The organism is Sphingorhabdus sp. (assembly GCF_041737645.1).
In the GTDB taxonomy this organism is placed as follows: domain Bacteria; phylum Pseudomonadota; class Alphaproteobacteria; order Sphingomonadales; family Sphingomonadaceae; genus Sphingorhabdus_B.
Genome location: NZ_JBGSRI010000062.1, coordinates 1 through 43867 on the forward strand (window position 1 = coordinate 1; position 43867 = coordinate 43867).

General features: G+C 55.8%; 41 protein-coding genes, 1 tRNA gene and 1 pseudogene. 22 read left to right on the forward strand and 21 right to left on the reverse strand.

Going from position 1 to position 43867, the window contains the following annotated elements; translation table 11 throughout:
- Positions 1–2248 (forward strand): annotated as a pseudogene (locus ACEW72_RS11645) (chromosome segregation protein); the annotation flags it as partial.
- The gene (locus ACEW72_RS11650; protein WP_373476555.1) at positions 2245–3114 is read left to right on the forward strand and encodes an alpha/beta fold hydrolase; all 870 of its coding nucleotides are present in this window, start codon (positions 2245–2247) and stop codon (positions 3112–3114) included. The pseudogene ACEW72_RS11645 and the gene ACEW72_RS11650, both read left to right, overlap by 4 nt.
- A gap of 388 nt (positions 3115–3502) precedes the next feature.
- Here ACEW72_RS11650 and ACEW72_RS11655 read toward each other — a convergent pair whose 3' ends face one another.
- Both ACEW72_RS11655 and ACEW72_RS11660 read right to left on the reverse strand, forming a co-directional pair.
- Complete coding sequence (locus ACEW72_RS11655; protein ID WP_373476556.1) at positions 3503–5071, reverse strand: cisplatin damage response ATP-dependent DNA ligase; 1569 nt, start codon at positions 5069–5071, stop codon at positions 3503–3505.
- Complete coding sequence (locus ACEW72_RS11660) at positions 5071–6078, reverse strand: ligase-associated DNA damage response exonuclease (RefSeq protein ID WP_373476594.1); 1008 nt, start codon at positions 6076–6078, stop codon at positions 5071–5073. The genes ACEW72_RS11655 and ACEW72_RS11660 overlap by 1 nt, the downstream gene beginning before the upstream one ends.
- A gap of 199 nt (positions 6079–6277) precedes the next feature.
- Here ACEW72_RS11660 and ACEW72_RS11665 point away from each other — a divergent pair, with 199 nt between their 5' ends.
- Together ACEW72_RS11665 and ACEW72_RS11670 are read left to right on the forward strand one after the other, a co-directional pair.
- Positions 6278–7519 (forward strand): putative DNA modification/repair radical SAM protein, encoded by a 1242-nt coding sequence (locus tag ACEW72_RS11665; RefSeq protein WP_373476557.1) that lies wholly within the window; start codon positions 6278–6280, stop codon positions 7517–7519.
- Positions 7516–8889, forward strand: coding sequence for a UdgX family uracil-DNA binding protein (locus tag ACEW72_RS11670; RefSeq protein ID WP_373476558.1), 1374 nt, complete (start codon positions 7516–7518; stop codon positions 8887–8889). Before ACEW72_RS11665 ends, ACEW72_RS11670 begins: the two co-directional genes overlap by 4 nt.
- A 13-nt stretch (positions 8890–8902) precedes the next feature.
- Here ACEW72_RS11670 and ACEW72_RS11675 read toward each other — a convergent pair whose 3' ends face one another.
- Positions 8903–11035 (reverse strand): alpha-galactosidase, encoded by a 2133-nt coding sequence (locus ACEW72_RS11675; RefSeq protein WP_373476559.1) that lies wholly within the window; start codon positions 11033–11035, stop codon positions 8903–8905.
- Between the two features lie 139 nt (positions 11036–11174).
- Between ACEW72_RS11675 and ACEW72_RS11680 the strand changes: the two genes are divergently transcribed.
- From ACEW72_RS11680 to dapE, 4 genes are all read left to right on the forward strand, one after another.
- On the forward strand, positions 11175–12701 hold the full coding sequence (locus ACEW72_RS11680; protein ID WP_373476560.1) for a sodium/solute symporter: 1527 nt from the start codon (positions 11175–11177) through the stop codon (positions 12699–12701).
- Positions 12698–14164 (forward strand): glycerol kinase, encoded by a 1467-nt coding sequence (locus ACEW72_RS11685; protein WP_373476561.1) that lies wholly within the window; start codon positions 12698–12700, stop codon positions 14162–14164. The genes ACEW72_RS11680 and ACEW72_RS11685 overlap by 4 nt, the downstream gene beginning before the upstream one ends.
- A 96-nt stretch (positions 14165–14260) precedes the next feature.
- Positions 14261–15592, forward strand: coding sequence for a hypothetical protein (locus ACEW72_RS11690; RefSeq protein ID WP_373476562.1), 1332 nt, complete (start codon positions 14261–14263; stop codon positions 15590–15592).
- A 39-nt stretch (positions 15593–15631) separates the two neighbouring features.
- Positions 15632–16771 (forward strand): succinyl-diaminopimelate desuccinylase, encoded by a 1140-nt coding sequence (dapE, locus tag ACEW72_RS11695; protein WP_373476563.1) that lies wholly within the window; start codon positions 15632–15634, stop codon positions 16769–16771.
- A 17-nt stretch (positions 16772–16788) separates the two neighbouring features.
- On the opposite strand, the gene ACEW72_RS11700 is transcribed toward dapE, so the two are convergent.
- The 3 genes from ACEW72_RS11700 to ACEW72_RS11710 are packed head-to-tail and all read right to left on the reverse strand — an operon-like array spanning position 16789 to position 19256.
- Positions 16789–17343 (reverse strand): Smr/MutS family protein, encoded by a 555-nt coding sequence (locus ACEW72_RS11700; protein ID WP_373476564.1) that lies wholly within the window; start codon positions 17341–17343, stop codon positions 16789–16791.
- Positions 17344–17351: 8 nt separating this feature from the next.
- Positions 17352–18587: a murein transglycosylase A gene (locus ACEW72_RS11705; RefSeq protein ID WP_373476565.1), complete on the reverse strand. Its 1236-nt coding sequence runs from the start codon at positions 18585–18587 to the stop codon at positions 17352–17354.
- A 12-nt stretch (positions 18588–18599) separates the two neighbouring features.
- Positions 18600–19256: a Tim44/TimA family putative adaptor protein gene (locus ACEW72_RS11710; protein WP_373476566.1), complete on the reverse strand. Its 657-nt coding sequence runs from the start codon at positions 19254–19256 to the stop codon at positions 18600–18602.
- A gap of 261 nt (positions 19257–19517) precedes the next feature.
- Here ACEW72_RS11710 and secB point away from each other — a divergent pair, with 261 nt between their 5' ends.
- The 4 genes from secB to ACEW72_RS11730 all read left to right on the forward strand — a co-directional run bounded on the left by secB (position 19518) and on the right by ACEW72_RS11730 (position 23403).
- Entirely contained in the window at positions 19518–20027 is a 510-nt protein-coding gene (gene secB, locus ACEW72_RS11715) for a protein-export chaperone SecB (protein WP_373476567.1), read from the forward strand.
- Between the two features lie 33 nt (positions 20028–20060).
- Positions 20061–21635: a murein biosynthesis integral membrane protein MurJ gene (murJ, locus tag ACEW72_RS11720; protein WP_373476568.1), complete on the forward strand. Its 1575-nt coding sequence runs from the start codon at positions 20061–20063 to the stop codon at positions 21633–21635.
- 9 nt (positions 21636–21644) lie between these two features.
- Entirely contained in the window at positions 21645–22643 is a 999-nt protein-coding gene (gene trpS, locus ACEW72_RS11725; protein ID WP_373476569.1) for a tryptophan--tRNA ligase, read from the forward strand.
- Between the two features lie 100 nt (positions 22644–22743).
- Positions 22744–23403 carry a DUF4136 domain-containing protein gene (locus tag ACEW72_RS11730; protein WP_373476570.1) on the forward strand — a complete coding sequence of 220 codons (660 nt, stop codon included), beginning with the start codon at positions 22744–22746 and terminating at the stop codon, positions 23401–23403.
- A 22-nt stretch (positions 23404–23425) separates the two neighbouring features.
- Here the strand turns inward: ACEW72_RS11730 and ACEW72_RS11735 are convergent, their stop codons facing one another.
- The 4 genes from ACEW72_RS11735 to mutM form a co-directional block, all read right to left on the reverse strand.
- The gene (locus ACEW72_RS11735) at positions 23426–24454 is read right to left on the reverse strand and encodes a hypothetical protein (RefSeq protein WP_373476571.1); all 1029 of its coding nucleotides are present in this window, start codon (positions 24452–24454) and stop codon (positions 23426–23428) included.
- Between the two features lie 122 nt (positions 24455–24576).
- On the reverse strand, positions 24577–26007 hold the full coding sequence (dnaA, locus tag ACEW72_RS11740; RefSeq protein WP_373476572.1) for a chromosomal replication initiator protein DnaA: 1431 nt from the start codon (positions 26005–26007) through the stop codon (positions 24577–24579).
- A gap of 448 nt (positions 26008–26455) precedes the next feature.
- Positions 26456–26719: a 30S ribosomal protein S20 gene (gene rpsT / locus ACEW72_RS11745; RefSeq protein ID WP_373476595.1), complete on the reverse strand. Its 264-nt coding sequence runs from the start codon at positions 26717–26719 to the stop codon at positions 26456–26458.
- 119 nt (positions 26720–26838) lie between these two features.
- On the reverse strand, positions 26839–27651 hold the full coding sequence (mutM, locus tag ACEW72_RS11750; RefSeq protein WP_373476573.1) for a bifunctional DNA-formamidopyrimidine glycosylase/DNA-(apurinic or apyrimidinic site) lyase: 813 nt from the start codon (positions 27649–27651) through the stop codon (positions 26839–26841).
- 46 nt (positions 27652–27697) lie between these two features.
- Between mutM and ACEW72_RS11755 the strand changes: the two genes are divergently transcribed.
- The 5 genes from ACEW72_RS11755 to ACEW72_RS11775 are packed head-to-tail and all read left to right on the forward strand — an operon-like array spanning position 27698 to position 32489.
- Positions 27698–28429, forward strand: a complete 732-nt coding sequence (locus tag ACEW72_RS11755) for a class I SAM-dependent methyltransferase (RefSeq protein WP_373476574.1) — start codon at positions 27698–27700, stop codon at positions 28427–28429.
- Between the two features lie 52 nt (positions 28430–28481).
- Entirely contained in the window at positions 28482–30026 is a 1545-nt protein-coding gene (gene ubiB, locus ACEW72_RS11760) for a 2-polyprenylphenol 6-hydroxylase (RefSeq protein ID WP_373476575.1), read from the forward strand.
- A 3-nt stretch (positions 30027–30029) separates the two neighbouring features.
- Entirely contained in the window at positions 30030–31298 is a 1269-nt protein-coding gene (locus ACEW72_RS11765; protein WP_373476576.1) for a bifunctional phosphopantothenoylcysteine decarboxylase/phosphopantothenate synthase, read from the forward strand.
- Positions 31279–31728, forward strand: a complete 450-nt coding sequence (gene dut, locus ACEW72_RS11770) for a dUTP diphosphatase (protein WP_373476577.1) — start codon at positions 31279–31281, stop codon at positions 31726–31728. Before ACEW72_RS11765 ends, dut begins: the two co-directional genes overlap by 20 nt.
- A complete protein-coding gene (locus ACEW72_RS11775; protein ID WP_373476578.1) occupies positions 31725–32489 on the forward strand; it encodes a ThiF family adenylyltransferase in 765 nt (254 codons plus the stop codon). Before dut ends, ACEW72_RS11775 begins: the two co-directional genes overlap by 4 nt.
- Here ACEW72_RS11775 and ACEW72_RS11780 read toward each other — a convergent pair.
- Complete coding sequence (locus ACEW72_RS11780) at positions 32486–33199, reverse strand: NAD-dependent deacylase (protein ID WP_373476579.1); 714 nt, start codon at positions 33197–33199, stop codon at positions 32486–32488. The two genes, ACEW72_RS11775 and ACEW72_RS11780, sit on opposite strands and share 4 nt — an antisense overlap.
- A gap of 99 nt (positions 33200–33298) precedes the next feature.
- Between ACEW72_RS11780 and dapB the strand changes: the two genes are divergently transcribed.
- From dapB to ACEW72_RS11795, 3 genes are read left to right on the forward strand one after another with little or no spacing between them, the layout of a single operon-like run.
- Positions 33299–34024, forward strand: a complete 726-nt coding sequence (dapB, locus tag ACEW72_RS11785; protein WP_373476580.1) for a 4-hydroxy-tetrahydrodipicolinate reductase — start codon at positions 33299–33301, stop codon at positions 34022–34024.
- Between the two features lie 51 nt (positions 34025–34075).
- Complete coding sequence (nth, locus tag ACEW72_RS11790) at positions 34076–34744, forward strand: endonuclease III (RefSeq protein ID WP_373476581.1); 669 nt, start codon at positions 34076–34078, stop codon at positions 34742–34744.
- Positions 34745–34787: 43 nt separating this feature from the next.
- On the forward strand, positions 34788–35177 hold the full coding sequence (locus tag ACEW72_RS11795; RefSeq protein WP_373476582.1) for a hypothetical protein: 390 nt from the start codon (positions 34788–34790) through the stop codon (positions 35175–35177).
- Between the two features lie 43 nt (positions 35178–35220).
- On the opposite strand, the gene ACEW72_RS11800 is transcribed toward ACEW72_RS11795, so the two are convergent.
- The 3 genes from ACEW72_RS11800 to ACEW72_RS11810 are packed head-to-tail and all read right to left on the reverse strand — an operon-like array spanning position 35221 to position 38182.
- On the reverse strand, positions 35221–35994 hold the full coding sequence (locus ACEW72_RS11800; protein WP_373476583.1) for an enoyl-CoA hydratase: 774 nt from the start codon (positions 35992–35994) through the stop codon (positions 35221–35223).
- Positions 35991–37040 (reverse strand): enoyl-CoA hydratase/isomerase family protein, encoded by a 1050-nt coding sequence (locus tag ACEW72_RS11805; RefSeq protein ID WP_373476584.1) that lies wholly within the window; start codon positions 37038–37040, stop codon positions 35991–35993. The genes ACEW72_RS11800 and ACEW72_RS11805 overlap by 4 nt, the downstream gene beginning before the upstream one ends.
- Entirely contained in the window at positions 37037–38182 is a 1146-nt protein-coding gene (locus ACEW72_RS11810) for an acyl-CoA dehydrogenase family protein (protein WP_373476585.1), read from the reverse strand. Before ACEW72_RS11810 ends, ACEW72_RS11805 begins: the two co-directional genes overlap by 4 nt.
- 167 nt (positions 38183–38349) lie before the next feature.
- On the opposite strand from ACEW72_RS11810, the gene ACEW72_RS11815 reads away from it, so the two are divergent.
- Positions 38350–38426: transfer RNA gene (locus ACEW72_RS11815), tRNA-Arg, on the forward strand.
- 193 nt (positions 38427–38619) lie between these two features.
- On the opposite strand, the gene ACEW72_RS11820 is transcribed toward ACEW72_RS11815, so the two are convergent.
- The 6 genes from ACEW72_RS11820 to ACEW72_RS11845 all read right to left on the reverse strand — a co-directional run bounded on the left by ACEW72_RS11820 (position 38620) and on the right by ACEW72_RS11845 (position 42562).
- The gene (locus ACEW72_RS11820) at positions 38620–40308 is read right to left on the reverse strand and encodes a recombinase family protein (protein WP_373476586.1); all 1689 of its coding nucleotides are present in this window, start codon (positions 40306–40308) and stop codon (positions 38620–38622) included.
- 1 nt (position 40309) lies between these two features.
- Entirely contained in the window at positions 40310–40747 is a 438-nt protein-coding gene (locus ACEW72_RS11825) for a DUF2924 domain-containing protein (protein ID WP_373476587.1), read from the reverse strand.
- The gene (locus ACEW72_RS11830; RefSeq protein ID WP_373476588.1) at positions 40747–41001 is read right to left on the reverse strand and encodes a DUF3489 domain-containing protein; all 255 of its coding nucleotides are present in this window, start codon (positions 40999–41001) and stop codon (positions 40747–40749) included. The genes ACEW72_RS11825 and ACEW72_RS11830 overlap by 1 nt, the downstream gene beginning before the upstream one ends.
- A gap of 160 nt (positions 41002–41161) precedes the next feature.
- The gene (locus ACEW72_RS11835) at positions 41162–41377 is read right to left on the reverse strand and encodes a DUF5818 domain-containing protein (protein WP_373476589.1); all 216 of its coding nucleotides are present in this window, start codon (positions 41375–41377) and stop codon (positions 41162–41164) included.
- A 212-nt stretch (positions 41378–41589) separates the two neighbouring features.
- Positions 41590–42111, reverse strand: coding sequence for a hypothetical protein (locus ACEW72_RS11840; RefSeq protein WP_373476590.1), 522 nt, complete (start codon positions 42109–42111; stop codon positions 41590–41592).
- A complete protein-coding gene (locus ACEW72_RS11845) occupies positions 42095–42562 on the reverse strand; it encodes a group III truncated hemoglobin (protein ID WP_373476591.1) in 468 nt (155 codons plus the stop codon). Before ACEW72_RS11845 ends, ACEW72_RS11840 begins: the two co-directional genes overlap by 17 nt.
- A gap of 82 nt (positions 42563–42644) precedes the next feature.
- Between ACEW72_RS11845 and ACEW72_RS11850 the strand changes: the two genes are divergently transcribed.
- A complete protein-coding gene (locus ACEW72_RS11850) occupies positions 42645–43088 on the forward strand; it encodes an Rrf2 family transcriptional regulator (protein ID WP_373476592.1) in 444 nt (147 codons plus the stop codon).
- A gap of 531 nt (positions 43089–43619) precedes the next feature.
- Here ACEW72_RS11850 and ACEW72_RS11855 read toward each other — a convergent pair.
- The coding region (locus ACEW72_RS11855) for a hypothetical protein (RefSeq protein ID WP_373476593.1) at positions 43620–43867 on the reverse strand (248 nt) is incomplete at its 5' end.

Here is a 43867-nt window from a genome sequence, read left to right on the forward strand (position 1 = left end):
GGCCCGCGCCGATGCGGAAATCCGGGTCGCCGATGCCGCCCTCGCCACCGCCGCCGGACGGGTGGAGCGCGCCGAACGGGATGCCGCCCGTATCGCAGAAGAACGGGCGCGGCTTGGCGATGAAGCCGCACTTGCAGCCGCCAAACAAGATGCCGAGCAATCCGTTACCGCCTATCAACAGCAAACCGCCGACGGTTTGGCAGCAGTGGAAGCGGCCGAAGCCCGGCGCTCCAGCCTGATCGCACAGCGCGATTCGTCGCAAAGTGCTTTTGCCAGCGCCAAGGCTGAACTTGCGGCCTTATTGTCTGAACAAAGCGCGCTATCGCGGGCCTTGACCAGAAACAAGGGCGCGCAGGCTATCGACCATATCAAAGCCGCACCGGGATATGAGCGCGCACTTGCCGCCGCCTTGGGCGAAGACGTCAATGCAACAATTGGCGGCGAACAGGGACGCAGGTGGCTTGGTCGCCATGATGGATTGCCGTCAATATCGGGCACCAGATTGATCGACCATGTCGAAGCACCGGACGCGTTACGCGCCCGGCTTTCCATGATCCGCGTGGTCGATACCGATGATGGCGAAACGCTAAAACCCGGTGAACGGCTGGTGACCCGCGATGGCAAGATGCGCCGCTGGGACGGGTTTCTTGCCGATGACGACGGCGCCACGACTGCGGAACAGCTAATCCGTCAAAACCGTCTGGCGGAGCTGGAAGAGCAAATCCCGGTTGCCAAATCCGCCCTCTCTACACAATCCGAAGAAGCGGAAATGGTCGCGGCGCACATCACGCAGGCGCAAGAAAACTATCGCACGCTTTTGACGACACAACAAAGGCTTGATGGCGAACTTCGACAGGCTTTGCGGGCAACTGATCAAGCCGAAGACGCGCTGAACCGGCTGCATTATGCGCGCGCCGCCTTGCAAGAGCGTATCGTTGCGAGTGACCGGGATATTGCGACCGCAAACGCCGAATTGCAGGACGCACAGGACATAAGAGCGAAATTGCCAGCAGGCGACCTTAACGCAGAACTGGTCCGTAAGCTAACCGCCGAGAATGACGCAATGCGGCAATTTCTGGCGCGCAGTCAAGCCGACCTTTCGGCGCATGAACAGCATGTGGCCCAAATGCGCGAACGGCGTGCCGGAACGATGGCTGAGATACGCGGATGGCAGGACCGCGCCGGAGAGGCCGAGCGCCGGATTGCCGAAATGAACAAGCGCGCGGCCGAAATCGCACATGAGTTAGAGAATTTGGACGGGCGACCTGCCTTTTTGGAACAGGATATCGAGCGGCTGGACGCTGATCGGGCGAGCATCGCCGAAAAACTGGCCCAGTTGCAAGTCGCAGAAAGCAGCAGCGAAGCCGCGCTAAAATCGCTTGAAAGCGAATTGGCCGCCGCAGCCGAAGCCTTGTCGATTGCGCGTGAAGCCCGCGCAGGTGCCGAAGCGCGGGCCGAAAATCAGGATCAGCGGCGTATCGAGATGGGCCGCATCTCCGGCGAGCGCTTCGAATGCCCGCCCCCGGTTTTACCGGAGAAGCTGGAATTTGACGAAACCGAACTGGGCGATGCCGCAACGCAATCGACCCGTCTGGACCGCCTGCAACAGGAACGGGAACGGATCGGCCCTGTCAATTTGATTGCCGCCGATGAATTGGCCGAGCTGGAAGAACAGCAAGGCACGAGCCTGAAAGAAAGCGAAGAGCTTACGCAGGCCATCAACCAACTTCGTGGATCGATCGGCAGCCTGAACCGCGAAGGCCGCGCGCGATTGCTCAACGCCTTTGAAGCCGTCGACGGCCATTTCCGACGTCTCTTTTCAACCCTGTTCAACGGCGGGCAAGCCCATTTGGCCTTGATCGATAGCGATGACCCGCTGGAGGCAGGCCTCGAAATCTTCGCCCAGCCGCCGGGCAAAAAACTGCAGTCCTTGACCTTGCTGTCGGGTGGCGAACAAGCCCTGACGGCGGTCGCCCTGATTTTCGGTCTCTTCCTGACCAACCCGGCCCCCATCTGCGTGCTGGACGAAGTCGACGCGCCGCTCGACGACGCCAATATCGAACGCTTTTGTGACTTGCTCGACGCCATGACGAGGGAAACCGATACCCGTTATCTTATCGTCACGCACAATGCCGTGACGATGAGCCGTATGCACCGCCTGTTCGGGGTCACGATGGTGGAACAGGGCATCAGCCGTCTTGTTTCGGTTGACCTTGGTGGGGCGGAGCAATTACTGGCCGCCGAATGACTTTACACGGCCCCATCACCAACAGCTTCATTTCCCAGCGCCTGCGCCTCAATTATGTGGACTGGGGCAATGCGGACGCGCCACCGCTTTTGCTGGTGCATGGCGGGCGCGACCATGCACGCAGTTGGGACTGGGTTGCCGAAGAACTGCGCCACGACTGGCACATCATCGCGCCCGACCTGCGCGGCCATGGCGACAGCAGCTGGTCGCCCGACGGCAATTATGAAATGTCGGCTTTCGTTTATGATCTGGCCCAATTGGTGCACCAGCTAAATCTGGCCCCGGTGACGATGATCGCCCATTCCATGGGCGGGAATATCGCCACCCGTTACGCTGGTATCTACCCAGAGAATGTCCGCAAGCTCGTCAATATAGAGGGCCTGGGCATTTCACCGCAAATGCAGGCCGAACGTGACGCCATCGGTATCCAGAAGCGTTTCCGCCAATGGATCGAGGACAAGCGCAATGCCGCCGGCCGGACGCCGAAACGCTACCCCAATATCGAAGCCGCCTATGACCGGATGAAGGCGGAAAACAGCTATCTGACCGACGAGCAGGCCCGCCATCTGACAGTCCATGGCATCAGCCGGAACGAGGACGGCACATGGAGCTGGAAGTTCGACAATTACCTCAATATCTGGGCCATCTTCGATATGCCGCGCGAAGAATTGCTAAGCATCTGGCAGTCCATCACTTGCCCCATGTTGTTGCTCTATGGCGAAAAAAGCTGGGCCTCCAACCCGGCAAAAGATGGCCGGATCGCGCATTTCCCTACCGCCAAGGTCATCGAATATGAAAATGCCGGCCACTGGCTGCACCACGACCAGTTCGACCGATTCATGGCCGATGTGAAGGCGTTTCTTTGATCAGATCGAAAAAGGGACAGTCCCCAACAACCTCCTCTCCCCTTCAGGGGAGAGGTACGTAGTCTTATGGCTTTCGCCATTAGACGAAGTGGAGAGGGGGCGGTCGCGCGCGAACCTCACCGTTGAGGCCCCTCACCAACTGCGCCTAGGCCTGTCGGCCAAGGCTTCGTATCCTCTCCCCTGAAGGGGAGAGGTAGAGCGCTATTTTCCTCTCCCCTTCAGGGGAGAGGTACGTAGTCTTATGGCTTTAGCCATTAGACGGAGTGGTGAGGGGGAAGTCGCGCGAGAACCTCACTGTTGAGGCCCCTCACCAACTGCGCCTAGGCCTGTCGGCCAAGGCTTCGTATCCTCTCCCCTAAAGGGGAGAGGGGACTGTCCCCAACGCCTCCTACCCAATCATCGCCTTCAACGTCGCGACCTTATCCGCCTCTTCCGCAGGTTTATCACGCCGCAATCGGGATATCCGCGGAAAGCGCATTGCGATGCCCGACTTGTGCCGCTTGGATTCATGCACCGCGTCAAAGGCGACCTCCAACACCAGCGATTTTTCAACTTCGCGAACAGGTCCAAAACGGGCAACCGTGTTGGTGCGAACGAAACGGTCGAGCCATTTCAGCTCGTCATCGCTGAAACCGGAATAGGCCTTGCCGACCGGCAGCAAGGTGCCATCTTCCCCCCAGCAGCCAAAGGTATAATCGGAATAATAAGACGAACGTTTTCCGCTGCCCCGTTGCGCGTACATCATCACGCAATCGGCCACCAAGGGCTCGCGTTTCCATTTATACCACAGTCCTACTTTGCGCCCCGCCAGATAGGGCGCGTCCCGCCGTTTCAGCATCACGCCTTCAATCGCCACCTCGCGCGCTGCCCCACGCATTTCGGCGAGATGGTCGAAATCCCGCGCCTCGATCAGCACCGAAAGGTCAAAGCGCGCGGGGTCCAGACCCGCGACAAAATGTTCCAGCCGGTCCCGCCGCTGGGTCCACCCAAGGGCGCGCATATCTTCTGCACCGTCGAACAATATATCGTAGAGACGGACAAACACCGGATATTCAGCCTGCATGGCTGCCGTCACATTTTTGCGGCCCAGGCGCTGTTGCAGGGCATTGAAGCTTGCCGCCTCCCCACCTTGCACATCGCCGCGCACGAGCAATTCACCATCGACCACGCCGATGCCGGTAAATGCCGCTGCAATTTCGGGAAAGGCCCCCGTTACCTCGTCTCCGCCCCGGCTAAACAGACGGGTTTCGCCGCCGGTCGCAGCAATCTGGATACGGATGCCGTCCCATTTCCATTCGGCGACAAATTCCGAAAGGTCGACTATGCCGTCGGCCAACGGATGCGCCAACATGAAGGGCCGGAAAAAAGCACTGTCCGCAAGATCGGGCCGATCCGCGCGCCCCTCCCCCCAGGAAAATAGCTCGTCGTAAGGCGGACGCAGCGCGTGCCAGACCTCTTCGACGTCATCGACCGACAGGCCGAACGCTTGGGCGAAAGCCGTCTTGGCGAGCCGCGCCGATATGCCGACGCGCATCCCGCCCGTGGCCAGTTTCAACAACGCATAACGGCCATCGGTATCGAGCCTGTCCATCAATTCGGCCAAAACGGATGGCGCGCGCGCACGGCTTGTGGCGTTGAGCAGGTCGATCACCTCGGCAACGCTTGGCGGCGCTGCTCTTGCGGGCATATCGGGCCACATAAGCGCCACTGTCTCTGCGGTATCGCCAACATAGTCGCGGCTCATCCGGAACAGCAAAGGATCAAACCGTTCTTCGGCCATGGCGCGGATGGCGGCGGATTTGACGGTGGCGATGCTTAAAGTTCCGGCGAGTGCAGCCAGGGCCCACCCACGATCAGGATCGGGCGTCGCGCGCAGATAGTCGGCGATCAGGCGGATTTTCGCATCGCGCGACCGCGTGTATACCAGCGCATCGACAAGAGCGGCAAATGCCCGCATCAGCCTTCATCCTCATCTTCCCGCCCGACCAGATCAAGCGCGCGTGCTTTCAATTGGTGCAGTTCGCACCAGCGGCCCAGCGCATCGGTGCGGCCGTGGGTAATCCAGGTTTCCGAAGGACGCAGTTCCAGCAAGGTTTCCGTCAGTTCGTTCCAGTCGGCATGGTCCGATATCACCAATGGCAATTCGACGTTGCGCTGCCGCGCCCGTTGCCGCACGCGCATCCAGCCAGATGCCATCGCGGTTACCGGTTCCGGCAAACGGTGCGCCCAGCGATCGTTCAGCGCCGATGGCGGCGCCACCACAATGGCGCCCCGTAACTCGCCCTTTGCGAGGCCGGTGGCTAGGATCAACTCGCCCAAGGGTACGCCGTGCGCTTCATAGAGGTCACACATTTTCTGCATGGCGCCATGAATGTAGACCGGCGCGTCATAGCCCGCACGCCGCAGTTCGGCGATAACCCGCTGCGCCTTACCCAAAGCATAGGCCCCCACGACGACACAGCCATCGGGATGCGCGGCGCGGGCATCGAGCAGCTTGGCGATTTCGTCCTCAATAGGCGGGTGGTTGAACACCGGCAGGCCAAAAGTCGCCTCGGTAATCAGTACATCGCAGGCGACCGGTTCGAACGCCGCGCACGTCGGATCAGACCGTCGCTTATAGTCGCCGGTGACAATCACCCGCTCGCCTCCATGTTCCAGCAGGATCTGCGCCGAACCCAGCACATGCCCTGCGGGATGGAAACTGATCTTCACGCCATTGGTTTCGAAGCCATCGCCATAGGGCACAGGCGTCCCCATTTCGGTGCCGTAACGCAACGCCATGATCGCTAATGTTTCCGGCGTAGCCCAGACGGCGCCATGGCCGCTGCGCGCATGGTCGGCATGGCCGTGCGTCACCAGCGCCCGCGCCACCGCCTGCGACGGGTCGATCCACATATCGGCAGGCCGGACGTAAATACCGTGCGGATGCGGTTCTATCCAGTGCTGGGCGGCGGTGCGGGGGATCGGGCGTTCCTTTTTCTGATGGATATATGGTGGTGGCCGGCTGGAAATAAAACCGCGGAAGGCCCGGAAGGTTCACCTTGGTTCGGGCAATTTCTCAACACCGCTTTTACCCCTATGGATCCAACATAAAATGTGCGGCCCGTCGTACTTTCCTACATCAGGTATAGACGCGCCGACATAGCGAACATATACAGAACAAATGACCCAGTTACAAGTGACCGAAAAGCTCGCCATCTTGGCGGATGCCGCCAAATATGACGCGTCCTGTGCCTCATCCGGAACAGTTAAACGGTCCAGCTCCAAATCGGGCGGGATCGGTTCGACCGAGGGCATGGGTATCTGCCATGCCTATGCGCCGGATGGGCGGTGCATATCGCTGCTGAAGATATTGCTGACCAACAGCTGTATCTTTGACTGCCATTATTGCATCAACCGCAAAAGCTCCAACGTCCGGCGGGCGCGTTTTACGCCCAAGGAGGTCGTCGATCTGACGCTCAACTTCTACAAGCGCAATTATATCGAGGGGCTGTTCCTCTCGTCCGGCATCATCAAAAGTTCCAATTACACGATGGAGCAGATTGTCGAAGTCGCGCGCAGCTTGCGGGAGGACCATGACTTTCGCGGCTATATCCATCTGAAAACCATTCCCGATGCCGACCCCGAATTGCTGGAGGCGGCGGGGCGACACGCGGACCGTCTTTCGATCAATGTGGAATTGCCGACCCGCGAAGGGCTGAAACGCCTTGCCCCCGAAAAATCCGAAGAGCGGATCGAAGGCGCGATGGGCGGGCTGAAGACATCGATCCTCGATGGCCGCGATGCCAAAAAGAAATACCGCAGCGCCCCGAACTTCGCCCCGGCCGGGCAGTCGACGCAGATGATTGTCGGGGCCGATGCGGCGACCGACAGCGACATCGTGCGGCGCGCGAACGGGCTGTACGACCGCTTTGGCCTGCGCCGGGTTTATTACTCCGCGTTCAGCCCGATCCCGGACGCGAGCGCCGTCTTGCCGCTGAAGAGCCCGCCCTTGATGCGGGAGCACCGGCTTTACCAGTCCGATTGGCTGATGCGCTTTTACGGCTTTGCGCCGCAGGAAGTGGTGGATGCGGCGCAAGCGGATGGGATGTTACCTCTCGATATCGATCCGAAGCTTGCCTGGGCGTTGAAGCATCGCGGGCAGTTTCCGGTCGACGTCAATCGCGCGCCCAAGGAAATGCTGTGGCGGGTGCCGGGGCTGGGGACCAAGGCGGTCAAAGCCATCCTCAAGGCCCGCCGCTGGCGTCGGTTGCGGCTTGAAGATGTCGGGCGGCTGACGGTGTCCATCGCCAAAATCCGGCCCTTCCTGATTGCGGATGGCTGGACCCCGGGGGCGCTGACCGATCTGGAACATTTGCGGGCCAGCGTTGCGCCCAAGACGGAGCAGTTGGAGCTGTTCGCATGATTACGGCGCGGATATCGGCGGAGGATGATTTTGAAGGTTGGCGCAACCAGTGCCGTGGGCTGATGCGTCTGGGCGCGCCGCCGGCGGATGTCGTCTGGCAGGTGGGCGAGCAGCGCACAGACCTGTTCGCCAGCCCTGAAGCCAACATAGAGGCTGCCCCGATCGGCGTGCCCGAAGGCTTTGCCGAGCTGGCGCGGTCGGTTATCTGCCATTCGGACCCGGAGCGCTTTGCTTTGCTCTACCAGTTGCTGATCGACCTCAAGGCCCGGCGGCGGCACATGGGGGACAAGGCAGATCCCCTGATCCGCAAGCTGGAGATGATGGCGAAGAATGTTCGCCGCGACATCCACAAAATGCGCGCTTTTCTGAGGTTTCGGCGGGTCGAGGAGGCCGAGGGCGAGGAGCATTTCGTGGCCTGGTTCGAGCCCGAACACCACATCGTCCGCACCAACGCCGCCTTCTTCGTCCGCCGCTTTGCCGGGATGAAATGGTCGATTCTGACCCCTCAACTCTCGATCCACTGGGACCGCAAAAAGCTGCTCGAAGCTTCAGCCACGTCAAAAACCGACGCCCCGACCGAAGATACTATCGAAGAACAATGGAAGACCTACTACAGCTCCATCTTCAATCCGGCCCGGCTCAAAGTGAACGCCATGCTGAAAGAAATGCCTAAGAAATACTGGCACAATATGCCGGAAACAGCGCTGGTGACTGAACTGATCCAGTCGGCGCGCAACCGCGAAGTTGCGATGATCGAAAAGGATATCGTGCCGTCGGTTGCCGACACGCTGGCCACCCTGCACGCCAAAGCCAATCGCTGCCGCCGATGCCCCCTTAACGGCCCCGCCACACAACTGGTCTATGGCGAAGGTCCGGCCGATGCCCGACTGATGTTTGTTGGAGAACAGCCCGGCGATCAGGAAGATCGGGCTGGTCGCCCTTTTGTCGGACCCGCAGGGCAGTTACTGGATGCGATCTTGGCCGAAGCGGGTGTGGACCGGACGCAGGCCTATATGACCAACGCAGTCAAACATTTCAAATTCCGGCCCGAGGGCAAAAGGCGCATCCATGAACGGCCTAATGTCGGCGAGATCAACCACTGTCGCTGGTGGCTTAAACGCGAAATCGAACTGGTGAAGCCTAATCTGATCGTCGCGCTCGGCGCAACGGCAGCGCGCAGCCTGACCGGACGATCCTTGGCCGTTACCTCTAATCGCGGACAGTTGTTCGAAAGCCTGGAGGGTACGCCGGTCCTCGTCACCATCCACCCCAGCTATCTTCTGCGCCTTCCCGACGCAGAGACTTCAGAACGAGAGCGGGCGCTCTTCGTGGCGGATCTGCAGAACGCACGGAAGCGCGTATACCAATGACGACCGGCAGCCTTTACACCGCCTTCAAATGGAACAGCAGGCACGTCTCTGGCTTGGCATGGGGCAGTTGCATTCCCGCATACATCAGCGCGGCCCCGCTAAACACCGCGCCTGCTCCCGCAAGATCAAGTTTCTCAATCAGGGACGGTGCTTTAACCGCCTGCCATCCCTCGGGCCAAATGAGGGTGAGATGATAGTTGCGCGCCGGATCAAGGCCCGCAAATTGCAACCGGCCCGGCAAAACGTGCTGGTCACCGGTCATATAGCTGAACGAAAAAAGCGCTTCCGACTTATCGCGCGCCACAACGCCACTGGCCAGATGATAGGAGGCGGTGTCTAGGCGGTAGATTTCGCCATCATGCAACAAGTTGCGGTGCTGTTTGTGCAAAGCAATGGCGGATTTGAGCTGGACAAGATCAGCCTCCCGCTCGGTCAGCAGGTTCAGTTCCAAACCCATATGCCCCATCAACGCCGTTGCCGAGCGCATCGCCATGGAAATGCGGCGCCCCGTAACATGGCAATGGGCTGGCCCGACATGGCAGCCCAAAATCTCCGGTGGCAAAAAGAAGCTCGCGCCGCGCTGGATACTCTGTCGGTCCAGCGCGTCATTGCTGTCGGAGGTCCATACCCGGTCGCTATGTGCCAAGACACCCATATCGGCCCGCGCGCCACCCGACGAACAGCTTTCTATTTCGACATGTGGATGGGCGGCGCGGACACGATCCAGCAGCGCATAGAGCGCACGCACCTGCGCCACCGCACGCACCGCGCCATCCACGCCGCCGGGGTGACTGAGATCGCGGTTCATATCCCATTTGATGTAGCGAATGTCATGGTCCCGCAAAACCGCGCCGATCCGTTCAAACAGATAATCCGCCACTTCGGGCCGGCTAATGTCGAGCACATATTGGGTGCGGAAGGGAACTTGATCGACACCCTCTGCGCCCAACACCCAGTCCGGATGTGTTCGAAAGAGATCACTGTCCGGATTGACCATTTCCGGTTCGAACCAGATCCCCATTTCCATACCCAAGCCGGTAACGTGGTCGACAAGCGGCCCTAGTCCTTCTGGATACACATCGCCCGAAACGACCCAATCCCCCAATCCGGCGAGGTCATTCCGGCGTGCACCGAACCAGCCGTCGTCCAGCACAAAGCGCTCGACACCCAAAGCCGCGGCCCTTGTCGCAAGTTCTTTTAGTCGATCGCTATCATGATCGAAATACACGGCCTCCCACGTATTATAATGAACCGGCCTTGGCTTGGCGCGCATTTCAGCACGGAGCAATTTGGCGCGAACATGCGCGTGGAATTTTCTGCTCAACGCACTGAAACCCTGTGCGCTGTAGGCACCAACTATTTCGGGACTGGCATAGCTTTCGCCGGGTGCCAAACGGACTTCCCCGGGGAACAGGAGTGCCCCCAAGCTGGCAAGCACGCGTCCATCGGTCAACGTATCAACACGCAGGCGGTGATTCCCGCTCCACGCCAGATGCAAGCCATAGACCTCGCCGGCACTTTCGTTGGTGTCGGCCGTCGCGAGCAAAAGGGCGGGGTAGCTAAAATGCGAAGTGCGTCCGCTGCGGTTCTCGCGCAGATAGCTTCCCGAGGTTCGGGCAATACGTTCCCTGCCAAATTCCTGCGTCCATCGTCCGGTAAAACCGACAATGTCCTTCATGTTTTGCGGAAGTTCAAAGCACGCCGTTACCATCTCGTTCAGGTCAAGCGTTGTCGATCCATAATTCGTCAATGTGGACGCGATGCGAAGGACGCCGGTTTCGGGGTCAAAATCGATATAGTATTCAAGCCCCAATCGGGTCTGCTCGTCACGGCAAATTATTGTCGCGCCCTGTGGCAAGACCTCGACCTTGGCAACGCGAAACAGGCTGCCCCAATCCTTACCATCGCGATGCGCAGCCAAACCCTGTACCATAGGATGTCCAAGCCCCGCCTCCATTGCCAGCGACACAGGCAGCGCAACGTCCGCAACTCCGTGCATTCCCTGACGCGACGAGAGCCGCTCAATCTCGTCACCCGACACAGCCTCGCCACGCGCGGGGCCCCAATAGAGCAGCGACGGTGGCGTTCCAATTTCACAGGAAAACAGAACCATGCTGCCTTCGGAATCAAGGCGAAGATATTGCAAGTGACTCTCCTGCATTGCGATCGGCGTTTATACCAATTTTTGAATTGTTTGATTGTCTTTTCGGGCTGCGTGTCTAGTTTCGCACTTGGCAAAAAAGCGCAAGTCCGAACTTGCGTAAAAAAGTCAGACGGGAGCGGAAATGTTTGAAACCACGAATAGTGCGGGCCAGATTGCCATATTTGTCGCACTAACCTTGTTAATCGCCGCCCTGACATATTGGAAAGTGCACGGAAAAGGTGCCAGCCGCACAGAGGATGCCGGCTCAACGAAAGAGGTTTTCCTTGCAGGCGGCGGACTGACTTGGCTTTTTGTCGCTGGGTCAATTACGTTGACCAACCTGTCCACCGAACAGTTAGTCGGGATGAACGGCAACCAGATGTTGTTGCTCGCATGGTGGGAAATTTCGGGTTTTGTCGGCCTGATGATCTTGGCCTATGTTTTTGTTCCAATCTATTATCGCAACAAGTGCACCACAGTGACCGAACTGCTCGAACGGCGCTATAAAGGCGGCAGTATCCGCACCGTCATTTCGGCATTATTCCTGCTCGGCAATATCCTGATCTACCTTCCTGCTGCGCTCTATTCCGGAAGTCTTTTCCTCAAATCCATGTTTGGGGTTGAATGGTCCTTATTGTGGTTCGCCGCGCCAATGGCGATCATTGCCGCGATTTATACCATCACCGGCGGACTGAGGGCAGTTGCGGTTATGGATACTTATTCGGGCATTGGGGTGTTGGCGATTGCGTTTCTGGTCGTCGTCCTTGCATTGGCGGCGGTGGGCTTTGATCTCTCGACGGTGCCCGCCGAACGCACTTCGATGATTGGCAGCATAACGTCGCCCATCCCTTTCCATTCCCTGTTTACCGGCATGATCTTTATCCAGATCTTCTATTGGTCCACGAACCAGAACATCACCCAAAAGGCCATGACAGCGCCCACAGTGAAAGAAGCGCAAAAGGGTGTGCTTGCCGCCGCAGTGGTTCGCATCCTAATTATCCCTGCCATCGTCGTTATTCCGGGCGTTGTGGCCTATAAACTGTTCGGAAGCCTGGGCGATGCCGCTTACGGCAAGCTGGTCGCCCACGTCCTGCCGGGCTGGATGTCGGGCGCCTTTGCCGCGATGATGATGGCCGCCGTGATTGCCCATACCAGTGCGATCCTGAACAGTTCTGTAGCTCTCTATTCAATCGACTTTCACGACAAGTTCATCCGTCCGGTCGCCAATCATTGGCGTTTGGCGGCGATTGTTTCAGTTGTTTTGACGGTCACATCCATCTTGCTTGTTCCCGTTTTTGAAAATGCGAAAAGTATCATCAACCTGTTGCAGCAACTGAACGGTCTTTCTTCCATGCCCATCTTATCGGCTTTTATCACTGGGCTGCTATTTAGGAATATGGATGCCCGCGCCGCAATCGCCGGCTTGGTTTGGGGCGTTGCCTTATATGCGTTCCATAATTTCATTCTTTATGTTCCCGACACGCTATATGCAGGGGAAACATTTTATCAGCATATCGGCATTGGCTGGCTGCATTATATTGATGTCATGGCTATAGTGCTGGTGACATGTGTAGTGATGGCGCTGGCCGTTAACCGGTTCCTGTTCGGTAACAGGGCCGTTTTCATCTGGAGCAAGGAGGGACGCCGTCTTGCGGCGCTTGAAGCATGAGCAAAAAAATATTGGTCATTGATGAAGGGACAACATCCACCCGCGCAATGCTGTTCGCGGCCAGTGGCGAAGCGCTGGGCAATTGCCAGCGGCCGTTGACGCAATATTATCCGGCACCCGGCCTTGTGGAACATGATGCCGAGGAAATCTGGAACTTAACGCTCGAATGTGCGCGCGAAATGGTCGCCAAGGCCGGCGGATCTGAACAAATCGCAGGCATCGGCATTACCAATCAACGCGAAACCATCGTGTTCTGGGACGCGCGAAGTGGAAAGCCCCTCGCCCCGGCCATCGTATGGCAAGACCGGCGGACCGCCGATATGTGCATGGCGTTACGCGAACGTGGCGAGGAACCGGTTGTTCAGGCGAAAACCGGCCTGTTGCTTGATCCTTATTTTTCGGGCTCGAAAATCGGCTGGGCGCTGGCCAATTGGCCGCAACTGGACGAGGCCGGCGCATATCTGCGGGTCGGCACCATCGAAAGCTATCTTGTCTTTCGCCTGACCGGCGGCGCGCATATCAGCGACGCCAGCAACGCATCACGCACCGCATTGATGGCAATTGGCAGCGGCGGCTGGGATGATGGCCTTACCGACCTGTTTGGGGTCCCTCGCGAAATCTTGCCCGAAATCACCGACTGTTCTGGCGATCTTGGCAAGACTGCAGCAGAACTTTTCGGAAGTCCCATCCCCATCACCGGAATGGCCGGTGACCAGCAAGCGGCAACAATTGGCCAAGGTTGTTTCGAAATCGGTCAAACCAAAGCGACTTTTGGAACCGGCGCATTTGTTTTGACGCAAACAGGAACCACGTTGCGGCAGTCGAAGCACCGCCTGCTTTCGACCGTTTTATACCAGATCGGCGGCGAACGGCATTATGCGCTTGAAGGATCGGTCTTTGTCGCCGGCAGCTTGGTACAATGGTTGCGCGATGATTTGGGATTGATCGAAAGTGCAGCGGAAACCGAGCCCTTGGCGCGAAGTGTACCGAATAATGGCGGGGTCTATCTTGTTCCGGCGCTATCCGGCCTTGGTGCCCCTCATTGGCAGCCCAACGCTCGGGGCACGATAGCGGGCTTAAGCTTTTCAGCCAAAAAGGCGCATATCGCGCGCGCCGCGTTGGAGGCGATGGCCCACCAGACGAATGATCTAAAAACCGCCTTTGCCGCCGACGGGGCAGACTGGGCCGAACTTAGGATTGATGGCGGCATGGTCGCCAATGACTGGATGGCCCAGGATCTGGCGGACATTCTTGACATAGATGTCGAGCGGCCTGCTTTTATCGAAACAACAGCGTTGGGGGCTGCGATGCTTTCGTCCGTAGGGGCCGGTCTATATCCGTCACTCGAAGCAGCGGCGGTTATGCGCGGTGGGGTCACACGATTTACGCCCAAACTGGCCATGGCTGATCGTCAGTCACGTCTTGTCGGCTGGGCCGACGCGCTTTCAAGAGTTTTGCAATAGCCGCCCGGCAAATAACCCAAAAGTTTACGGCATTTTAACCATCCTTGGGCAATGTAGCGCAGACTGAAAAGTCGCGACTTGCATCGACAGGACCCAATGATGGATAATTTGCGCGGATTTGAGCCATTTGGATCGGACTATAACGCCGACTTGCCTGGCTATGACGTCTTCGAACAAGAAGATGCCGCCATCGAAGCGCCGCCGGTGGTTTCAACTGACGAACGGCGTATGCAAGTGCGCGCCTACAATTTTTGGACCGCGCAACTGCACGACAAAAACTATCCGTCGATTGAAGAACTCGATCCATCTGCTGTCGAGGATTTCCGCGATTACAGCGTATTGCTGGATTTCACTTCGGGCATCGAAAACCCTTCAATCGAATTTCTGGGTGACAAATTGCGATCCGAATGCGGGTTGGGCGATGAAGTCACTTATCTTGACGAAGTGCCAAGCCGTTCGCTGCTATCGCGCATCACCGATCACTATCTTCAGATTATCGCCAACCGCGCGCCGATTGGTTTTGAAGCGGAATTCGTGAATGATCGCGGCGTTAACATCATGTACCGTGGCATTTTGCTGCCCTATTCGTCGGACGACGACACCATTGATTTCATTTACGGTGTCATCAACTGGAAAGAAGCTATGTCTTCCGATTTAGCGGCGCCGCTACAGTTGGAAGTGGAACAGGCCTTGGCCGCTGCACCACCCCGACAGGAACATGTCCCTGTTTGGGCGGATGGTCCAACGACGGGACATCTTGAAGAAGAGCCTGAAGTTGAAGAGTTGGAATTGGGAGAAGAATTCGCCTTTATAGAAGCGCAACCCGACGAAAATTCATCGCTCGCCGATTGGCTGGATGCCGCCCGACAAAGCGCGGACAGCGCACATGATGCCGACCTGCGTACCCGCGAAGCTTTATATCAGGCAATCGGTCGCGCCCATGATTTTGCCTTGGTAGCAGCAAAAAACCCTTTGGATTATTCAGACTTGCTCTCGGATGCAGGGCTTGTCGCACAGGATCGTGCTCCGTTTACGCCGATTGTGAAGCTGGTTTTTGGCGTAGGCTATGATAAAACCCGCCTGACCGAATTTGCGACCGCCCTGCAATTTGCGGATCGCAATGCCATTCCGATGGGTGGTCTTGCAGATATTCTTGGGAAATATGACGGCGGCCTGAAAGGCATTATCGCGGCTGAACGCCGCGCCAAGAAAGTTGCCGCTGGCCAGCATGTGGCTGCAGTGCCCGTCGACCCTCGCTTGCGTTTACGAACCGCAAGAACCCGCGACCTGAGCGAATTTTCCGGAGCAGGCGAGGAATTCATCTTACTTGTGGCGCGCCGCGATGCCGACGGCACCGTTGCAATTGTGGGCGCTGTAGAGACTGATGCGGCGTTGACAGAAAAGGCTTTGCGTAAAACCTCCGTCTGACTTGTCTCGCGTGCGATAAGTCCGTAACGCTGCGGTCCAATGACTGACAGCCTCGCCCTGCAATATGCAAAGAAACTGATCGAATGCGAAAGCATCACCCCGGCCACAGGTGCGGTGTTTGATGCGCTAGAGGGGATGTTGACGCCACTTGGTTTCACCGTCCATCGGTTCATCGCGGGCGACGGGGACGAAAATCCCGCACATGGCGCTCCCGTCGAAAATCTTTTCGCTATCCGCAAAAACGCCGGTCGCCATTTTGCCTTCGCCGGACATCTTGACGTCGTGCCACCAGGCGACGGATGGCATACCGACCCATTTGTTCCGGAGATTCGGGGTGACTTGCTGTACGGCCGTGGCGCCGTTGATATGAAGGGCAGTATTGCAGCCTTTGTCGCCGCACTGCACGATCTACCCGCCGAAGCAGGCACCATCAGTCTGATCATCACTGGCGATGAAGAAGGCCCGGCAATTTACGGCACCCGCGCGCTGATAGACCATATGCACTCGCACCAATCCATTCCCGATGCATGCCTAGTCGGTGAACCTACCAGCGTTCATCGATTGGGTGATATGATGAAGGTTGGGCGGCGGGGGTCTGTTAATATGTGGGTCAACTTTGCTGGAACCCAGGGCCATGTCGCTTACCCGCATCTTGCCGACAATCCGATCCCGAGACTTGTCGCATTATTGGCACATATCGAAGCCATTCACCTCGATGACGGCACGGACTGGTTCCAGCCCAGCAATATAGAAATCACCGATATCAGCGTCGGCAACAAAGCGACAAACGTCATCCCAGCCAAGGCCGGAGCACGGCTGTCGATCCGTTTCAACGATTTGCAGCAAGGTGAGGCACTGGTCGAGCGCATAGGTGCGCTGGTGGAGGCAGGCGGCGGAACCTTGACCGCAATGATTTCCGGCGAGGCATTTTTGACACCACCGGGGGAATTATCAGCGGCAATTTCCGAAGCGGTCGAAGTTGTCACTGGCATCACACCTGAACCATCTACGACCGGCGGGACATCCGATGCCCGGTTCCTGACAAAAATTTGCCCCGTTGTGGAATTTGGCCTGTGCAACGCGACCATGCACAAGCTGGATGAGGCAGTTGCCATTGCCGACCTCGACGCATTGACCGAGATCTATCAAAGGGTTGTGATCAAAATGTTGGCGGCGTGACCCATCGGAATGCAGGCCTAGCTCTTTAAGACAATATATAGCGCCCCGGTGCCACCATGCCTCGGATGCGCGTTGCGAACCGCCGAAATATGGCGTGCATGACGTGATGCCGCCAGCCAGTCACGCACCACCGAAGCAATTGCGCCGCGTCCCTCACCCGAAGCGCGATCATGCGCGCGCGGCTTGCCGGTGACCAGCAGGATCACCTTGAATTTCTGCGCGACCGACTGTTCCAAAGCGCCGTCCAGTCGCGCATAAGCGCGCGACAGGTTGGCATCATGCAAATCAATGCTGATATCGGGAACAATGCCGCCCCGGTTTATCCGCCGATCCCAATGCCCATCCAGATTTTGGTGTGGCGGCGGCGCTTTTGGCTCGCTTTGTATATTGGGGGTAGCAACTTTAACAGCCGCCGCCTTGGACGGCAGCCGCCCCGGTGGATTAGGGGCAGGCTTTGCAGGCGGCGTTGCGGCTTTGGTATCTGCTTTCGGTTTGACAATATGCAGTGGCCTGACCGTATCGATCACCTTGCCCCAAAGCATCTTTTCATGTGTATCCAGCCGCCGCGCCATAGCACGGCCTAAAGCCCAAGCCGCGCCACTGCAGATTTCGGCAAGAAAATAAGAGCTGCCCCGCGCGCGGCCATGCCGCCTGCGATTGCCTTGGCACGGTCTCCTGCGCCCCAAAAAGTGTCGATCCGGTTGGCTCCTTTAATAGCGCCGCCCGTGTCTTGTGCAATCCAGATGCCGTTTGGTTCGGCGCGATCCATCGACAACCATATAGGCGCGCCTAACGGGATGAACTTGATATCAACTGCCACGCTGGCTTCGCCCACCACCGGATAGCCCATTGCACCCAAGGGTCCTGCTCCGGTCGATTCGCGGAAGAAAATGAAGCTTTTGTTTTCCTGCATGATTTTGCGCCCTGCGTCCGGGTTGGCGCGCAGATAGGCAACAATGCCTTGCATCGACCCATCGGTAATCAGACCGCGGTCCTTCATCAGCCGTCCAATGCCCGTATAACTGCGGCCATTCTGGGTTTCATACCCAATCCGCATGACACTGCCATCGGGTAGTTTGAGACGTCCCGAACCTTGAATTTGCAAAAAGAAGAAATCGACAACATCGCGTGCATAAGCGATTTCGAGTCCACGCCCGGCGAGGGCACCGCCTTCGATAGCGGCACGGTCATCATATTGAACAAATTTGGTGCCGTTCACCTTGCCGCGAATATTTTTGCCTTTCAGATCGTCTGAAAAAGCACCCAAATCGACATCGACCAGATCCGTTGGCCGTTTATATACCGGAACTTCACATCCGGCCTGCCGTGTCCGGCACCCTTCAATTTCGGGTTCAAAATATCCGGTAGCAAAAGCTTTGCCATCGCCCACCTGCACCGCATCCATATAGGCGGCAAAGAATGATATCGCATCGCCTGTCCAGGTTTTAACTGCATCGCAGGCAGCGACCCAATCCCCGCCTTGGGAAAGTCCGCTGGTATCATTGCGGCGCACAAGCCCGGGACAGCTCGTGCGAAAACTGTCCATTGCCAACTTCGCCTTGCGCCGATCCACCGTCAATGCGCCGATTTCCGGACCTCGCACCACGCCCAATGTTGCCGCAGTAGTACCATCGCCTGCAACGGCCGCGGCGGGCAATGTTGCCTCTGCTGTGGCGGGTACCGGCTTTGCCGGCTTTTCATTTATGGGGCGTTCCGGCGCGGTCGGCGGCGAAATTCCTCCGTTGGGAATGATGCTTCCCGAACAGCCTGATAGAATTGTCAAAGACAAAGCGAGAATGATAGCAGCGCGTTTCATCGCGCCGGTGAATCAGACCGAGTCGGTTTCGTCAAGCTTCCAATTGCGGTCGCCTGATTTTACATCACGCATAAATGTCCAGATATCGTGGGTTTCCACCGCATCAGTCATTGAACCACCAATGATATTGCCATCGGCGTCCTTCACCAAAGAGGCGATATCTGCGTCGAAGCGAATGGTAACCCGCGCCATCGGATTATCGAAACTCGCATCTACAACGCGCACTTCTTCGATGCGGACCAGACGGTTTTCCAAAGTTTCGCTCCGTGCGACGCGGCCATCAATTGCTTCGGCAAAACTGGAATACACATCGTCATCGCACAAAAAGCGCAAAGCTTCCTTGTCGCCTTTCCAATATGCTTCGAGCACCATCTTGTAGGCCGATTTCGAACCTTCAATGAAAAGACCAAGGTCAAAGCTGCGATCGGCATTCGCGATCGAACGGACGCCGCTTTGCGCGGCTACTTCCACGGCGTCATTATCACCTTTTGGCAGCGCGGAACCCGAATCACCGGGGAGAAGCGGTTGGCGCAATATAGGCGGAGTGGTGTCGATAGGCTGACGCGCGACAGGTTCCTGTTCATGCCCGGTGCGTTTTCCCAGCACCGAATACAGGCGTAAACCCAGAAAAGCAGCAACAAGAGCCAGCAATACGATAGTGAAAGTCACAACGCCTCCATGCGCGAAAAACGTGGACGAATGGTTATCGCTGAACCCAAAACATTTGATTTCAGCTCCGCCCTAGCGTGCATATAAGCATTATACGGGATAGTTTCAAAGGGCTTTACCTAAAGAAACTTGCAATCCACGATATCGCAACACAGTGATTGCCCTTTTTTCATGCCCCTGCTAGGCGCTGCACCCAATTGTCGACGTATATTTGGCGTCGCAAATCAACTTTAGCATTACAACAAGAAAGCACGACATCCCATGGCCGAAGAAGCAGGCACCATCGTTTCTGAAAATGTAAAAGCCAATGGCGAAGACACGGCCCCTGCGGTTGGTATGTTGAGCCAGTATATCAAAGATCTCTCGGTCGAAAACCCGCACGCGCCGCACAGCCTGCAATGGGACGCCCAGCCACAGATTGATGTACAAGTGAATATCCAGGTCGATGCAATCAACGACGAAATTCACGAAGTTGGACTAAAGCTGTCGGTTAAAGCCGAAAGCGACAATGGCGTCCATTTCTCGGTTGAACTTGAATATGGAACGCTTTTCGGTCTGCGTAACGTGCCCGACGAACAGGCCCATCCATTCCTGTTTGGCGAAGCACCGCGTTTGATGTTTCCATTTGCCCGCCGCGTCGTTGCCGATGCTGTAAGAGACGCTGGCTATCCGCCATTGGTTTTGGAACCCATTGATTTCAACGCCCTCTATATCCAGCAAATCGCCCAGGCCCAGGAAATGGCGGAAACACAACCCGCTGGCGAAGCTTGATCTCACTGTTCCTTCGATGAGGATCGCAGCAGCGTGAACTTGCTCAAATCAACCGGTATAATCGGCGGCATGACGTTGATAAGCCGGATTTTCGGTTTTGCACGCGACATGATGCTTTCACGCATTTTAGGTGCAGGTGCAGCGGGTGACGCGTGGCAATTGGCTTTTCAATTGCCCAACATTTTTCGCAGACTTTTCGCAGAAGGCGCATTTTCTGCCGCTTTTGTTCCGTTGTTCAACCGCAAAATTGCAGATGAAGAGCAAGGGGAGAGTAACGCCGCGCACAATTTTGCAATGGACGTACTTTCCGTCTTTGTGCCCGTATTGTTGTTGTTTTCCGCAATTATGATGCTCGCAATGCCCGGGTTCATCTGGCTGATTGACGATTTCGGGCAAGGTGGACGGACCAGCGACTTTTCGATCGCGCTGGCCAGAATTACTTTCCCTTATCTTGCGTTGATTAGCGTCACGACATTGTTCGCCGCAATTTTGAACTCGCTTAGCAAATTTGCAGCGGCCGCATTCGCGCCGGTTTTGTTAAACCTGTGCATGATAAGTGCGCTACTTCTCGCTCTCTGGAGCGACGGCGGGTCAGACCCGGAGCAAGCCGCTTATCTTCTGGCATTTTCGGTATCGTTAGCTGGCTTGGCGCAAATGATCTGGCTTGGATACTGGGCGCGCAAAGCCGGGTTCAGGCTGACCATCGGCAAGCCGAAACTCACCAATGACGTTCGCCAGCTTGGCGTTCTGATTTTACCGGCCATTTTCGGCGCAGGCATTTATCAAATAAGCCGGTTCATCGACCTGTTTTTTCTGGGCAGGCTGGAAGAAGGCTCATTTGTATTCCTTGCATTGGCGGACCGGCTGAACCAGTTGCCATTGGGAATTATTGGCATTGCCCTTGGCACTGCGATCCTACCTGCGCTTTCACGCTTCATCGCGCAAAATGATGACGGCGGGGCGCAACGTGTTCAAAGCAATGCAATCGAACTTGGACTTTTGCTGACCGTACCGGCGGCAGTCGGACTTTACTTTGCGGCCCATCCTTTGGTGAGCGCCTTTTACTTTGGCGGTAAATTTGGTGCCGATGATGTCACCAGCACCGCTTCAGTCGTGGCAATGCTCGTCATTGGGCTGCCTGCTTATGTGCTGGTAAAAGTACTCACTCCCGGTTTCTTTGCCCGCCGCGATACCAAAACACCCGTTTACACAGCCGGTGCATCGTTGATTATAAATATCGTGCTCAATATCATTCTAATCCCCCGGATGGGCGTTGCGGGATTGGCGCTGGCAGGTGCCACAGCGGCCTGGGTAAATTGCGCTATGCTATATGCCGTTCTGCATCGCCGTGGGCATTTCAATGTCGAGGCGGATCTGCTTTCACGAATTGGGCGCATTTTTATTTCGGCGGCGGCGATGGGCGCGGCAATCTATTTTATCACGCCTTACGGTTCGGCATATTACGCAGCAGGCGCCCTAATGCGCGTGGCCAGCATCTTGGCTCTGGTCAGTGTTGGTGCCGTGGTGTATTTTGGCCTTGCATGGACAACAGGCGCAATTGACCGCAGCAAAATCGAAATGTTGACCCGCAAGCAAGCGGTTAAGTAGGAAAAAAATATGCGTGTCGTTTCCGGAATTCAGCCGACCGGCAATCTTCATCTCGGTAATTATCTGGGCGCAATCCGTAACTGGGTAAAAATGCAGGACGAGATGGAGTGCCTGTATTTTCTCGCTGATTTACATGCATTATCTATGCCGCACGACCCGGCTGCGCTGACCGCGAATACCCGCGAAATGGCGGCTGCTTTGATTGCCTGCGGGCTGGATATCAATAAGGCGATATTGTTTAATCAGGCGAAAGTCCCTGCCCATTCAGAACTGCAATGGCTTTTGAATGGCACTGCCCGCATGGGCTGGCTGAACCGGATGACCCAGTTCAAGGACAAATCGGGCAAGAACCGCGAAGGCGCGAGCATTGCCTTGTTCACTTACCCCGTCCTGCAGGCCGCCGACGTCCTGTTATATCAGGCGACTCATGTGCCGGTGGGCGAAGACCAGAAACAGCACCTCGAACTTGCCCGCGATATCGCGCAGAAATTCAACAATGACTTTGGCAATGGTGTGGAGATATTTACGCTGCCCGACCCGATCATTCCGAAGGCCACTGCGCGCATCATGTCCCTGCGCGACGGCAATGCCAAGATGTCGAAATCCGATCCGAGCGATATGAGCCGCATCAATCTGGTCGATGACGCCGAGTTGATCTTGTCCAAGATTAAAAAGGCAAAGACCGATGCGGAACCCCTGCCATCCGAAGCGGGGGGATTGGATGGCCGGCCCGAGGCTCAAAATCTTGTCGGCATATATGCGGCCTTTGCCGAACAGTCTGTCGATGCGACGCTACAACAATTTGGCGGGCAAGGATTTGGGGCCTTCAAACCGGCGCTTGCAGATTTGGTCATTGAAAAATTCCGGCCAATTTCCGAACGTTTCAACGCGCTCAGGGACGATCACGAACAAATCGATGCAGCGCTTGCAAAAGGCGCGGCAAAAGCGCGGGAATTGGCTGCCCCTACATTGACGGCAGCCTATAGTGCGTTGGGTCTATTGCGCTAAACAGATATCTGCGTGAAACTGGCCGCTGTTAAACAACGGTTCATCGACATCACGACATGATATCGAATTAACGACTGGGGTTAGAGTCGAGGAGATGAACATGAAAAAATTTGCGTCGCTATTATGTGTTTCTGCCGCAATGCTGACATTGAACGCTTGTGCTACCCCCTTTAAGGCAGATGTGTCCCGTTTTCAGGAACTGCCCGCCGCACAAGGCCAATCATTTGCGGTTCGTGCAGCGGACCCCGCATTTGCCGGTGGCATCGAATTTGACCAATATGCCTCGCTGGTGGCAAGCGAATTGGAAAGCATCGGCTATACGCCTGCTGCACCTGGAACTAGCGCCGACATGACGGTCACTTTGGGCTATGGCGTTGACGCAGGAAAAGAACGGACGATTGTTCGACAAGATCCGTTTTACGATCCTTATTGGGGCTTCGGCAGATCCTACCGCCCCTACGTGGTTCGCACCAGCCGTGGCCATCGGTATGTTGTCGGCTATTACGATCCGTTTCTGTTCAGCGGCTTCAACCGGCCTTATGATGTCGACAGCTTTACTGTTTACACCGCCAACATCGACATGAAAATCGACCGTGCAGTTGACGGCAAGCGCTTGTTCGAAGGCAAGGCAGAGGCGAAGTCGCGGTCAAACAAACTGCCGTATCTTGTGCCAAATCTGGTCGAGGCAATGTTTACCGGATTTCCCGGCAACAGCGGCGAAACGGTTCGGATATCGGTCGCACCAGAAGAAAAGAAATAAATCCTTGGCCTGGGGTCGCGGCTTAAACCCCGCACCCCAGGTCGGTTTTCCCATAAGCGGCGCCTTCACCTCGCGTTGGCGTGATGGCGGCGTAAAGGTCGGTTGACGGTAGTGTACCGTCTCTCCCGATTGCGAAACCTTTGCGGCGAAACACGTCGATGACCTTGGCGGGCGGATCGGCAAAATACACCGATTGCGCTTCATAATGCTGTGCGATTGCGGTAATGGACAGGCCTTCAAACGACCGCTGCAATTTCACATAAGTGCTTTTGCCTTCCACTGAAGCATAAGCTTTGTCGCGTGCCGCTTCATCTGCAAACTCTCGGCTTTCCAACTCCGTCCATTGGGCCCGCAGACGCGCGCCTATCTTGGCAAACTCGGCGTCCAGTTCATTACCAAAACTGCAACTTTGCGGATTGAAGCTGATCGTCATGGGCTTCCCGCCCAACCGCGCGAGTATTCCTGCTCCATCGGCCAGATATCCGACACCACCTTTGGATATTTTGACTTCGACATAATTATTTGCGGTCAATCCAAACAGGGTAAGCGATGTGCCGGCCTTCACTCTGTCGAGCAACCCGCCCGCCGGATCCGGCTGCGTCCAGATGTCGGTCGCCTGGTCCGTTATCCAGATTTTGTTACCTAGTTCTTTGGCGATAGTTGGCGGCTGGGTTTCCGATAGATTGATATCCGCAATATAGCCTTTCCCGTCCGCCAGTTCGAACCAGCTGCTGGTCCCGTCCATCCCCATTTTCAACGTGCCGGTAACAGCGCTCCCCCGCGGCAACTTGCCTAATATCACGCTGTCCTCAGTCGTCGGACGGTCCCGAATGTTTACTTCGGTAACGGCAAACAACTGCCGTGAGGCGGCGTATTGTGCCTCCGATTTCGCAATACCGGAATCCGGTTGATCGCCGGACGATCTAAAGTCATCAGCCAGGAAAAGCCAGAAGTAGACGATAGCAATAACCAGAAATGCCACGAGCGCGATAACCGGCCGCTTCCATGAACGGACTTGCCCTTCTTGAGCTCGCTTGGTTTTATCCCGCATCGATATGCTCGCTTCCTACGGTGCTCCGGACGCCCCCGAAATCGTCAGTCGAATCGTGGCAAACCTGTGGATAAGCTGTCGAATGCCTGCTGAAAAGCGGTGTTTAAGCTGACAACAAAATCTTACGCTTCCAATTGCCGCAGCAATGCCCGCACGTCATTGTCCATATCACTGTCTTGTTTCCGCAAATCTTCAACCAGCCGCACGGCGTGAATGACGGTCGAGTGATCCCGTCCACCAAATTTACGTCCAATTTCGGGATAGCTGCGCGGTGTCATCACCTTGGCAAGATACATCGCAACCTGACGTGGGCGAACAACCGCCCGTGCCCGGCGTTTTGAAGACATTTCGCTTCGGTCGATACGATAATATTCGCAAACAGCACGCTGGATTTCATCAATCGTGATCCGGCGACGGCAGGCGCTGAGAATATCTTTCAATTGCTCTTCAGCCAATGTCCGCGTCACAGGCTTGCCGGTCAACTGGGCATAAGCCAGCAGCTTGTTCAGGCCACCTTCCAGCTCGCGGACGTTGCGGCTGATGGTGCGGGCCAAAAACTCGACCACATCTTCACCCACTTGCGCGTCGGGCATTTGCGCCAGACGTTGCTGCAGTATCAGGCGGCGCAGTTCGAGATCGGCAGGCTGTATGTCGGCAACCAGACCCATCGAAAGTCTAGACAATATGCGTTGATCGACACCATCCAACGCTTGCGGCGCCCGATCAGCGGCGACAACCAGGCGCTTGCCTGCGCCAATGATGGCGTCAATCGTGTGCAAGAATTCTTCCTGCGTCGACACTTTGCCAATGATGAATTGGATATCATCGATCAGCAACACATCGACAGCGCGAAGCCTTGCCTTGAATTCCATAACTTCCTTGCGCCGCATCGCGGTCACAAATTCCATCATGAATTTTTCGGCCGACATATAAATGATCTGTGCGTCGGGATTCACCTCGGCATAAGCATGGCCGATGGCGTGCATCAAATGGGTCTTGCCCTGACCCGTTGCGGCTTGCAGGTAAAGCGGATTGAACAAGGGCTTGTCCAAGGCCGCTACCCGCTCTGCCGCACTATGCGCCAGAACATTGGTTTGGCCTTTCACAAAATTTGCAAATGTCATCCGCGGATCAAGTGCAGAGCGGACAGGCAGAATTTCAGCCATATGCTGCGCCGCAGGTCGTTCTGTGACACCCGACGAACGCAACATTTCAACGCGCGCGGCACCCGGACGGGTACGGATCTTGAGTTGTTTGACGCTTTTGTTGGTGGACGTCCACGCCAGGCGGAGCCTATCGGCATAATGGTCTGCTACCCAGCTGGCCGAAAAATCGGATGGCAAAAGCAGTTCGAGCGTTCCGGTCAGGTCACAAAAGTCGCCCAATGCAATCGATCTAATCCACTGGCCATAGATTTGCGCCCCCAGATCACGCCGTAATCCGGAAGAAATAATCTGCCAATCCGCTTCAAACCGCGCCGTCAATGCACTAACGGACTGGCCGTCAGCGGATTGACTGGAATTGCCCTGCGATACAAAATTGTCACCGGTCACCTTTTTGCAAACCCCCTCTTTTCCACCCCTCTCCATCAACGAGAAACCGCGAACTATCCGCCTTTGCATCAAGCCACAGAAATGGGATGCCCATTTGTTGCCAAATGAAGCCCTATCTGCGTCCAAATCTCGATGTGAGGCACTGCTCGACTGTCGTCACGCGATGCTGGAAATAAGTTCTTAGACGCGCACAAACGAGTCGAGCAAGGGGTCGGCTGCAAAAAAAGTGAAATAAATGCTGTTGACTCTGTGCAAGCCAAGCAAAAGCGTAAATTTATTTTTAACTCTTTGTTAAACTGTTTTTTTACACAGCGAAGGATATTTGACTCGCCCGAATCGCAGGAAATCCAAGCATTATGTCTGCGGCGACTCTGGAAAAGAAAAACCCGCCACAAACAGGGCGGGTTTAGTCGTCTTGACCGGAGCAACCCGGATCACAAAAATACTATTAGGCGATAGTGCCGACAGCCTTTGTTAAACGGCCAAATTTGCGCGATGCGGTGTTCTTGTGCAGAACCCCCTTCGAAACGCCACGGGCCAATTCAGGTTGCGCCGCAGCCAATGCTTCGGTCGCGGCCGCTTTGTCGCCTGCTTCGATTGCCGATTCTACTTTCTTGACGAAAGTACGGATGCGGCTGACGCGAGCGCCATTAACTTCGGTGCGACGCGCGTTGCGACGGATACGCTTTTTTGCTTGCGGCGTATTGGCCATTTTAGTCCTCAAATTTCGTTAGATGACGGAACGCATTTTGCAATGCTAGCCCGTTGAAGGAGCCGCCCTTAGCGGTGGCTTTCAGATTCGTCAACCTTCAAAAGCCGCAAATTTGCACGCTATCGCTGGCATTTCGCGTAATAAAACGTCGAACGACCCGAATCAATCCGGCGTTTTACGGGCGCGCCGCACATACAGGCTTGGCCTTCACGGCCGTAAACCCGCCAATCCTTTGCGAAATATCCCAGCTCGCCATCTGGAGCGGCAAAATCGCGCAACGTCGATCCACCGACCGCTATCGCAGCCGTCAGAACTTCCTTTATGGCAGTTACCAGTCGTTCCAGCCGGGGCCGACTGACCTTGGCTGCCGCGATAGCCGGAGAAATGCCTGACATATGCAGCGCCTCGCACACATAGATGTTGCCCAAACCTGCAACAATATTCTGGTTGAGCAACATCGCCTTGATGGGGGCTGCGCGACCCTCAAGTGCCGTTTGCAACACGGAGGCATCGAAATCGTCCGATAACGGCTCAGGCCCCATTCCGACAAACGCTTTGAAACTGCCTATGTGTGCCGATGGCATGATATCGAGCGAGCCGAAACGGCGCGGGTCGTTCAACGCGGTCAACCGTCCGCTGTGGGTTTCAAGGACAAAATGATCGTGCTTCTCCATTTCCGACGGATCGACCCGCCACCGTCCCGACATACCCAAATGGAATATCAGCACGTCATCACGGTCGGTATAGATCAACCCGTATTTTGCGCGCCGGCCAAGATTGGTGACCCGCGCGCCGGTAAGACGTTGACGAAGATCGACAGGCATCGGCCATCTCAGGTCCGCCCGAAATGCCTCGGCCCGCGCAATGACCTCTCCGTCGAGTATCTTTCGCAATCCGGCAACCGTGGTTTCAACTTCGGGTAGTTCTGGCATGCGAATCCGCTAGCGACGTGCGCGGCACTTGGCTAGAGGCTGGAGTATGACTAAAACCACATCCTTTGGCTATGAACAGGTTAGCCCAGAAGAGAAAACCGCCCGCGTCGGCGGCGTGTTTTCCAATGTTGCCCGCAAATACGACATTATGAACGATGCCATGTCGGGCGGATTGCACCGTCTATGGAAAGATACGTTCGTCCGCCGGGTGAAACCACAATCGGGCGAAGACATTCTCGATATGGCAGGTGGCACCGGCGACATTGCGTTTCGCATGGAAAAATCGGGCGCTCAGGTCACTGTGTCCGATATCAATGAAGATATGTTGGACGTCGGGATGGACAGGGCCATGAAGCGTGGCATCGACAGCCTGATCTGGTCCCCGCAAAATGCAGAAACGCTTACTTTTCCCGACCGTCATTTCGACGCCTATACGATCGCTTTTGGTATTCGCAATGTCACCGACATTCCCGCCGCCTTAAAAGAAGCGCACCGCGTGCTGCGTTATGGCGGGCGTTTTTTCTGCCTGGAATTTTCAACCGTGGAATGGCCCGGCCTTGCACAGGTTTATGATGTCTATTCCGAAAAGCTGGTGCCCAAGCTTGGGAAAGCGATTGCCGGTGATGAAGATAGTTACCGTTATCTGGTCGAGTCGATTCGACGTTTCCCCGATATGCAGAATTTCAAACGCATGATTGGTGAAGCGGGCTTTGTCCAAACCAAAGTCGAACCGATCATGGGCGGATTGGTCGCCATCCATAGCGGATGGAAGGTATAAAAATGCGTTTTGCGAAATCCCCACTCCCATATGCCGGAGTGTTCCGACGAACATGACCCGCCCGGCGACCCACATTCTCCGCCTTCTGAAATGGGGGCGTATCCTTGCAAGGCATGGCGCGCTGCGCGCTATCGAGGCAGATCGCAACACACCGTCACAAGTCAAGCGCTTGTGCCGGATTGCGCGGCTGGGCACAATCCAGCCAAAGGTGCCGGATTATGCGGGCGCTTTTCGCGCCATCGGTCCGGCCGCGATCAAGCTTGGGCAGACATTGGCCACACGGCCGGACATCATCGGGGTCGAAGCCGCGCACAACCTGCTGACCTTGCAGGACCAGTTACCGCCGGCACCGTTTGAAGCTGTTTTCGCCGAAATCGACACCAGTTTGAACAAGCCGGCGGCGGAATTATTCGAATATATCGATCCCGTTGCCGTCGGTGCCGCATCAATAGCGCAAGTTCATCGCGCCCGTACGACGGACGGAAGGGACGTTGCTGTCAAAATATTGCGTCCGGGTATTCGCGAACAATTTGCCCGCGATATCGAAACCTACGAATGGGCAGCGGCGCATCTGGAGGCGTTGGGCGGGGAAGCGGCCCGGCTTCGTCCGCAATTGGTTATCGCGAATCTCAAGCGCTGGACCTTGCGTGAACTTGACCTTCGTCGCGAGGCTGCGAGTGCGTCCGAACTTAAGGACGCAATGGTTGCGGTCGAAGGCTATACTATTCCCACAATCGATTGGGACCGCACATCAGGTCGCGTTTTGACGCTGGAGTGGGTGGACGGGGTCAAGATTTCCGACATAGCGGCGTTGGACGCAGCGGGGCATGATCTTAAGAAACTGGCCGAGAAACTTGTACTTACTTTTTTGCGTCAGGCCATTTCCGAAGGCTTTTTCCACGCAGATATGCATCAGGGCAATTTGTTCGTCAGGGCCGATGGAACCATTGTTGCCATCGACTTTGGTATCATGGGGCGCATCAACCGCCAGGCCCGGTTTTGGCTTGCCGAGATTCTCTATGGCCTGACCACCGGAAATTATAAGCGGGTGGCAGAGATTCATTTTGAGGCACAATATGTGCCAAGCTATCATAATGTGGATGAATTCGCGACCGCCCTGCGCGCGGTCGGCGAACCGACGCGGGGTAAGCCGGTCAGTGAATTGTCCGTCGGGCAGATGCTCGACAGCCTGTTTGCCATAACCCGTGACTTTGACATGCAAACCCAGCCGCACTTGTTGCTGTTGCAGAAAACGATGGTGATGGTCGAAGGCATTGCGACATCATTGAACCCGGGCATCAATATGTGGGATGTCGCAGCGCCTTTTGTCCGCGACTGGATACGGGGCGAACTGGGGCCCGAAGCAATGCTCGCCGACAGCATCAAGAAGCAGGCAGATACGCTTAAGATGATCCCCGACATCATCCGCCGCCTTGATGACCAATTGCCCCGCAAAGGTGGTGCGCCGGAAGCACCGCCTGTGCCCCATGTGGAATTGATTTGGGAACGGCGCAACGAGAGCAACGGCTGGCGCTCTTTTGCGCTCGCAGTGATGGCAGCCGCGGCTGGCGCTGCGGCAATGTGGACGTTAGGATAGCATATGGCCGAAGCGAAACGCATCCTGTTGATCGTCTCTGGCGGTATTGCTGCCTATAAGGCGCTGGAACTTGTCAGATTGCTCAAGCGCCAGGGCATTGCCGTCCGTGCGGTCATGACGAAAAGCGCCACCGAATTTGTCACACCGCTATCGATGGGCGTGATGACCGAAGATCAGGTCTATGGCGACATGTTCGACCTGAAAGAAGAACGGGAGATCGGGCATATCCAGCTCAGCCGTCAGGCCGACCTCGTCGTTATTTGTCCAGCGACCGCAAATTTATTGGCCAAAGCGACCGCGGGTATTGCCGACGACCTTGCAACAACGATCCTGCTGGCCACCGACAAGCCGGTTTTCGCCGTGCCAGCCATGAATGTCCGTATGTGGCAGCACCCCGCCACACAACGTAATCTGGCGCAGTTACGGGCCGATGGTATGATCATCATGGAACCAGACAAAGGCGCAATGGCGTGCGGCGAATATGGTCCTGGCCGCCTGCCCGAACCGCCTGCAATCGCCGAACGCATTTGCGCGATGCTTGGACACAGTTTTGATTCTACATTGACCGCCGGGCGTGCTCCTACAACTTTGGAAGCGCAGCCCGATTTTGCAGACATCACGCACCGGCCGCTATTTGGAAAACGCATCCTTGTGACCGCTGGCCCGACCCATGAAGCAATTGATCCAGTGCGGTACATCGCCAACCGATCGTCTGGCCGGCAAGGTTTTGCCATAGCTGAGGCCGCTGCCAAAATGGGTGCCGAGGTCACGTTGATCGCTGGTCCGGTACATTTGGTTACGCCGCCCGGTGTAATCCGGATCGACGTGGAAACCGCTCTTGAAATGCAGGCCGAAGTCGAAAAGGCCCTGCCTACCGATGTGGCCATAATGGTTGCTGCGGTTGCCGACTGGCGCGCCACCGAAGCACCCGATCAGAAGATAAAGAAAGATGGCAAAGCTATCCCGCCCCTAATATTAACTGAAAATCCTGACATCCTCGCAAGTCTTGCGCAGCATAAGGAAAGGCCGGGTCTGCTCATCGGATTTGCCGCAGAGACAGAAAAAATTGCCGAACATGCGCAGGCCAAGCTGGCGAAAAAGGGGTGTGACTGGATTGTGGCCAATGATGTTTCAGGCGATGTAATGGGTGGCGCGAACAACGCCTTTCACATTGTGACCCGCGACGGAATTGAAAGCTGGCCATACAGCCCGAAGGACGTCATCGCTAGAAAACTCATGGAAAGGGTCGCCGATGCGCTCGCCCAAGGTTGAAATACATGTGAAGAGACTCAACCATGGCGCGGGCCTTGCCATGCCCGATTATGCCACCGCCGGTGCCGCTGGCATGGACATTTGCGCAGCGGAAAGCCTGACGCTGCGGGTGGGCAAACGCCATGCGGTGGCGACAGGATTCGCCTTTGCCATTCCCGACGGCTTTGAAGTGCAGGTCCGCCCACGGTCGGGCCTTGCCTTGAAACATGGCATCACCTGCCTCAACACACCCGGAACGATCGACAGCGATTATCGCGGGGAAATCAAGGTCATTCTGGCCAATCTGGGCGAGGACGATTTCCCCATTTCGAAAGGCGACCGTATCGCGCAAATCGTCGTCGCGCCTGTCACCCATGCGTCGATGGTCGAAGTCGAGGATTTGGACGATACCGCGCGCGGTGCCGGGGGCTTCGGTTCGACAGGGATATGACGCTGAACGATCAGCAGCTTGACCGCTATGCGCGCCACATTGTGTTGCGCGATATCGGCGGTTCGGGACAATCCCGGCTGTTGAAAAGCCATGTGCTGCTGATCGGTGCAGGCGGCATCGGTTGTCCCGCCATCCAATATCTCGCCGCGGCGGGAATCGGAACAATCAGCGTCGTGGATGATGATGTCGTGTCATTGTCCAATCTGCAGCGGCAGATACTCTATAGCGAAACGCAAATTGGCGAACCCAAGGTGCAGGCGGCGGGGACCGCAGTGCACCGTTTGAATCCGGACGTAAACTTCCACGCCCGGCAAAACCGGATTGATCACAGCACCACGTCCGACTTTCTGGATGAAGTAGATGTCGTTATCGACGGCAGCGATAATTTTGCGACACGGCTCCTCGTCAATGACCTTTGCCTGTCAGCACAGGTCCCGCTCGTCAGCGCCGCCATAGGCCAGTTCCATGGGCAGATTGGTACCTTCACAGGATGGCAGCCCGACGCGCCTTGTTATCGCTGTTTCGTAGGCGACGCGCATGATCCGGATGATTGCGACGATTGCGCCACCCAAGGGGTTCTGGGGGCCATGTGCGGCCTGATGGGCAGCTTCGCCGCGATGGAAGCAATCCGTGTGTTGACCGGCTTTGGCGATCTTCAAACAGGCAAGCTCCACATTTTTGACGGCATGACGCCATCCATGCGGAGCATTAAATTGCCTAAGGATCCGGCTTGCAACAGTTGTGGCATGCCATCGTCCTAATCGGATTGCTGGCGTAATAATTCGTCGACCCACCCCGGCACCACTTCCGTTGCAGGGCCGTGCCGTGCTTCGTCGAACCAATGGCTTCCCTGACTAGGCTCAAGATTCAACTCGAGAGTTCGAACACCTTGCTCACGTGCTTCGCGCACAAAGCCCGCGGCAGGATAAACCGCCCCCGACGTCCCGATGCTGACAAACAGATCGGCCCGGTTCAATGCGGCATAGATTTCCTGCATCCTGTAAGGCATCTCGCCAAACCATACGATATCCGGACGCATCTGCCCCGCCGTACCACAAGTTGGACAGGCCGGACGCTCGATTAGAGTGCCCAGCCAGCGGTGCCGCTCGTCGCACGATAAACACCATGCGTTCAAATGCTCGCCATGCATATGCAATAGCCGCGTCGCCCCTGCCCGTTCGTGCAAGTCATCGACATTCTGTGTCACGATCAACAATCCGCCATTCCACGCAGCATCCAGCCGTGCCAGAGCATTGTGGGCCGCGTTCGGTTCTACTTCCTGAATCCGCGCGCGCCGCATATCGTAAAAGCGCAATACAAGTTCAGGATCACGGGCGAAGGCTTCGGGTGTGGCGACATCCTCGACACGATGCTGTTCCCACAATCCGCCTGCGCTGCGAAACGTATCGATGCCGCTTTCGGCGCTGATGCCTGCGCCAGTCAGTATTACGATGTTCCTAATGTTGGTCACTATTCTATCCATTGTCATGCCGAACTTGTTTCAGATACCTAATCTAGTAAGACCTTCGATTGAAATCACCAGAGGTGAAACAGGTTCGGGATCCGGGATATGAAAATTGGTATTATCGGCAGCGCAGGGCGTATGGGGCAAGCGCTTGTTGAAGCTATTATGGAAGCCGGGCAAACCCATGCAGGCGGCGTCGACAAGGGAGGTGATGTTATAGCACTTGTCGCGGCATCCGATGTGCTTGTCGATTTTTCCAGCCCTCTCGGGCTAGAGGCCAATCTCGACGCCTGCATCGCTGCCAGAAAGCCGATTGTCATCGGCACCACAGGCTTGGAAGAACGGCATCATTATCTGATCGACGATGCTGCGCGCGACATTCCGGTTTTGCAGACCGGCAACACCTCGCTTGGTGTAACCATGCTTGCCGCGCTGGTGCGTCAAGCAGCGGCGCAATTGGGCGATGACTGGGACATCGAAATTTTGGAAATGCACCACCGGCACAAGGTAGATGCCCCCTCGGGCACCGCGCTTTTATTGGGCGAGGCAGCCGCCAAGGGGCGCAATATAGATTTAAAAGCTAACAGCCAGCGTGGACGCGACGGCATTACCGGCGCACGACAAACAGGTACAATCGGTTTCGCCAGCCTGCGGGGGGGAAGCGTCGCTGGCGACCATGCTGTCATATTCGCGTCAGACAATGAACGTATCGAACTCATCCATCGCGCCGAAAACCGCGCAATCTTTGCCAAGGGGGCGGTGAAGGCGGCAATATGGCTGCTGGACCGGAAAGCAGGGCGCTTCGGAATGGATGAGGTTCTGGGGGTTTAATAGCCACTACCGCGTGGAATTCAAGGAACGGGCATAATCTCTAGACGACTTATGAAAAAAGCCGACATTTTCGAATTTTACCGCCGTCTTGCGGATGCCAATCCGTCGCCGGAGACGGAGCTTGCTTATGGCAATGTTTACCAGTTGCTAGTCGCGGTTGTATGTTCGGCGCAATCAACTGATGTCGGGGTAAACAAGGCGACCAGACAATTATTTGCGAAAGTGGAAACGCCCGATCAAATGCTCGCTTTGGGCGAAGCTGGGTTGAAAGAGCATATCAAGACCATTGGCCTGTTCAACGGCAAGGCGAAGAATGTCATTGCGCTGTCCGAAATATTGGTTCGCGATCACGGTAGCGAGGTACCCGCCGACAGGGATGCACTGGAGGCTTTGCCGGGCGTCGGGCGTAAAACCGCCAATGTCGTCATGAACACAGCATTCGGGGCCGAGACATTTGCAGTTGATACCCATATTTTTCGTGTTGGAAACCGCACCGGTCTTGCGCCGGGTAAAACTGTTCTGTCGGTGGAAAAAGCGCTCGACAAACGCACGCCTAATCCATTTCGTATTGGCGCACATCACTGGCTGATCCTGCACGGTCGCTATATTTGCAAGGCGCGGACACCCGAATGCTGGCGCTGTCCGGTTGCAGATTTATGCCGTTTCAAGCCGAAGAGCCCGGCGCCGAAAGGCAAGTCAGTTACCGTTCAGGTAGGCTGAGATAACCGTGTAAGGTGGCCCTGCCTAACTCGGGAGAGAGACGATGAAGACCTCTTTGATAATTTTAACAACCCTTGCCGCGATGACTGGCGGTGCCGCAGGGCTATCGGCCAAAAAAGAGCCGACGCCGGTTCGTGCCGTCGGTGAGCCCGTCAACTGTGTTTCGTTAAGCCGTATCCAATCGACAGACGTGATCGACGACAGCACCATTGATTTCAAGATGGCAGGCGGAAAAACATACCGCAATTCATTGCCTTATAGCTGCCCCGGCCTGAAATTCGAAGACCGTTTTTCCTATAAAACGTCGATCAACCAATTGTGCAGCGTCGATATCATTCGCGTTTTGAACAATTATGGCGGGCAGTTGTCCGAAGGTACAGGCTGCGGCTTAGGCAAGTTCCAACCTGTCGAAAAAATAATCGCTACAAACTAAACACACGCATCCTGAAATATTTTTCGCCGATGGCGGCGTGTGTTTATTTCCCTGTCCAGTTGCCTGGCCGCTTTTCCACAAAGGCGGCCATGCCTTCTTTTTGATCCTCTGAACCAAACAGCCCGTGGAACAGTCGACGTTCGAACACGACGCCTTGTTGCAAGGTTGTTTCATAGGCCGCATTGACCATCTCTTTGGTCGCAATCGCCGCAAGCGGAGCCATGGCCGCAATCGCAGCGGCGGTTTTAATTGCTTCCTCAACCAGATCAGCGGCTGGAACAACCTTCGCAACCAGTCCCGATCGCTCGGCTTCTGCGGCATCCATCATGCGGCCGGTCAGGCACATTTCCATGGATTTGGCTTTACCAATTGCACGCGTCAACCGCTGCGACCCGCCCATTCCAGGGGTCACAGCCAACTTGATTTCAGGTTGACCAAATTTGGCATTGTCCCCTGCAATGATAAAGTCAGCCATCATCGCAAGCTCGCACCCGCCGCCCAATGCGAAACCATTGACTGCCGCAATCCAAGGCTTGCGCGTGGCCGTTACCTTGTCATATCCGGCGAAGAAATTGGTACCGTACATTTCAGCAAAGCTCTGCGTCGCCATTTCCTTGATATCGGCCCCGGCGGCAAATGCCTTTTCGCTGCCGGTAAGAACGGCACAGCGTTGGCTGTCATCGGCATCAAAGGCAGAAAAAGCAGCGATCAGATCGCTTAAAACCTGACTGTTGAGCGCATTTAACGCTTGCGGGCGGTTCAGCGTGATCAGGGTCACAGCCCCACGTTGTTCAACCAGAATCGTTTCAAAACTCATAATGGCTTCCATTCTTCCATCACCGGCAAAGGCGCAAAAATCGCATCCAGATATTCATCAGTCACGTCGCCGGGCGTTGCCGGGTTCCATTGCGGGGCATTGTCTTTGTCGACGATTACGGCGCGAACACCTTCGGCAAAATCAGGAAGGACAATAACCCGACTGGCGATGCGATATTCCATTGCCATGTTTGCGGCAAAGTCCCCACATTTCAGGCTTTCATCCAGTTGCCGCAACGCGACCTTGCACGTTTGCGGGCTTTTGCTGCGTAAAGTTGCACATTCACGCATCGCCCATTCGCCGTCATCTGCGTCAAGGCTGGCGAGTATTTCCTCAAACCGGTCAGAGGCAAAATGACGGTTAATCTGGAAAAGTGTTTCAACAATTTTCGACGGCGGGGGCGTAACAGATACAGTCCCAAGGATTCCGTCGATGCGATCGATATCTTCGGCCCCTATTCGTGCTTTGGCATCGGCCAAAGCTTCGCTCGGCACATAATGTGTGGCCAACCCCAAGGAAAGGCATCCCGACCCTGCAATGCGCGAACCGGTCAACGCAAGAAATTGTCCGACCCGCCCTTCAAGCCGCGACAAATACCAGCCGCCACCCACATCGGGGAAAAGTCCGATGCCGGTTTCAGGCATCGCAAAGCGCGTATTTTCTGTTGCAACCCGAAATTTTGCGGGCTGGCTGATGCCAACGCCGCCGCCCATCGTAATCCCGTCCATGAAAGCCACAACAGGCTTTGGATAGGTGAATAGCAAATGGTTGAGTTGATATTCATCGTGAAAGAATTTGCGTGCTGATTCCCCGCCATCGGTCAAAGCGGAGTTACGAAGGAATGCGATATCACCGCCCGCGCAAAAACCGCGACCTTCGGCATGTTCGATGATGACGCATTTTACCTTAGCCGAATTGCGCCATTTCAACAGCGCGTCGGTCATGGCGTGCACCATTTCCAGCGTCAATGCGTGTAAGGCCGATGGGCGGTTCAAACTTATGATCCCGGCATGACCTTCCATGCGGGTTAAAATATCCTGGCTCATTGGCGTAGCAGGTCCCGACCAATAATCATTCGCATGACCTGATTGGTTCCTTCCAGAATCGAATGGACGCGTAAATCCCGCCAGAATCTCTCGATCGGATAGTCACGCAAATACCCATATCCTCCAAATAGTTGCAAGGCGTTGTTAACAATCTCGCTACCGCTATCTGTCGACAACCGCTTTGCCATAGCAGAAAAGCGGGATTTGTCGGGTGCGTTTGCCGTCACCTTGGCTGCGGCAATATACAACAGGGCGCGAGCCGCCTCCAAATCTGTCGCCATATCCGCCAGCATGAATTGCGTATTCTGGAAATCGGCGACCGGTTGCCCGAACTGCTGCCGGTCTTTGGTGTATTTGATCGCTTCATCCAAACAGCGTTGCGCCCCGCCCAGCGAACACGCACCGATATTAAGCCGTCCCCCGTCCAGACCCATCATGGCAAAACGGAAACCATCGCCTTCGGCGCCAACCCGGTTTGCAACCGGAACCCTGCAATCTTCAAAAATAACCTGCGCGGTGGGCGAAGCGTTCCAACCCAATTTCTTTTCGGGCGCGCCAAAGCTCAAACCCGGCGTGTCCTTTTCAACCACAAGGCAACTTATGCCCTTTGCGCCATCATCTGCGGTTCTGACCATAACGACATAGACATCATTATAACCCGCGCCCGAAATAAACTGCTTCGTGCCATTCAAAACATAATGGTCCCCGTCCAACCGGGCGCTCGTCTTCAACGCGGCCGCGTCGGAACCGCTACCCGGTTCGGTCAGGCAATAAGATGCAATTTTTTCCATGCTTATCAGTTCTGGCAGGAAACGGGACTTCAGTTCTGCGCCGCCAAAACAATCGATCATCCATGCCGCCATATTGTGGATCGAAATAAACGCGCTTGTTGCCGGACAGCCATACGCCATCGCTTCCATTATCAAGGCCGCTTCAAGCCGCCCAAGGCCGGTACCGCCAGATTCTTCCGATACATAGATAGCGCCAAAACCAAGCTCGCCCGCAGCCTTCCAGACGTCCACCGGATAATGGCTATGCTCGTCCCATTCCGCCGCAAAGGGGGTTATGGCATCGGCAGTGAATTTGCGTGCCATATCCTGTATGGCAACTTGATCTTGGGTCAGGTCAAATTGGTTCTGCATGGCGTCGCCCTAGCATCGCAATTTCAACATATCCAGCCAATAGCGGGGGGCCTTTACATAATGATAGGCAGCCCCCTCGCTCCTGTCCCCGGGCATATCAGAGCATCGCGCCAAAAAAGAACTTGGCGAACCACCCCCCGCCCTGCTAATCGCGCCGCACAACGAAAGCACCCATAGCTCAGCTGGATAGAGCGCTGCCCTCCGAAGGCAGAGGCCAGAGGTTCGAATCCTCTTGGGTGCGCCACGCAGTCCTTAAAATCACAGTTATCCAGAGACTTTTGTTGGTCCGCGCCGAAAGCGGCGGACTTCCGCGCGCTTTGGCGGGTGCAAAATTCGTCCAGAAGCCAGATTGGTCTCTGTTGTGAGATGATTTGTCAAAAAAATAGGGCCCGTCTCAGGGGCCCAAAAAACAGACTTCTGTTGGAATGTGCGAGGGGTCAGCCGAATCCGAGCGCGCGCTTCTGGTCGGCCCAATCGAGTGGGAGCTCGGCGGCAAGGAGCTTGGCTGGTGTGAGTTTAAGGGGCTGACGACCTTCAACAATTGCAGTGACAATTTCGGGCGCGAGGCAGGCTAGCTTTGCAACCTTCATCATCCGGACACGGCATCGACCCTGCTCTGCGGCGAGAGCAGGAATTGATTTGTCAGGGTTGTCGGTGATCTGAGCCATGATTGTTCGAGATTCTGCAAGCAGCGCGACGAGCTTTTCGTCGCGCATTTGGATATCGGTTTCCGCTGTTGGTGCCGGAATGACTAGTCGTAGTGCTTTTCCCCGTCGCAGCCTGATCGCCTGACGCTCGATCGTGAGATTCGTAGGCGCCGGCTGAACGGTGTTGTCGGCTCTAATGATGTTGAGCAGGCTGCGGTTGTCCATCCGGATAACAACACGGTTCTCGTTTAGTTCGATACGGTCCAGTACGTTTCGAAGGATTTCCTGCTTTCTTGCATATTTCGCAGCGCCAAGTTCGGTCGCCAGTTTGTAGCATCGTGAGATCACATTGTGCAGCTGTTCACTTGTGTAAGAGCCATCCAGCAACATGCTTTGCGTATGGCTGCCGGATGCCAGCGTTTGAGAAAGCTGGTCAACGACGATGTTCTCGATGTCGCGAGCGCTGACGCGGGACGCCGTTGAGTCGCCAAGAGTTTCATAGCGGTTTGCGTAATAATGGAAGCGGCGATTTCCCTTTTGGGTATGGGTAAGGACCATCGCCCTGCCCTCGCCATCATATATTAGGCCTGCGAGCACACCTGTTCTGGGACTTACTTTGCGCGAACTGCCGCCCTGCCCCTGCGTTGCAAGCTTCAATTGGACCTGATTCCATAGCTCTTCGGTGATAATCGCTGCGTGCTCGCCGTCAAAGGCTTCGCCCTTATGCACTGTCATGCCGCGATAAATGCGGTTGGACAGGAGGTGGTAAAGATTGCCCCGCTTGAAGTGGACCCCGCCCCTGGTCCCACCATCCTTACACTGCTGGACTTTGGTAAAGCTACCGTTCCGGGCCAGCAGGTCTACTAGCTCAGGAACCGAGCTTGCCGCCAGATACATCTGCATAATCGCGCGAACCTGTTCGGCTTCGGGTACGTTGACGACCAGTTTGCGCTCCACAACATCATAGCCGAGCGGAACGGGCCCGCCCATCCAGATGCCTTTGCGCTTGGAGGCGTAGATTTTGTCACGGATGCGTTCGCCCGTGACCTCGCGCTCGAACTGCGCAAAGGACAGAAGCATGTTCAAGGTAAGTCTGCCCATGCTGGTAGTGGTGTTGAACGACTGGGTAATCGACACAAAGCTTGCGCCCTTGCGGTCGAGGATTTCCACAATTTTGGCAAAGTCAGACAAAGAGCGGGTCAGCCGGTCAATTTTGTAGAGCAGGATGATATCGACCTTCCCTGCTTCGATATCTGACAATAGCTGTTTGAGTCCCGGACGTTCCAGCGTTCCGCCCGAGAACCCGCCATCATCATAGCGGTCTTTGGTGACCGTCCAGCCTTCGTGCCGCTGGCTTAGAGCATAGGCCGTGCACGCATCATATTGGGCATCGAGGCTGTTATACTCCTGCTCCAGACCATCTTCGGTCGATTTGCGGGTGTAGATAGCACAGCGGACGATTTTCTTTGTCCTGTCCATGTCAGGCTGCCTTCGCATTCAGTCCGAAGAACCGTGGACCTGACCAGTGGGCACCCGTAACCTTGCGGGCGATTTCTGAAAGCGATCGGTAGGTATCACTGTCCCACTCGAACCCGCCTTCGGTCGCGGTCACCGCGATGGTCTTACCATTCCATTCGCGAACGAATCTGGTTCCAGGCAATATAGGGCCGCGTCGAGGTAATATTGGCGGGACGGCATCGCTGCTGCAACCGAGCCTATCAAGCTCACGTTCGATGTAGGCGGGCAGTTTGCCGAAGGCCTTCTCCTGCAATCGCTGCGCGATCAGATGCTGCAGCAGGCTTGGTGATGCATGCGGCAAATTTATCCCGGACAGGTCCGACCAGGATTGTCTGAGTTGCACGGGCGATAAAGTCGCCAATCCTTTGAGTTTCGCATCAAGTATATCGGAGCGCGCCATTATACGCCTCCGTTCGATATAATCCGATAGCGGCGCATGCCATCGACCTTATCGCTATCAATGACATGGCCCTTTTTCTTCAATCCGGTCATGAATGATCGCGTTGAATGTGGCTGCCAGCTGGCGAGCGTCGACATTTCTTCGAGCGTCGCGCCGCCTTTGCGCGAGAGCAGGTCGATAACTTGCTGGTTCTTGGTTTTTGGTGCTGACTTTTCGGTTGCGGCAGCCGATTTAGCCGCTGGCGTCGTTGTCATGGTGGTTCTCCATATATGGAACAGCAACATGCTGCTCCCACCACCTGCAGCCCCGCTCCTGCGAGGCTTGCTTACACGGCGATCGAGCCGTGCATCACACACAGACCCATGCTCGGTTGCGCAACGAAGTCGAGTGGATTGTCGCGATTAATGCAGAATATTAGCCTGTTGGAATATCCGGTCCCAGTGCATCGACATCGATCAGCCCCTCGGCAACGATTATACCGGAAATGCGAACGCGCTTTTCGACATGATCGACTGGAACGCGGTGGAGGTCGAGTTTCCAACGACCGCCAATATCACGGCGCAACGCAAAGCCGCCGCCGTCGGCGATGAGCGTGCCTGTTTCGTCGATTCTGCTTCCGATGGTGGACATGCACTGGCACTTACTGGCGAACTCAGCGCCAATCCACTGTATTTGCTATCGTGAAAAGCTGCAGCTCGACTTCGTTCGAGAACCGAGCATTCTTCGATTTATGACAAACCCCACAAACGACAACATTCGGAGGCTGTTCACGGAAATTGGCTGCGTCATGGAGGACGCTAGCCTAATAGCACTCGTCTGGGGAGCCGACGACGAGATCGATGTTACTGCGCGATTCCGAAAGATCTCAGATGCCCACGAGAAAATTGGCCAACTCCTGTTGCAGATAGACCGTGCAAACTGACTTTCGACATCGGCGTAAGCGGGTACTTTGCATGGGCTATCTTACCGAGGAAATGCAAATAGGATCGATCAAGTACTACATGGACGGTTCTTGCAGCGAAGGTGCGGTTACCAGTGGCGGTTTCGATATCCCCCGGGACGGTTGCCGGCCTCTCGCTTGTGGCAACAGAGTTCAGCACCGCAGCAGTTCCAAAATACATCACCGTGTAGCACGCGCTGATGACGATCATAAACAGCGCGCTGCGATCACGCCCCATTGCAATGGTGATTGCCGTAAAGAAAACCGCGTATGACGAGAACATCGTCCACCAGATCGATTTGGGCAGATCGAACGTCCGGCGTTCCTGACTTACTTTCTGAGGCGTGAAAAAATCCTGATAATTGTCCTGCAAATATTCCACCGCACGGGTTTCGGCGGCAATCGTGTTAATCTCCATTAACATGGCTTTTCTCCTTGGTTAGCGCGGCTAGGCCGCCATTATGAAGCGCGATTCCGGTTTGCAGGCTGGCCGCGATTCTTTGAGCGCGGTCACGAAAGAGGCTTGCAGCTTCGGGATTGGAAACCGCATCCGCAACTGCCTCATCCCAAAGGCCCAGCCATATCTGGAAATGTGCAGGTAAAAGTCCAGCTATCGTGATATGCTTGAGCATCGGGTTGCCACGAAAGCGTCCGGACTCAATCGCGATCGAGGCCCAAAAGTCCTTCATACGTTCAAGGTGAGGAGTCCAGTTTTCCACCTTCGACGCGAAGATGGGACCTAGGACCGGATGATCCCGAACCCGAGTATAAAACCCCTCAACCAGCTCCGAGATCAGCGCATCGTCAATGCCCCGTGCTTGCGCGTCAGCGGCCTTTTTATATCTTGCTTGCTCGGCATAAGAAGTTGCGGTCATCAGTTCGACTCCCATATGAGGTATATGATATACCTTATATAGAATTCTTGCATTCATAAGCAATATATAATATGCATCTTTTATGAGATTGACGGTCCAAACCGATTTTGCGTTACGCACATTGATGTTTCTTGGAGCAAGTGAGGGCCATCAAACGATCGAGGTGATCGCGCGCCATTACGGAATTTCCAAAAACCATCTGATGAAGGTGGCGCAGCGCCTCGTCGCAGAAGGCTATGTCGCCAGCGTTCGCGGACGTGGCGGCGGATTGGTGCTCGCCCGCCCGCTTGAGGAGCTCAATCTCGGCACAATAGTTCGCGCGTTCGAGGATGTTGGCACTTTTGTCGAATGTTTCGATCCGGTCACGAACCAGTGCGCGGCGACGCCTGCATGCGGGCTAAAACACATCCTTGCCGGCGGCGTGGCGGTGTTTATGGCGCATCTAGATCAGTTTAGTGTTGCCGATTTGGTACCCGACAAGCTTATATTTGCAGAAGCGTTGGGACTTCCCATCGAGGTCAGCTGAGGTTGGAAAATGTCCTTACAATCTAAAGCAGGACGGCAACAAGTCTCGCTGACCGCGCATTCCGGGGCAAAAAAATGGCTGTATCCTGAACGCACAATTAGATGCCAGTTGTATCCGTTTTCGCTGCTGATCTCACTCGGTACCGTTTTTTCACATTCTATAAATCCAGCGTCCAGGTCCTCTGCTTTATTATTTGGCCAAACGTCTCTTCCATTTTTGACCCAGCCGGTTGCCAATCCGAGTTGCGGTAGGGTTGTGACTCGGAGATGCCGTCATATGTCGTTGCTACCGCTCTTTTGAAACCCAGCCCCCGCGCCTGCGCGACGGCATCTGCGATGAGAGTGGCTCCAATGCCTCGGTCCATGTAGCCGTCGCGCTCGGTTATTCTGAGCTGCTTCGCCCAATGCTTCGCGCACGGCCTTGTCTACAATCTTTGCATATGGCAATTCTGCACGAGTAACTTAGCGAAAAGGAAGCTAGCAGCTAGCAGGATCGCAATTGGGCCTTCCAATGCGCATTCAATCGCCCCTGTTACAAATCCAGCGTCCATCGTTTTATTTCCATATTCTGGCCGAATGCCAGGGTGGATGTCGACCCAGCCGGTTTCCATCCGGCGTTGCGATAGGGTTGCCCGGCGAAGTCCCCATATGCTGTCGCAACCGCATTTTTATAGCCCATCGTCCGGGCCCGTTTGATAGCCTCCGCAATGAGAGAGGCGCCGATGTCGTTTTTCAGAATACGCAGGCGCTCGGTCAGCAGCTCAACGTGCATAACTCCGT

Coding starts and splice junctions, on each gene's coding strand:
- ACEW72_RS11650 (WP_373476555.1), top strand. CDS start 2,245: ATGACTTTACACGGCCCCATCACCAACAGCTTCATTTCCCAGCGCCTG.
- ACEW72_RS11655 (WP_373476556.1), bottom strand. CDS start 5,071: ATGCGGGCATTTGCCGCTCTTGTCGATGCGCTGGTATACACGCGGTCG.
- ACEW72_RS11665 (WP_373476557.1), top strand. CDS start 6,278: ATGACCCAGTTACAAGTGACCGAAAAGCTCGCCATCTTGGCGGATGCC.
- ACEW72_RS11670 (WP_373476558.1), top strand. CDS start 7,516: ATGATTACGGCGCGGATATCGGCGGAGGATGATTTTGAAGGTTGGCGC.
- ACEW72_RS11680 (WP_373476560.1), top strand. CDS start 11,175: ATGTTTGAAACCACGAATAGTGCGGGCCAGATTGCCATATTTGTCGCA.
- ACEW72_RS11685 (WP_373476561.1), top strand. CDS start 12,698: ATGAGCAAAAAAATATTGGTCATTGATGAAGGGACAACATCCACCCGC.
- ACEW72_RS11690 (WP_373476562.1), top strand. CDS start 14,261: ATGATGGATAATTTGCGCGGATTTGAGCCATTTGGATCGGACTATAAC.
- dapE (WP_373476563.1), top strand. CDS start 15,632: ATGACTGACAGCCTCGCCCTGCAATATGCAAAGAAACTGATCGAATGC.
- ACEW72_RS11700 (WP_373476564.1), bottom strand. CDS start 17,343: ATGGCGCGGCGGCTGGATACACATGAAAAGATGCTTTGGGGCAAGGTG.
- ACEW72_RS11705 (WP_373476565.1), bottom strand. CDS start 18,587: ATGAAACGCGCTGCTATCATTCTCGCTTTGTCTTTGACAATTCTATCA.
- secB (WP_373476567.1), top strand. CDS start 19,518: ATGGCCGAAGAAGCAGGCACCATCGTTTCTGAAAATGTAAAAGCCAAT.
- trpS (WP_373476569.1), top strand. CDS start 21,645: ATGCGTGTCGTTTCCGGAATTCAGCCGACCGGCAATCTTCATCTCGGT.
- ACEW72_RS11730 (WP_373476570.1), top strand. CDS start 22,744: ATGAAAAAATTTGCGTCGCTATTATGTGTTTCTGCCGCAATGCTGACA.
- ACEW72_RS11735 (WP_373476571.1), bottom strand. CDS start 24,454: ATGCGGGATAAAACCAAGCGAGCTCAAGAAGGGCAAGTCCGTTCATGG.
- rpsT (WP_373476595.1), bottom strand. CDS start 26,719: ATGGCCAATACGCCGCAAGCAAAAAAGCGTATCCGTCGCAACGCGCGT.
- mutM (WP_373476573.1), bottom strand. CDS start 27,651: ATGCCAGAACTACCCGAAGTTGAAACCACGGTTGCCGGATTGCGAAAG.
- ACEW72_RS11755 (WP_373476574.1), top strand. CDS start 27,698: ATGACTAAAACCACATCCTTTGGCTATGAACAGGTTAGCCCAGAAGAG.
- ubiB (WP_373476575.1), top strand. CDS start 28,482: ATGACCCGCCCGGCGACCCACATTCTCCGCCTTCTGAAATGGGGGCGT.
- ACEW72_RS11765 (WP_373476576.1), top strand. CDS start 30,030: ATGGCCGAAGCGAAACGCATCCTGTTGATCGTCTCTGGCGGTATTGCT.
- dut (WP_373476577.1), top strand. CDS start 31,279: ATGCGCTCGCCCAAGGTTGAAATACATGTGAAGAGACTCAACCATGGC.
- ACEW72_RS11775 (WP_373476578.1), top strand. CDS start 31,725: ATGACGCTGAACGATCAGCAGCTTGACCGCTATGCGCGCCACATTGTG.
- dapB (WP_373476580.1), top strand. CDS start 33,299: ATGAAAATTGGTATTATCGGCAGCGCAGGGCGTATGGGGCAAGCGCTT.
- nth (WP_373476581.1), top strand. CDS start 34,076: ATGAAAAAAGCCGACATTTTCGAATTTTACCGCCGTCTTGCGGATGCC.
- ACEW72_RS11795 (WP_373476582.1), top strand. CDS start 34,788: ATGAAGACCTCTTTGATAATTTTAACAACCCTTGCCGCGATGACTGGC.
- ACEW72_RS11800 (WP_373476583.1), bottom strand. CDS start 35,994: ATGAGTTTTGAAACGATTCTGGTTGAACAACGTGGGGCTGTGACCCTG.
- ACEW72_RS11805 (WP_373476584.1), bottom strand. CDS start 37,040: ATGAGCCAGGATATTTTAACCCGCATGGAAGGTCATGCCGGGATCATA.
- ACEW72_RS11810 (WP_373476585.1), bottom strand. CDS start 38,182: ATGCAGAACCAATTTGACCTGACCCAAGATCAAGTTGCCATACAGGAT.
- ACEW72_RS11820 (WP_373476586.1), bottom strand. CDS start 40,308: ATGGACAGGACAAAGAAAATCGTCCGCTGTGCTATCTACACCCGCAAA.
- ACEW72_RS11825 (WP_373476587.1), bottom strand. CDS start 40,747: ATGGCGCGCTCCGATATACTTGATGCGAAACTCAAAGGATTGGCGACT.
- ACEW72_RS11830 (WP_373476588.1), bottom strand. CDS start 41,001: ATGACAACGACGCCAGCGGCTAAATCGGCTGCCGCAACCGAAAAGTCA.
- ACEW72_RS11835 (WP_373476589.1), bottom strand. CDS start 41,377: ATGTCCACCATCGGAAGCAGAATCGACGAAACAGGCACGCTCATCGCC.
- ACEW72_RS11840 (WP_373476590.1), bottom strand. CDS start 42,111: ATGTTAATGGAGATTAACACGATTGCCGCCGAAACCCGTGCGGTGGAA.
- ACEW72_RS11845 (WP_373476591.1), bottom strand. CDS start 42,562: ATGACCGCAACTTCTTATGCCGAGCAAGCAAGATATAAAAAGGCCGCT.
- ACEW72_RS11850 (WP_373476592.1), top strand. CDS start 42,645: ATGAGATTGACGGTCCAAACCGATTTTGCGTTACGCACATTGATGTTT.